The organism is Bacteroides sp. D55t1_190419_B8 (assembly GCF_015558905.1).
GTDB classification, from domain to species: domain Bacteria; phylum Bacteroidota; class Bacteroidia; order Bacteroidales; family Bacteroidaceae; genus Bacteroides; species Bacteroides vicugnae.
Genome location: NZ_JADMOU010000023.1, coordinates 57,672 through 105,172, shown reverse-complemented (window position 1 = coordinate 105,172; position 47,501 = coordinate 57,672). Strand labels below are relative to the sequence as shown.

Annotated in this window: 37 protein-coding genes and 3 tRNA genes (1 of these 40 only partly in view); 11 read left to right on the top strand and 29 right to left on the bottom strand. The window is 38.5% G+C overall.

Translation table 11 applies throughout. From position 1 onward, the window contains the following. The first annotated feature begins 916 nt into the window (after positions 1-916). From I2I13_RS17780 to I2I13_RS17770, 3 genes are all read left to right on the top strand, one after another. Positions 917-1,387 carry a helix-turn-helix domain-containing protein gene (locus tag I2I13_RS17780; RefSeq protein ID WP_074558527.1) on the top strand — a complete coding sequence of 157 codons (471 nt, stop codon included), beginning with the start codon at positions 917-919 and terminating at the stop codon, positions 1,385-1,387. A gap of 76 nt (positions 1,388-1,463) precedes the next feature. Then, positions 1,464-2,240 carry a dihydroorotate dehydrogenase electron transfer subunit gene (locus tag I2I13_RS17775; protein ID WP_004295951.1) on the top strand — a complete coding sequence of 259 codons (777 nt, stop codon included), beginning with the start codon at positions 1,464-1,466 and terminating at the stop codon, positions 2,238-2,240. Next, positions 2,228-3,139, top strand: coding sequence for a dihydroorotate dehydrogenase (locus I2I13_RS17770; protein ID WP_148366677.1), 912 nt, complete (start codon positions 2,228-2,230; stop codon positions 3,137-3,139). The genes I2I13_RS17775 and I2I13_RS17770 overlap by 13 nt, the downstream gene beginning before the upstream one ends. Before the next feature lie 216 nt (positions 3,140-3,355). Here the strand turns inward: I2I13_RS17770 and trmD are convergent, their stop codons facing one another. Further along, positions 3,356-4,033 carry a tRNA (guanosine(37)-N1)-methyltransferase TrmD gene (trmD, locus tag I2I13_RS17765; RefSeq protein ID WP_004295953.1) on the bottom strand — a complete coding sequence of 226 codons (678 nt, stop codon included), beginning with the start codon at positions 4,031-4,033 and terminating at the stop codon, positions 3,356-3,358. Between the two features lie 75 nt (positions 4,034-4,108). On the opposite strand from trmD, the gene ligA reads away from it, so the two are divergent. After that, positions 4,109-6,109 carry an NAD-dependent DNA ligase LigA gene (ligA, locus tag I2I13_RS17760; RefSeq protein WP_148366679.1) on the top strand — a complete coding sequence of 667 codons (2,001 nt, stop codon included), beginning with the start codon at positions 4,109-4,111 and terminating at the stop codon, positions 6,107-6,109. 59 nt (positions 6,110-6,168) lie between these two features. After that, a complete protein-coding gene (gene dapA, locus I2I13_RS17755; protein WP_004303039.1) occupies positions 6,169-7,062 on the top strand; it encodes a 4-hydroxy-tetrahydrodipicolinate synthase in 894 nt (297 codons plus the stop codon). 525 nt (positions 7,063-7,587) lie between these two features. Here the strand turns inward: dapA and I2I13_RS17750 are convergent. The 6 genes from I2I13_RS17750 to I2I13_RS17725 all read right to left on the bottom strand — a co-directional run bounded on the left by I2I13_RS17750 (position 7,588) and on the right by I2I13_RS17725 (position 15,114). Continuing rightward, positions 7,588-7,661: transfer RNA gene (locus I2I13_RS17750), tRNA-Arg, on the bottom strand. Between the two features lie 29 nt (positions 7,662-7,690). Next, positions 7,691-7,764: transfer RNA gene (locus I2I13_RS17745), tRNA-Arg, on the bottom strand. Between the two features lie 20 nt (positions 7,765-7,784). Further along, positions 7,785-7,858 (bottom strand) — tRNA-Arg (locus tag I2I13_RS17740). 79 nt (positions 7,859-7,937) lie between these two features. Further along, positions 7,938-10,235, bottom strand: a complete 2,298-nt coding sequence (locus I2I13_RS17735) for a patatin-like phospholipase family protein (RefSeq protein WP_167511855.1) — start codon at positions 10,233-10,235, stop codon at positions 7,938-7,940. Positions 10,236-10,406: 171 nt separating this feature from the next. After that, positions 10,407-12,452: a molecular chaperone HtpG gene (htpG, locus tag I2I13_RS17730; protein ID WP_004306065.1), complete on the bottom strand. Its 2,046-nt coding sequence runs from the start codon at positions 12,450-12,452 to the stop codon at positions 10,407-10,409. A 133-nt stretch (positions 12,453-12,585) separates the two neighbouring features. Then, positions 12,586-15,114 (bottom strand): ATP-dependent Clp protease ATP-binding subunit, encoded by a 2,529-nt coding sequence (locus I2I13_RS17725; RefSeq protein ID WP_195650134.1) that lies wholly within the window; start codon positions 15,112-15,114, stop codon positions 12,586-12,588. 357 nt (positions 15,115-15,471) lie between these two features. Between I2I13_RS17725 and gyrA the strand changes: the two genes are divergently transcribed. Together gyrA and I2I13_RS17715 are read left to right on the top strand one after the other, a co-directional pair. Continuing rightward, positions 15,472-18,048: a DNA gyrase subunit A gene (gene gyrA / locus I2I13_RS17720; RefSeq protein ID WP_148366682.1), complete on the top strand. Its 2,577-nt coding sequence runs from the start codon at positions 15,472-15,474 to the stop codon at positions 18,046-18,048. A gap of 32 nt (positions 18,049-18,080) precedes the next feature. Then, positions 18,081-19,295 (top strand): M48 family metallopeptidase, encoded by a 1,215-nt coding sequence (locus tag I2I13_RS17715; protein WP_074559631.1) that lies wholly within the window; start codon positions 18,081-18,083, stop codon positions 19,293-19,295. Between the two features lie 207 nt (positions 19,296-19,502). On the opposite strand, the gene I2I13_RS17710 is transcribed toward I2I13_RS17715, so the two are convergent. The 19 genes from I2I13_RS17710 to tsaD form a co-directional block, all read right to left on the bottom strand. Then, entirely contained in the window at positions 19,503-20,660 is a 1,158-nt protein-coding gene (locus I2I13_RS17710; RefSeq protein WP_195650133.1) for a universal stress protein, read from the bottom strand. 77 nt (positions 20,661-20,737) lie between these two features. Continuing rightward, complete coding sequence (locus tag I2I13_RS17705) at positions 20,738-21,028, bottom strand: hypothetical protein (protein WP_004295969.1); 291 nt, start codon at positions 21,026-21,028, stop codon at positions 20,738-20,740. 128 nt (positions 21,029-21,156) lie between these two features. Then, the gene (locus tag I2I13_RS17700; RefSeq protein ID WP_074559635.1) at positions 21,157-21,990 is read right to left on the bottom strand and encodes a tetratricopeptide repeat protein; all 834 of its coding nucleotides are present in this window, start codon (positions 21,988-21,990) and stop codon (positions 21,157-21,159) included. 18 nt (positions 21,991-22,008) lie between these two features. After that, positions 22,009-23,838, bottom strand: coding sequence for a BatD family protein (locus I2I13_RS17695; RefSeq protein WP_195650132.1), 1,830 nt, complete (start codon positions 23,836-23,838; stop codon positions 22,009-22,011). A gap of 31 nt (positions 23,839-23,869) precedes the next feature. Then, entirely contained in the window at positions 23,870-24,592 is a 723-nt protein-coding gene (locus I2I13_RS17690; RefSeq protein ID WP_004295972.1) for a tetratricopeptide repeat protein, read from the bottom strand. A gap of 8 nt (positions 24,593-24,600) precedes the next feature. Next, a complete protein-coding gene (locus I2I13_RS17685) occupies positions 24,601-25,629 on the bottom strand; it encodes a VWA domain-containing protein (RefSeq protein ID WP_195650131.1) in 1,029 nt (342 codons plus the stop codon). 45 nt (positions 25,630-25,674) lie between these two features. Beyond that, on the bottom strand, positions 25,675-26,658 hold the full coding sequence (locus I2I13_RS17680) for a VWA domain-containing protein (RefSeq protein WP_148366691.1): 984 nt from the start codon (positions 26,656-26,658) through the stop codon (positions 25,675-25,677). Between the two features lie 49 nt (positions 26,659-26,707). After that, positions 26,708-27,784 (bottom strand): hypothetical protein, encoded by a 1,077-nt coding sequence (locus I2I13_RS17675; RefSeq protein WP_004325925.1) that lies wholly within the window; start codon positions 27,782-27,784, stop codon positions 26,708-26,710. An 11-nt stretch (positions 27,785-27,795) separates the two neighbouring features. Next, positions 27,796-28,665, bottom strand: a complete 870-nt coding sequence (locus I2I13_RS17670) for a DUF58 domain-containing protein (protein ID WP_148366692.1) — start codon at positions 28,663-28,665, stop codon at positions 27,796-27,798. A gap of 83 nt (positions 28,666-28,748) precedes the next feature. Continuing rightward, positions 28,749-29,744, bottom strand: coding sequence for a MoxR family ATPase (locus tag I2I13_RS17665; protein WP_148366693.1), 996 nt, complete (start codon positions 29,742-29,744; stop codon positions 28,749-28,751). Positions 29,745-29,981: 237 nt separating this feature from the next. Then, on the bottom strand, positions 29,982-31,400 hold the full coding sequence (locus I2I13_RS17660; protein ID WP_195650130.1) for an HU family DNA-binding protein: 1,419 nt from the start codon (positions 31,398-31,400) through the stop codon (positions 29,982-29,984). A 12-nt stretch (positions 31,401-31,412) separates the two neighbouring features. After that, entirely contained in the window at positions 31,413-31,685 is a 273-nt protein-coding gene (locus tag I2I13_RS17655) for an HU family DNA-binding protein (protein WP_004306073.1), read from the bottom strand. After that, a complete protein-coding gene (gene rimO, locus I2I13_RS17650) occupies positions 31,678-32,988 on the bottom strand; it encodes a 30S ribosomal protein S12 methylthiotransferase RimO (RefSeq protein ID WP_148366695.1) in 1,311 nt (436 codons plus the stop codon). The genes I2I13_RS17655 and rimO overlap by 8 nt, the downstream gene beginning before the upstream one ends. Beyond that, positions 32,985-33,944, bottom strand: a complete 960-nt coding sequence (gene ftsY, locus I2I13_RS17645) for a signal recognition particle-docking protein FtsY (RefSeq protein ID WP_148366696.1) — start codon at positions 33,942-33,944, stop codon at positions 32,985-32,987. Before ftsY ends, rimO begins: the two co-directional genes overlap by 4 nt. A gap of 138 nt (positions 33,945-34,082) precedes the next feature. Then, positions 34,083-34,241: a DUF4295 domain-containing protein gene (locus I2I13_RS17640; protein WP_004295982.1), complete on the bottom strand. Its 159-nt coding sequence runs from the start codon at positions 34,239-34,241 to the stop codon at positions 34,083-34,085. Positions 34,242-34,257: 16 nt separating this feature from the next. Beyond that, on the bottom strand, positions 34,258-34,446 hold the full coding sequence (rpmG, locus tag I2I13_RS17635) for a 50S ribosomal protein L33 (protein ID WP_002560155.1): 189 nt from the start codon (positions 34,444-34,446) through the stop codon (positions 34,258-34,260). 21 nt (positions 34,447-34,467) lie between these two features. Further along, the gene (gene rpmB / locus I2I13_RS17630; RefSeq protein ID WP_004295983.1) at positions 34,468-34,728 is read right to left on the bottom strand and encodes a 50S ribosomal protein L28; all 261 of its coding nucleotides are present in this window, start codon (positions 34,726-34,728) and stop codon (positions 34,468-34,470) included. Between the two features lie 123 nt (positions 34,729-34,851). Next, positions 34,852-36,084: a competence/damage-inducible protein A gene (locus I2I13_RS17625; protein ID WP_148366697.1), complete on the bottom strand. Its 1,233-nt coding sequence runs from the start codon at positions 36,082-36,084 to the stop codon at positions 34,852-34,854. Between the two features lie 45 nt (positions 36,085-36,129). Beyond that, positions 36,130-37,149: a tRNA (adenosine(37)-N6)-threonylcarbamoyltransferase complex transferase subunit TsaD gene (tsaD, locus tag I2I13_RS17620; RefSeq protein ID WP_148366698.1), complete on the bottom strand. Its 1,020-nt coding sequence runs from the start codon at positions 37,147-37,149 to the stop codon at positions 36,130-36,132. Between the two features lie 200 nt (positions 37,150-37,349). Here tsaD and I2I13_RS17615 point away from each other — a divergent pair, with 200 nt between their 5' ends. Further along, positions 37,350-41,804 (top strand): translocation/assembly module TamB, encoded by a 4,455-nt coding sequence (locus tag I2I13_RS17615; protein WP_195650129.1) that lies wholly within the window; start codon positions 37,350-37,352, stop codon positions 41,802-41,804. 87 nt (positions 41,805-41,891) lie between these two features. On the opposite strand, the gene I2I13_RS17610 is transcribed toward I2I13_RS17615, so the two are convergent. Together I2I13_RS17610 and I2I13_RS17605 are read right to left on the bottom strand one after the other, a co-directional pair. Beyond that, a complete protein-coding gene (locus I2I13_RS17610; protein WP_195650128.1) occupies positions 41,892-42,749 on the bottom strand; it encodes a PepSY-like domain-containing protein in 858 nt (285 codons plus the stop codon). Between the two features lie 21 nt (positions 42,750-42,770). Further along, positions 42,771-43,208, bottom strand: a complete 438-nt coding sequence (locus I2I13_RS17605) for a PepSY-like domain-containing protein (RefSeq protein ID WP_148366701.1) — start codon at positions 43,206-43,208, stop codon at positions 42,771-42,773. A gap of 317 nt (positions 43,209-43,525) precedes the next feature. Here I2I13_RS17605 and I2I13_RS17600 point away from each other — a divergent pair, with 317 nt between their 5' ends. From I2I13_RS17600 to I2I13_RS17590, 3 genes are read left to right on the top strand one after another with little or no spacing between them, the layout of a single operon-like run. Then, positions 43,526-44,677, top strand: coding sequence for an NEW3 domain-containing protein (locus tag I2I13_RS17600; RefSeq protein ID WP_148366702.1), 1,152 nt, complete (start codon positions 43,526-43,528; stop codon positions 44,675-44,677). Between the two features lie 3 nt (positions 44,678-44,680). Beyond that, positions 44,681-45,424 carry an ABC transporter ATP-binding protein gene (locus I2I13_RS17595; protein WP_195650127.1) on the top strand — a complete coding sequence of 248 codons (744 nt, stop codon included), beginning with the start codon at positions 44,681-44,683 and terminating at the stop codon, positions 45,422-45,424. Next, a complete protein-coding gene (locus tag I2I13_RS17590) occupies positions 45,417-46,373 on the top strand; it encodes an ABC transporter permease (RefSeq protein ID WP_004295992.1) in 957 nt (318 codons plus the stop codon). Before I2I13_RS17595 ends, I2I13_RS17590 begins: the two co-directional genes overlap by 8 nt. Before the next feature lie 130 nt (positions 46,374-46,503). Here the strand turns inward: I2I13_RS17590 and I2I13_RS17585 are convergent, their stop codons facing one another. Continuing rightward, positions 46,504-47,501 carry the 3' portion of a cell wall metabolism sensor histidine kinase WalK gene (locus I2I13_RS17585; protein ID WP_148366704.1) on the bottom strand. It continues 274 nt past the right edge of the window, so the window shows 998 of its 1,272 coding nt (coding positions 275-1,272); its start codon lies beyond the right edge, outside the window — the gene reads right to left on this strand; its stop codon occupies positions 46,504-46,506.

Genomic DNA, 47,501 nt, shown 5'->3' with positions numbered 1-47,501 from the left:
TTTATCAAAAAAGCATTTTGGATTTTAAAGGTATCGTTTTATAGTGAGAATGGAGATTTTTTCTTTTCTCTAAAATCATCCATTAGTGTCATTTTGATAATCCAGGAGTATATTTGATTACTATAAGCCTATTTTTTCTAGTTTAATAGAAAAATAGAATATGAATTATAGTGGTAAGTCTTTGTATTTCATTTATTTATGCTAAAAATGAACCTCCTAGAATTGAAAAAAAATAAATAAGTGGAGATCGGTACGGAAATATTGCAAGGATTTTCTTTTTAGAGAAGATTGTAAAGGATGATTAGAAAAAAATAGCAATATACATTGGTAAAGTATGAGTGGCTCCCTTCCTTTTATTGCTTTTGCAACTATCAATATTTACTTTTGTGTATATATGTAATTACAAATGTGTAATGTATTCATGTAAATATATTACAAACGTAATCAATGGTTAGTGTTTACAATAATATATTTGTGTATTTACAAAAATAATACCTGATATACAAATGTAGTTGTTGAGGCATTAACAAATGCTTTTATATCTATTATATTATTGTAAACCAGCGTTATATAGTTTATTATGTCAATTTGTACTATAAAAGTCTTCTCTATGTGGTATGTATATTTGTGAATACTCCTATTTGAGGTTTATTTGTATTATATATATAGCTGTATATCTGTATTTTGCATTTTATAGTTAAACTGAAACTATATATTTATAATAGCTCGTTTTATTCTATATACAAGCGTAATATTCGATTTGTATAATACTCTATACTTTTGTAATATCAATATTTTTATATTTGTAATTTGCTTTTGTGAATCTAAATATTTACCTTTGTATAATCAATGAGATCGTGCGTATTTTTGTGAAATAGATACATAACACATACAATTGTAATATAAAGAAGGTAGTATGGAAATAAAAGACAGAATCAGAATGATAATGGAAAGAGAAAAAGTTCCTCCTAGAGTTTTTGCTGAAACAATTGGAGTGCAACAATCTACTCTCTCTCATATTTTAAACGATCGGAATAAACCCAGCTTAGAGGTCGTTATGAAGGTTCATCAAAAGTATGACTATGTAAATCTTGAATGGTTGCTTTATGGTAAAGGCGAAATGATGGTGTCTGAAGAAGGAACTTCCTTTTCTTCTTCTAACCACGATTACCTGCCTTCTTTATTCGACGAGAATCCCGTAAATCCGTCCAAAGAGCCGACTCTTCCGGAAAATCGCAAGGAAATGCCGTTAAGAAACGCCGAAAATGCCCCCAAAGAGATTGTAAAACAAGAGATTAGGTATATAGAAAAGCCTGCCAGGAAAATCACGGAAATAAGAATATTTTTCGATGATAACACCTATGAGACGTTTCGACCTGAAAAATGAAGAGTAAAATCGGTGGTTTGGGCAATTTCCTGTATCTTTGCATCCGGAATACGAATTTATACTTTTATATCCATACATGAAGAAATTTATTTTAGATCTGACAGTGACTGAGAATATCAGATTGAATGCAAACTATGTATTGCTAAAATTGACCTCTCAGTCATTACTGCCCGAAATGTTACCTGGGCAGTTTGCCGAACTCCGGGTGGACGGTTCGCCTACTACATTTTTACGGCGTCCCATTTCTATTAACTTTGTAGATAAACAGCGAAATGAGGTATGGTTTCTGATCCAGCTGGTTGGTGATGGAACAAGACGTTTGGCAGAGGTTAATCCCGGTGAAACAATAAATGTAGTGCTTCCGTTGGGAAATGCATATACAATGCCTCTGGAGGCTTCTGATAAGCTCTTATTAGTTGGTGGAGGTGTCGGAACAGCCCCTATGCTTTATTTAGGTGAGCAGTTGGCTAAAAAAGGCCATAAACCTACGTTCCTGTTAGGTGCCCGTAGCGACAAAGATCTGTTGCAGCTGGAAGAGTTTGCCAAATATGGAGAGGTATATACTACTACGGAAGATGGTAGCCATGGAGAAAAAGGATATGTTACCCAACATTCTATATTAAATAAGGTACGATTTGAGCAGATTTACACTTGTGGTCCCAAACCGATGATGGTGGCTGTGGCAAAATATGCCAAAAGTAATCAGATAGAATGTGAAGTATCTTTGGAAAATACAATGGCTTGTGGTATCGGAGCATGCTTATGTTGTGTGGAAAATACGACAGAAGGTCATTTGTGTGTATGTAAAGAAGGTCCTGTTTTTAATATAAATAAACTACTATGGCAGATTTAAGTGTAAACATTGGTGAATTACAAATGAAAAACCCGGTGATGACAGCATCTGGTACATTTGGATATGGTGAAGAGTTCTCCGACTTCATTGATATAGCGCGAATAGGCGGTATTATTGTAAAAGGAACTACTCTTCACAAACGTGAAGGAAACCCTTATCCGCGTATGGCAGAGACTCCTTCTGGGATGTTAAACGCTGTGGGACTGCAAAATAAGGGTGTTGATTACTTTGTGGAGCATATATATCCCCGTATAAAAGACATCCAAACGAATATGATTGTAAACGTTTCGGGATCTGCCATCGAAGATTATGTAAAAACAGCTGAAATCATTAATGAACTTGACAAAATTCCTGCTATAGAACTAAACATCTCTTGCCCTAATGTAAAGCAAGGTGGTATGGCTTTTGGTGTGTCAGCAAAAGGGGCATCAGAAGTAGTAAAAGCAGTGCGTTCAGCTTACAAAAAGACACTTATCGTAAAACTCTCCCCAAACGTTACGGACATCACTGAAATAGCTCGCGCAGCAGAAGAAAGTGGTGCGGATAGCGTGTCATTAATCAATACATTGCTGGGTATGGCGATTGATGCGGAACGTAAACGTCCTATTTTGTCAACTATAACAGGCGGAATGTCGGGAGCAGCCGTAAAACCTATCGCATTACGTATGGTATGGCAAGTTGCCAATGCGGTAAATATTCCTGTCATTGGATTGGGAGGTATTATGGATTGGAAGGATGCTGTTGAATTCATGCTTGCAGGTGCGACAGCCATCCAGATTGGTACGGCAAATTTCATAGATCCTGCTGTTACTATTAAAGTGGAAGATGGTATAAATAATTACCTAGAAAGACACGGATGTAAGTCTGTAAAGGAAATAATTGGTGCGCTTGAGGTATAATTGAAAACATACAATAACCCTTCGCATTAAGTCTGCAAGAAAAATGCTATTTCTCTTTTAAATAGAGAAAGGATAAACAGGCAGGTAATAGCAGATGAAAAAGAAGTTCGTGTTTAGAGGAATTGTCTACGGATAGAATCTTTAGATTGAAGACAAAATAAAAACGACGGTGAGGATTTACGTAATCTTCATCGTCGTTTTTATTTACACTTTATTTTACTCCCCTAATAGGTCGGGACGAAGTTTTCTGGTGCGTTCCAGGGACTGTTGCAGTTCCCATTCTTTGATCTTTGCTTCATGCCCGGATAATAGAATATCGGGAACTTTCCAGCCTTTATAATCAGCAGGTCGTGTATATACAGGTGCTGCCAGCAAATTATCCTGGAAAGAATCGGAAAGTGCGGATTGTTCATCGGAAATGACTCCGGGAATGATACGTACGATAGCATCTGCCATCACTGCTGCCGCCAGTTCTCCTCCTGTTAATACATAATCGCCGATACTGATTTCTTTGGTAATCAGATGTTCGCGAATACGGTAATCAATGCCTTTAAAGTGTCCGCAAAGAATAATGAGATTCTGTGCCAGAGAGAGTGTGTTGGCCATCGGTTGGTTGAATTGTTCTCCGTCAGGGGTCGTGAAGATAACTTCATCGTAGTCACGTTCTGCCTTTAGAGCATTGATGCAGCGTTCGATAGGTTCTATTTTCATCACCATTCCGGCAAATCCTCCAAAAGGATAATCATCGACACGGCGATATTTATCTTCGGTGTAATCACGTAAATTGTGAATGTGTATTTCTGCAAGTCCTTTATCTTGAGCTCGTTTCATGATAGAACAATTGAAGAAACCTTCAATCATTTCGGGTAAAACTGTTATAATATCAATGCGCATAATCTTTTAATTTTTCGCAAAAGTACAAATATTCAAAGATAAACATGTATTTTTGCCTTAAACAATCGAAGAAATATGGATATAAAAGAAAAAATAGAGGAATTGCGTGCCGAACTTCATCGGCATAATTATAATTATTATGTGTTGAATGCTCCTGAAATCTCGGATAAAGAGTTTGACGATAAGATGCGTGAACTTCAGGATCTGGAACAAGCACATCCGGAATATAAAGATGAAAATTCACCCACTATGCGCGTGGGGAGCGACTTGAACAAGAATTTTACGCAAGTGGCCCATAAATATCCTATGCTGTCATTGGCAAATACATATTCGGAAGCGGAAGTGACGGACTTCTACGATCGTGTCCGTAAAGCGCTAAATGAGGATTTCGAGATTTGTTGTGAAATGAAATATGACGGTACTTCTATTTCGTTGACCTATGAAAATGGGAAGTTGGTTCGTGCCGTCACCCGTGGAGATGGAGAAAAAGGCGATGATGTGACGGATAATGTGAAAACAATCCGTTCTATTCCGCTTGTATTACATGGTGATAATTATCCCGCTTCTTTTGAGATACGTGGGGAAATTCTTATGCCATGGGAAGTGTTTGAAGAGTTGAACCGGGAAAAAGAGGCACGTGAAGAACCGCTTTTTGCCAATCCGAGAAATGCGGCGTCCGGTACATTGAAGTTGCAGAACTCTTCTATTGTAGCTTCTCGCAAGCTGGATGCTTATTTATATTATTTATTGGGAGATAATCTGCCTTGTGACGGACATTATGAAAATCTTCAGGAAGCGGCAAAATGGGGCTTTAAAATCTCTGATTTGACGCGTAAGTGCCAGACATTGGAGGAGGTCTTTGAATTTATCAACTATTGGGATGTAGAACGTAAAAATCTACCGGTTGCCACAGACGGGATTGTTTTAAAGGTGAACAGTTTGAGACAACAGAAAAATTTGGGTTTTACGGCTAAGTCTCCCCGATGGGCTATTGCCTATAAATTTCAGGCAGAACGTGCATTGACCCGATTGAATAAGGTGACCTATCAGGTAGGAAGAACCGGGGCAGTCACTCCGGTAGCTAATCTGGACCCTGTACAGCTTTCGGGAACTGTCGTAAAACGTGCATCCTTACATAATGCGGATATCATCGAAGGACTTGATTTGCATATCGGAGACATGGTTTATGTGGAAAAAGGTGGTGAAATTATTCCTAAGATTACGGGGGTAGATAAAGATGCACGTAGTTTTATGCTTGGGGAGAAGGTTCGATTCATCGTCAATTGTCCTGAATGTGGTAGTAAATTAGTCAGGTATGAAGGGGAAGCCGCTCATTATTGCCCTAATGAAACAGCGTGTCCTCCTCAAATCAAAGGCAAAATCGAGCATTTTATTAGTCGAAAGGCTATGAATATTGATGGATTGGGACCGGAAACTGTGGATATGTTCTATCGTTTGGGATTAATTAAAAATACGGCCGACTTATATAAACTCACAGCTGATGATATCAAAGGTTTGGATCGTATGGGAGAAAAATCGGCGGAGAACATTATAACGGGGATTGCACAAAGCAAAACCGTTCCTTTCGAACGTGTTATTTTTGCTTTGGGAATTCGCTTTGTTGGTGAGACTGTGGCCAAAAAGATAGCAAAATCGTTTGAGAATATAGATGATTTGCAACAGGCAGATCTAGAAAAATTGGTAAGTATCGATGAAATCGGAGAAAAAATAGCCCAGAGTATACTTGCATATTTTGCGAATGAGTCTAATCGTGAGTTAGTTAGCAAGCTAAAGGAGGCCGGACTACAGCTTTATCGTACCGAGGAAGATTTAAAAGGATATACGGATAAGTTAGCGGGACAGTCTATCGTTATCAGCGGTGTGTTTGTCCATCATTCACGTGACGAATATAAAGAGCTTATCGAGAAAAATGGAGGGAAAAATGTAGGAAGCATTTCTGCGAAAACAAGTTTTATACTGGCTGGGGACAATATGGGACCTGCAAAGCTTGAAAAAGCAAAAAAACTTGGAATAACCATATTAAGCGAAGACGAATTTCTGAAACTTATATCGTAAGATAAGAAAAATATTCGTACTTTTGCGGCTAAATAAATTAGAGATTATAATTAAAACTCATGATACAGACTAAATTGAAAGGAATGGGGGTAGCACTGATTACTCCTTTCAAAGAGGATGAGAGCGTTGACTATGACGCGTTGATGCGTATGGTGGACTATCTATTACAGAATAATGCGGATTTCTTGTGTGTGCTGGGGACTACAGCTGAAACACCGACTCTGACCGAGGAAGAAAAGAAAACTATAAAAAAGATGGTAATTGACCGCGTTAACGGAAGAATTCCTATTCTGTTGGGTGTAGGTGGTAATAATACTCGTGCTATTGTAGAAACATTGAAAAACGATGATTTCACAGGAGTTGATGCTATATTGTCTGTTGTGCCGTATTATAACAAACCTTCTCAAGAAGGTATTTATCAGCATTATAAAGCGATTGCGGAAGCTACGGAGCTCCCCATCGTATTGTATAATGTTCCGGGACGTACGGGGGTAAATATGACTGCTGAAACTACTTTGCGGATTGCCCGTGATTTTAAGAATGTAGTTGCTATTAAAGAAGCATCCGGCAATATTACGCAAATGGATGATATTATTAAAAATAAACCGGAAAATTTCAATGTAATCTCCGGAGATGATGGTATAACCTTTCCGCTTATTACATTGGGAGCCGTTGGTGTGATTTCAGTAATCGGTAATGCTTTTCCTCGTGAATTTAGCCGTATGACGCGCCTGGCGCTTCAAGGAGACTTTGCCAATGCATTAACCATTCACCATCGATTCACGGAATTATTCAATTTATTGTTTGTTGATGGAAATCCGGCAGGAGTAAAATCAATGTTGAATGCCATGGGTATGATCGAGAATAAACTTCGGTTGCCACTGGTTCCTACTCGTATTACCACATTTGAGGCAATACGCAAGGTTTTGAATGAGTTGAATATTAAATGCTAATGCTTCTTCAGCGAGGAATTCATAATAAACATCTAAGTGTTTAAAATAAATATCCCAATGATTGAATTCAATCATTGGGATATTTATTTTAAATCAGCCTATGATTTATTTTAAAACGGCCGCTGTCTATTGTGAAAGAGGTATATTTCTTATTAATTACGTTTTTTGATACAGGTTTTTCACCTTTCTAAAGCATAGCTTTAGGGAACGGAAAGCTACGCTTTAGCCTATCTAAAGCATAGCTATTTGAGGGCTTGATAAGAATTCTAATAACCATTGACATATTTCATTTCCAAACAAGGTGAAAAGGTTGTGTAAGAGTTGCCCTTCACCCGTAAACGACTTATTTGTAGGGAGCCCGGAAGAAAGGTGAAGGTGAAGAGGGTATTGAAAACAAGGGATATGAGGGGATGTATTGCTTGTTTATAATGGCTGACTTTTGAATCTTTTAGTTTAGTTATAGCTAATTTCTTCGATGAAATGGGGGGAAATAAAAATCCTCCGCATCAAATGCAGAGGATTTCGTGATCGCGACAGGATTCAAACCTGTAACCGGCTGATCCGTAGTCAGCTACTCTATTCAGTTGAGCTACGCGACCTCAAATAATATAACTTGTAAATTTTTCAGTGACCGCGACAGGATTCAAACCTGTAACCGGCTGATCCGTAGTCAGCTACTCTATTCAGTTGAGCTACGCGGCCATTCTGTTAATTCAAAAAAGTGATCGCGACAGGATTCAAACCTGTAACCGGCTGATCCGTAGTCAGCTACTCTATTCAGTTGAGCTACGCGACCGTTATTTTGTTTTAACGGGTGCAAAGATACGGACTTTTCCCGAATTAGCAAGCTTTTCACCGACTTTTTTTGTAGAAAATTATTCTATGAACCGATAATTGAATAGTTGTAAACCTATACTTAGTCCGACATTCCACTCCCTTTTCGGTGAGCTATAATGATTTACATATGCAGAGATATCTCCAAAAGGCAATTGACATACAACAGAAATTTCTCCTAAATATTCAAACTTGGAGAAAGCTTTTCCGTAATATGCTTTATTCAACGAGTTTTTTTCGATTGGATAAATAGGCATAAAACCATAGAATTCTCCCCGGAGATGGAACATCTGGCTTAAACGGTAAATAGGCCGAATGCCGGCTCCGACAAATTGATTGGCACGAAAGGCTTCATTGTAGGTCAATTTGCTATGTAATGTAGGGGAAAACTCTCCGGCTTGCATCATTGTTGCCGTATAGTTCTCGGAGAAGTTTTTGGAGGCATACAGGGCTTTCAAATACCATCCTAAAACCCAATGTTCACTCATATTATGATATTTCTCTTTCATATAAGATAATTGCAGCCAGGAGTGATGATCTTTGTTGTTACTGGTCGTACTTCCTTCGCCCGGATAGAATCGTTCTTTTCCAACGAAAATCTGGGCTACAAGGGCTTCTCTGTATCCACGTGTAGGATATTGTTTGGAATTAAGGGTACTTCCATTAAAACTAATTGATCCACCGAACAAATCATAGCGGCTTTTATCAAATTTGTCATTTCCAAAGTCAATGACACTTTTTTGAAAATATTTATCCTCTATTCTTGCAATTCCTACTCCAAACTCTGCTCGTTTGCTCGAAAGGAAAGGTAATCCAACCTGTAATTTCAAGAAACGTTCGTCTTTTTGGTTAAAGGCTGGTTTGTTATTTCGCGAAAAAAGTTTGTCCTTTTTAAAATAGTCGAAAGTGCTGATCGAACCTATGAGACGGTAAGAGGTAGGAATGGCAGTGGCAAAGTCTATTTTTGCCATAAATTGCACGTTGTTATATACCTTTCCAAGCTGTCCGTCAAGAATAAACTCTTTGGCATAGTAGTTTAAGTCCTGATAACTAAGTCCCAGGTAGATCTGATTCGAATTAGAGGTGGATATGTTACCTCCCAGCCGTACAGCAAAGTTGTTTTCCAGTTTGACTTTTAAATGCAGATCATAGGTGTCATCTTCCGGATTATAAATTGCATGCGGTATGATTTCTGAAATCATTTTATCTGATAGCAATCGAAAATAACCTTGTTTTAAATCTTCATAGGTAAATTCTTTGTTATCTGACTTATGAAATTCTTTCTTTATATATGCTTGTTGTTGTGGATTAGCTCCATCAATGATGATATTTTTAAAACGTAGTTCAGGGAAATTACTACGGTATACCATTCTCCTTAAACGAATATTGTCCAGATTCACACGCCGATGGATACGGCTTTTGATAGAATCCATCATGCTGATGGTTCGATTATATCCTATATCATGTAATTCGTCGATGCGTTGAAAATCCATCAAGTTGACATTGTCATATTTGAACGTCATTAAAATCCCCATAGAGTCCGGAATAGAATAATCGGTTTTCTGCATCACCATATTCTCAATTTGACTCATGAGGTCATTTTCCTTGGGTTTAGTGGGATTGGTGGATACAACGCTTCCTATAATGACATCCGGATGGAAATCATCTCTCATGACGTCCGTGGGAAAGTTATTATAGATACCTCCGTCGTAGGCCAGTACATTGTCTATTTCAATGGGTTTAAACATGAAAGGGAAGCTCATGGAAGCTCTGACGGCATCTCCTAAATCTCCTTCCTTCATGACTAACTGTTTTTTATTGTACACATCGGACGCAATGCAACGGAAAGGAACAAAAAGTTTATCAAAATCTCCCTTACAAGCGGCCGTAGCACGTGCATATAGGTCAACAAATACGAGATTCATTTGAATCGGGTTGACAACACTGGTAGGCAGGAATTGAGGTTTTAAACTCTTCAGTGAATCTTTGAATGAAAAACGAATATTGAAAAATTCGGGAGTGGGAAGATTCTTTTTGAAATGGTATACATATTTCTCTTCCACCTCTCCGGAATACCATCGTTTAAAGTCCTCCGATTTGAGCAGTTCTACCATGTCATCAGGAGAATACCCCATAGCATACAAAGAGCCGATAATAGCTCCCATGGAAGTACCTGCAATGTAGTCAATAGGGATGTTATTTTCTTCCAATGCGCGAATGATACCAATGTGTGTCATTCCTTTGGCGCCACCACCGCTTAATACAAGTCCTACTTTTTGGGCATGGATAGCCGGAATAATCAGCCATAAAGTAATGAACACTAAAAAAATCTTTCTCATAACCCAAATCAAACAATTGAATTTTTTGTCTATTAAGTGTTCAAATATATACAATACTTTTCAATTAATCGATATTTTGCCGATCGTTTTAAATTGAAAAAGAGCATTACAACGTGTATTTAACGTTGAATGCTCTTTCTTGAAGTATGTGTTATGTTTAAAGGGACGATATTAAATCAGCTCAATGCTACGTTTTACGAAGTTATTCAAAGCTTCACCTCTTAACATATTGTTTTGAAGTAAGGCCAGATCGATAAGCTGGCGGATAACTTTGTTATTGCTTGCATAGCCGATAAAGATAGCTTCTTTCTTGCTTTTCAGATCATCCCACTTCTTGTCGAGATCGTTTAATTCATCTTTTTCAGCTGTCGGGATGTCTTCTTCTTTTTTATCCTTCTGTTTGTCTTTCAACTCATTACGTTGTTTGTTGACGTTATCCATTTCGGAGAGTATCGGAGCTACTTCTGCTTGACAGGCATTCTCTTCTTCATTCAATACTTGTTTTATCAACTTGTGGTCTGAATTCAGGATCAGATTGAACATGTCAGGCATTTCGCCGTAGAAGCTCATTCCGGCTTGAATATTCGCCATTTCTTTCATACGACGCATATATTCGCTTTGAGTAATCATGACCGGAGCCGAATTTTCTCCCAACGCCTGCGTCATCACATTGAATTCAACCTTATCCATTTTAGGCAATTGGCTCTTGAAGGCTGTTGTGATTGCATCTTGTTTGTTGGCTTCCAGAGTTTCACCTTTCTTGTCTTCTTTTACAATCAGATTGTCAACAACATCACTGTCTACACGGGTGAAACGGGATTTCTCAAGCTTTTGCTCCAACATACTTACCATAGCTACATCTAACTGGCCATCCATGAGTAAGACATTGTAGCCTTTGTTGGTTGCAGCTTCAATATAGCTGTATTGTTCGTCCTTGTTATTTGCATACAGATAGATTAGATTTCCATCTTTGTCTGTCTGGTTATCTTTAATAAGGGTCTGATATTCCTCGAATGTGTAATGTTTGTCATTTGTATCGGTGAAAAGGGCGAATTTTTGCGCTTTATCATAGAAATCCTCTTGTGTGAGCATTCCGTAATTGATAAATATTTTCAAGTCATTCCACTTTTCTTCAAACTGCTTACGATCATTCTTGAATATAGACTGCAAACGGTCGGAAACTTTCTTGGTGATATAAGTTGAAATCTTCTTCACGTTTGAGTCGCTTTGCAAGTATGAACGGGAAACGTTCAACGGAATATCCGGAGAATCTATTACTCCATGTAACAAAGTCAGGAAGTCCGGCACAATGCCTTCAACAGAGTCTGTTACATATACTTGATTGCAATATAACTGAATCTTGTTCTTATTTAATTCAATATTGCTCTTTACCTTCGGGAAGTAGAGGATACCAGTCAGATGGAATGGATAATCCACATTCAGGTGAATCCAGAAGAGTGGTTCATCAGACATCGGATATAGCTTGCTATAGAATGATTTGTAATCTTCATCCGAAAGTTCGCTAGGCTTGCGTGTCCACAAAGGAGTGGTATCATTGATTATATTATCTTCAGCCGTTTCTACCTGTTTGCCGTCTTTCCATTCTTTCTTTTTTCCAAATGCAATAGGAACAGGAAGGAAGCTGCAATATTTCTTCAGAAGTTCGGAGATACGTGCTTCTTCGAGGAATTCTTTGCAGTCATCATCAATGTATAAGATGATATCTGATCCACGGTCGGCTTTTTCTATTTCTTCAATAGTGAATTCAGGGCTGCCATCACAAGTCCATTTTACGGCTTTTGCATCGTCTCTGTATGATTTAGTGATGATCTCCACTTTCTTTGCAACCATAAAGGCAGAGTAGAAGCCAAGTCCGAAATGTCCGATAATGGCATTTGCGTCGTTCTTATACTTCTCCAGGAAGTCATTAGCTCCGGAGAAAGCTATTTGATTGATGTACTTCTCTATTTCTTCTGCAGTCAAACCGATACCACGATCAGAAATGGTAATAGTATCTTTGCCTAATTCAACGTGAACAGTTAAGTCACCCAGTTCACCTTTGAATTCGCCAATAGAAGCAAGCGTATTCAACTTCTGAGTGGCATCTACCGCATTGGATACTAACTCGCGCAGAAAAATCTCATGGTCACTGTACAAAAACTTTTTAATGATAGGGAAAATGTTTTCTGTTGTAACCCCAATATTACCTTTTTGCATAATACGTATATTTTTTAGTTTATCTATTGATTAATTTTAATTGATGTTTGTCCATATAGAGACAAAAAAAATGCCAGACCCGAAGGTCTGACATTATGGCATATAAAACTATTTTCTTATTCAGGAAATAACTCTATTCCGGAGAAACAACTTTCATCTCCAATTCGCCTTTTTCTTCATTAAGGGTTACTTGAATAGTATCTCCCTCTTTTAAAGACGAGGAAATGATGAGCTCGGATAAACCATCCTCCAGATAGGTTTGAATTGCGCGTTTCAAAGGACGGGCGCCATATTGTACGTCATATCCCTTGCTAGCGATGAATTCTTTCGCCTTATCTTCAATAACAAGCTTGTAACCAATAGATTCTATTCTATTGTACAATCCTTTTAACTCTATATCTATAATCTTTGTTATCGCTTCCATAGAAAGTTGATCAAACGTGATAATCTCATCTACACGATTGATGAATTCAGGCGCGAATGATTTATTTAGAGCTTTTTGTATTACACTTCGCGAGAATTCTTTATCATCCAGGCGACTTTGTGTCGCAAAACCGACACCACGTCCAAATTCTTTCAGCTGGCGGGTTCCGATATTGGAAGTCATGATAATAACGGTATTTTTGAAATCTACCATTCTGCCATAACTGTCAGTCAGACGACCCTCATCCATTACCTGAAGCAGGATATTGAATACATCCGGATGTGCTTTTTCTATTTCATCAAGCAATACAATAGAGTATGGTTTACGGCGCACTTTTTCTGTCAGCTGGCCACCTTCTTCATATCCTACGTATCCCGGAGGTGCTCCAACCAAACGTGAAACAGTGAACTTTTCCATATATTCACTCATATCGATACGAATCAGTGCATCGGCAGAACCGAACATATACTTGGCCAATTCTTTTGCTAAGTGAGTTTTACCAACTCCTGTCGGACCTAAGAACATAAACGTGCCAATGGGCTTATTGGGGTCTTTGAGTCCTACACGGCTTCGCAAAATGGCTTTGACCAACTTTTCTATCGCCGTGTCTTGCGCGATGACTTTAGCTTGCAAATCTTCTTTCATACCTGCTAACTTGATGCCTTCAGCCTGTGCCATTCGTTGTACTGGAATGCCTGACATCATTGAGATAACATTGGCAATTTCTTCTGCATCAACAGTTTGCCTGTTTTCTTTTAGATTGGCTTCCCATTCTTTTTTCATCTCATCCAATTGGATAGAAAGCTCTTTTTCCTTATCGCGGAAGCTAGCTGCAAGTTCAAAATTCTGCGATTTTACAGCTTCATTTTTCTTATTTTTAGCTTCTTCGATCAGTTTTTCCTGTTCTTCTATCTCTTTGGGTACATTGACATTAGTAAGATGTACACGTGAGCCGGCTTCATCTAAAGCATCAATGGCTTTATCAGGGAAATTACGATCTGTGATATAGCGGTCTGTCAGCTTGACACATGCTTCCAATGCTTCATCCGTATAATACACATTGTGATGATCTTCATACTTATCCTTGATATTACGCAAAATCTGCAGAGTTTCGGCAGCAGTAGTCGGTTCTACGATTACTTTCTGGAAACGGCGTTCCAAAGCGCCATCTTTCTCAATATTCTTACGATATTCATCAAGAGTGGTGGCACCGATACATTGTATTTCTCCTCTTGCCAATGCTGGTTTTAACATATTGGCAGCATCCATAGAACCTGCTGCAGAGCCTGCACCAACAATCGTGTGAATTTCATCAATGAATAATATAACATTCGGATTCTTCTGCAATTCATTGAGAATGGAACGGATACGTTCTTCAAATTGTCCACGATACTTTGTTCCCGCTACAACAGCAGTCATGTCAAGAGCAACGACTCGTTTATCAAACAGGATACGTGAAACCTTTTTCTGAATGATTCTCAATGCAAGGCCTTCAACAATCGCTGATTTTCCTACACCGGGTTCACCAATCAGAATCGGGTTATTCTTTTTGCGCCGACTTAAGATCTGCGCTAAACGTTCGATTTCTCTTTCTCTGCCCACGACAGGATCCAACCGCCCTTCTTCTGCCGCTTTTGTCATGTCAGTACCAAAATTGTCAAGTACCGGCGTATCATTAGACGGCTTCTTGGAAGCGGTTTGCGCCTGTTGGCGTTCATCCGAACCACCTCTGCCGGAACGAGGAGAAGACATTTCTTCGTCATCCTCATCGTCTTCCGAAAAGCCCATACCGGAATTGATATCCGGCTGCAATGTAGCTTGCTCCAGTACTTTCACATAGTTTATATCGTTTGCTTCAAGTACGGAAGCCGCCATATTGTTTTTTTCTCTTAAAATAGCCAATAATACATGTTCTGTATCAGCGATGTTACTTTTCATTCCACGAGCTTCTAAAATACACATTTTTAATATTTTTGCCGCATCATTAGATAACGGTACCTCTGCATCAGGCAATAACATATCATCAGCTTCTGCCTTCAGCTGAGCTTCAATCTGTTGCTTTATAGCAGCCAAATTGGTGTTGAGTTTAGACAATATCTCGATAGCTTTTCCTTCACCGTCACGGAGTATTCCCAGAAGCAGGTGTTCGGGACCTATATACCTACTTCTCAACCGATTCGCTTCTTCCTTACTATAGACGATAATGTCGGAAACTCTTTGTGAGAATTGATTATTCATACTTTTTTCCTCTTCTTCTAAGGGTTATTCACTGGCAAATATACGCATTTAATCAAGTTTGTATTGCAATATTTGCTTTATTTCTTATATCTACAAATGGCGTGCCATAAAAACAGTGTATTTGTATTATATATATAAGGTATAACAAATAACAGGCTCTTTTTTGCCGATGTTATTTATCTTTCCATATTATATTTATCGTTTTTATCTTTTTATTTTCGTATTTTAAAGTTTAGTGGGTTATCGTCCCGGTCATGATAAAACTTTCTTTCTAAAAACTTTCGTATATCGGGGAAAAGTAGTACTTTAGCGTGGTTTTTCACAAACCGTAGAATGTATAATTAATAATCATTTTAAATGCTTGAACAAGACAGAATTATAAAGATTAACATCGAGGAGGAAATGAAGTCATCGTACATTGACTACTCCATGTCGGTCATCGTTTCGCGTGCCCTTCCGGATGTTAGAGATGGATTTAAGCCTGTTCACCGTAGAATTTTATACGGAATGATGGAATTAGGCAATACTTCAGACAAACCTTATAAAAAGTCAGCGAGAATCGTGGGTGAGGTACTTGGTAAGTATCATCCTCATGGGGATTCTTCTGTCTATTTTGCAATGGTACGTATGGCGCAGGAATGGGCAATGCGTTATCCTTTGGTAGATGGACAGGGGAACTTTGGTTCTGTGGATGGTGATAGCCCTGCTGCTATGCGTTATACAGAAGCTCGTCTTAATAAGTTGGGTGAAGCAATGATGGATGACCTGTATAAGGAAACCGTTGATTTTGAACCTAACTTTGATAATACACTGGTGGAACCTAAGGTGATGCCGACGCGTATCCCGAACCTTCTGGTGAACGGAGCATCCGGTATTGCTGTTGGTATGGCTACCAATATGCCTCCTCATAATCTTTCGGAAGTGATTGAAGCATGTGATGCATATATTGATAATCCGGAAATTACGGTAGAGGAACTGATGGAATTTGTCAAAGCACCGGATTTCCCTACTGGCGGATATATATATGGTGTGAGTGGGGTACGCGAAGCATATTTGACAGGTCGCGGACGTGTAATTATGCGTGCGAAAGCTGAAATTGAAAGCGGACAAACACATGACAAGATCGTAATAACAGAGATTCCTTATAATGTAAATAAGGCCGAACTGATTAAATATATTGCTGATCTTGTAAATGATAAGAAGATAGAAGGTATCTCAAATGCCAACGATGAGTCTGACCGTGATGGTATGCGTATTGTTATTGACATAAAACGTGATGCAAATGCAAGTGTAGTGTTGAATAAACTCTATAAAATGACAGCTTTGCAGACCTCTTTTGGCGTTAACAATGTGGCTTTGGTTCATGGACGTCCAAAAACGTTGAATCTAAGAGATTTAATTAAATATTTCATTGAGCATAGACACGAAGTTGTTATTCGTCGTACTCAGTTCGATCTTCGTAAGGCGAAAGAGCGTGCGCACATTCTTGAAGGTCTGATCATTGCTTCGGATAATATTGATGAAGTAATTCGTATCATTCGTGCTGCAAAAACTCCGAATGATGCTATAACAGGCTTGATTGAGCGATTTAACCTGACAGAAATTCAGGCTCGCGCAATTGTAGAAATGCGTTTGCGTCAGTTAACTGGTCTGATGCAGGATCAACTTCATGCAGAATACGAAGAAATAATGAAGCAAATAGCTTATTTGGAAAGTATTCTGGCTGATGAGGAAGTATGCCGTCAGGTAATGAAAGAGGAATTGTTAGAAGTTAAAGCGAAATATGGAGATGTACGTCGTTCTGAAATTGTTTATTCTTCAGAGGAATTTAATCCGGAAGACTTCTATGCAGATGATCAGATGATTATTACAATTTCTCATATGGGGTATATTAAACGTACACCATTGACCGAATTCCGTGCACAAAATCGTGGTGGAGTAGGTTCGAAAGGAACGGAAACCCGTGATGAAGACTTTGTTGAGCATATTTATCCTGCTACTATGCACAATACCATGATGTTCTTTACACAAAAGGGTAAGTGTTATTGGTTGAAAGTATATGAAATACCAGAAGGAACGAAGAATTCTAAGGGCCGTGCTATTCAGAACTTGTTGAATATTGATTCAGATGATAATGTAACTGCATACTTGCGTGTGAAGAGTTTAGAGGATTCAGAGTTCATCAATAGTCACTATGTATTATTCTGTACTAAGAAAGGTGTAATAAAGAAGACATTGCTTGAACAGTATTCTCGTCCCCGTCAGAATGGTGTAAATGCTATAACTATCCGTGAAGATGATAGCGTAATTGAAGTTCGTATGACGAATGGAAATAATGAAATCATCATTGCAAACCGCAATGGACGTGCAATTCGTTTCCATGAGGCAGCAGTTCGTGTAATGGGACGTACAGCAACAGGTGTACGTGGTATTACGTTGGATAATGATGGTCAGGATGAAGTAATAGGAATGATTTGTATTAAAGATTTGGAGACAGAATCTGTAATGGTAGTTTCTGAACAAGGATATGGTAAACGTTCTGAAATTGAGGACTATCGTAAAACGAACCGTGGAGGTAAGGGTGTGAAGACTATGAATATTACCGAAAAGACAGGTAAGTTGGTAACAATCAAATCAGTAACCGATGAAAATGACTTGATGATTATCAATAAGTCTGGTATCACTATTCGTTTGAAGGTAGCGGATGTTCGTATAATGGGCCGTGCTACTCAAGGCGTTCGTCTGATAAATCTTGAAAAACGTAACGACCAGATTGGTTCAGTATGTAAGGTTATGACAGAAAGTCTTGAAGATGAAATTCCGGCAGAAGAGGCAGAGGGTACAATCGTGAGTGATCCGAATGCTGATGCTCCTGATATTGATGATGTAGCGGACGTAAATGAAAACGAAAGCAATAACGAAATTGAGGAATAGACATAATATTAATAATTAATCAAACAACAATCATGAAAAGAGTATTATTTTCGATGGTTTTATTGATGGCTGTTAGCTTCTCATTCGCACAAATGAAGAATGTAAAGGAAGCAAAGAGTATGGCTAATGACGTAAAACCTAATTTTAAGCAGGCTGAACAGCTTATTAAGGAAGCTATGAAGAATCCTGAAACGAAGGATCTTGCTGACACATGGGACGTTGCTGGATTTATTCAGAGACGTATCAACGAGGAGCAAATGAAAAATGCTTTTTTGAAAAAGCCGTATGATACATTGAAAGTATACAATAGTATTTTGAAAATGTATGAGTACTATAATAAGTGTGATGAATTAGCGGAAATACCTAATGAAAAGGGAAAAGTTAAAAACAAATATCGGAAGGCTAATGCTTCCAGTATGTTGGCTGAACGTCCAAATTTGATTAATGGTGGTATTCAGTATTTCAATCTGGACAAGAATAAAGAAGCTTTGAAGTTTTTTGCAACCTATGTGGAGTCAGCTTCTTATCCGATGTTAGCTGATAAAGAATTGGCTAAAAATGATACTCTTATTCCGCAAATTGCTTATTACGCAACATTAGCTGCTGATAGAGTGGGTGATAAAGATGCAATTATCAAATATGCCCCTATGGCTTTATCTGATAAAGATGGTGGCAAATTTGCAATGCAGTTGATGGCTGATGCTTACAAGGCTAAAGGGGATACTGCTGCATGGATTAAGTCTTTGGAAGAGGGCATCCTTAAGTTCCCTGGAAATGATTATTTCTTCGCTAATTTGGTTGATTATTATAATAGTTCTAATCAAGCTTCTAAAGCTATGGAGTTTGCTGATAGAATGTTAGCTAATGATCCTAATAACAAGTTGTATTTGTATGTAAAAGCATATCTTTATCATAATATGAAAGAATATGATAATGCAATCGAATACTACAAAAAAGCTATTGCTGCTGATCCGGAATATGCAGAAGCATACTCTAATGTAGGTTTGGTATATTTGATGAAAGCACAGGATTATGCTGATAAAGCAACAACGGACATCAATGATCCTAAGTATGCTGAAGCACAGGCTGTGGTTAAGAAATTCTACGAAGAAGCTAAACCATTCTATGAAAAAGCCAGAGCTTTAAAACCCGATCAACAAGATTTATGGTTGCAAGGTCTTTACAGAGTTTACTATAACTTGAATATGGGACCTGAATTCGAAGAAATCGATAAGATGATGAAGTAAGATCGTTTTCTGAAAAAATATAAGAAGGCTACTAGAAATAGTAGTCTTCTTTTTTATTCATATAATTTAAAGTAGTAATTGAAAAATCTTATATTTGATATGGACTTGAGTGGAACAGATCATTTTCTTTATTTAAATAAAAATAGAAAAAGGAGTAAGGTCATTATATTACTCCTTTTTTATATTAAACATAATATTAATTATTCCCTAATCTTGGACGCTTATTTTTTGCCTGATCTGATCAGCTCTGTTAATAACAAGCAATGGTGTATCTGAATGAAAAACCATTTTTCTGGCAATACTTGGATTAAATAATCGAGCAAATATATTCCTTTTGTAAGAAGTCAAAGTGATTATATCTATATGATTATCTTTGATATACTGATCAAGTCCCTTTAATAAATTATCATTCATCACTACGTCATAATGAATTTCAAGCCCCGGATATTGCTTGTGAAAATATTCTTTTATACCTGCCAGTTTTATTTCATTCCAGGTGTCTTTAGAATCTGTAAGGTGTATCAAAGATACAGAAAAATGGAATGATTTCCAAGTATTAAAGAATGCCTCGAAAGCAATTAGATCTCTTTGATCAAAATTGGTAATAAAGGCAATCCGTTTTGCTTCACTAAACTGTTTGAATGGTGTATTTTCTGGAATAGCCAATACAGTCGTGCGACTTCTGTCAATAACTTCAGCGGTTACACTGCCAATTAAATCAATGTCTTTCTGATTTTTACCTCGGGTACCCATAATGATAACCATAGGACGCTGTTCTTTGGCATATCTTAAGATTTCCTCCTCTGGAATACCTTCACGTAAGATGCAGCTATATTTAACGTTGGGAAATTCGCCTGATGCAACTTTTTCTTTTATCTTCTCTGATAAAGCATTGAGATCAGAATGGACTTTTTGGATAATCGTTTTTACAGATTCTTCATCTCCAATCTGGTAATTGAAAACATCTCCATAAGGCAACGACGAAGCATATATAGGCGTAAAATAGACATGCAACAGGATGACTTCCGCATTTTCTATTTTTGCCAGGTTAAATGCAAATTCACATGCTTTCATCGAATAATTAGAGAAGTCGACAGGAATTAAAATCTTATTTGATTTATCTTTCACTTTGGGCTCCTTCTCTCCCACTATACTTTCAGACAGCCATGTAGAACTTTCTGTTATTTTTAAAGCACGTGGCAAATCGCTTTCTTTAATTCTTAAACGCACTCCCGATGAAACAACCGGTTGTATTTGATTAACGTTATGAATGTAGGTTTCTATACCTTCATTTTCCAAGACATTCTTTAAGATCTGCGCTTTGGTGTATGTCAGAATGGCCAGGGTTACTAATTTGTCTTCCATAAATGTACATTTTATAAGGTGAAAACAAATAAGAAATCCCAATTGTTTGATTCAATTGGGATTCAGTTTGTTATATTTTAAACTTGCACAGATTCGGTAGCCTGTTCTTTTTGCATACTCATATTCAATTCATCTAGGATTTTTAAAGCCCGATCAAGAACGGTCGTGTCATCCAACATTACAAGCCCACCATCTGGACCGGGCTCGAGATGTATTCCGACGCTTTTTCCCTCCTTGAAATTGTGTCCTCCGAAGAAGTTTCGCACTGTATCTACGTGCAAACCAAGTTCGTCTGCTATTCTATGCATGCTACCGCTAGGCAATGAATCTTTAATTTTACGAAGTTCATTAAACGTTATTGTTCTCATGTCTCATAAATTTAATGGTTAATACTATGTGATTTTTTTATCACGCTATAAACTTAAGCAAAAAAAAAGATAAAACAAATTATTTGCTTATCTTTTTTTCTTGAATATATAAAATCTATTAATGACCTTTATATCACCTCGATAGCAGAAGCTGGTACCCACCCGACTTTTCCATCTTCCAGTCGAATTTCTTTCCATTCTTTCATGGAGTTGTCTTTGACACTTACCTTTCTCCCTTCATGGAGAATAAACAAGCTAGTCCCACTTTCGCTTGGAGTACTCCGTACTGTTACACTCGGATTCATTACTATCGCCTCACTTCGATTAACCAAATGTTCTTTTTGTTGCGAAGCAAAAAGATTAGAGCAAATGGTGACAATCAGCAAAATGAGTCCTGATATGAATCCTATTTTCTTTAACATAATCTGTTTGGAGAATATAAAGAAATAGAGAGCGATAATCAATAGAATAAAGGAGACAATCCCCCATGTGGCCCATGCATCTACACTCATACTATTTGTCAGAGACTTGATCCATGATACAAAGAACACTTCAGGAACAGGTTCAACCTTGTCTATTGTTTTTGCACGTGCCACTTCAAGATTAGCACGGATGTCACCATTTCCTGGTTGTAATAGCAGAGCACGCTCATAATTTAAAACAGCTTTCGCTATCTCCCCTATTTTATAATAACTATTTCCCAGATTGTAATAGACATCGGCAGCTTCTCCATTTTTCAGTAATGCTTCATATATCTGAATAGCTGCTGCATAATCTTCTTTTATATATGCGGAATCTCCTTCAGCTTTTGTTGCATCTTCCAGTGTATTACTGGAAAATGTGGTATGCGAAGCGTGGATAGAATCAACTCCATTCGTTTGTCTAGTATCAATGCTTAACGAATCTTGTCCGAAACAAGTAAGCGACATTGATAATAATATAAAAAATAATATCTTTTTCATGACATAATCTCTTCTGGGTTAATGTTTTATTGAATTCTCCATTTTGCTTATTACTTCTATTGAAGAAGAATAAACTTTATCCATAGCTTGATTCTCATCACCTGGAGCAAACCGGGCAAATTCACAATCATTCAATGCGTTCAGGAATTCTTTGATCAGTTCCTCATTTACTCCGTGATTTCTTAGTTTTTCTTCAATATTATCTTTAGATAAACGAGATACCGGAATATTCAGTTTGTCACTTATATATCCCCACAATGCCTTTAATACCTCATCGTAGAAAGCATCTTTTTTATTTTCGGAGAGTAATTTTCCTGCAAGCTTCATTCGCTTCGTTGCCACTTTATTTGCTTTTTTCGTACGCATTTTAGCAACATTTGCATTTTCAGCAGCTTGTTTACGATAAATAATGAAGAAAATAATAAAGGCAAGAGCCGGAATGATATAGAACAACCAATATGTCATTGAACCATAGAAGAAACTTCCTTTAGGTTGGAGAGTAACTTCATTCTGTTTGATATAACGGATGTCTTCACCTAATACTTTCAAGTCCTCTTTATTCGTGAAGTTAGCAATTACTTGATCCGCATTACCTGCACCTTTCTCAACATTTACTACATAATCTTCTGTTTTCAGTGTTTTGTAAGACTTGGAGCGAATATCAAAATAGCTGAAAGATACTCCCGGAATCTTATATGTTCCGGCATGTCTCGGAATTGCCAAATATTCAATAATTTTATTGCCTGTGAGTCCTTCCCGGGTTAATCTGACTTGATTGTCTACTTTGGGATCATATACTTCAAAATCATCCGGGAATTTAATTTCCGGATTAGAAATCAACTTCAGGTTACCTGTACCGGATATTACCAGTTTAATAGTAATAGCATCATTGGTTTTCAGTTCCTTACTGTTGATAGAAGAAGATATATTGAACTCTCCCACTCCACCTGAAAAATCTGCAGGTTTACCCGTAGGAAGCGGATTGACATTTATTGCTATCTTAGGAGTGGAAATATTTTTTTTAATTTCAATGACATTACTTCCTCCATTGAAGAAGGCATCAAAAGGATCATCTGATTGCACAGGTTTTCCGATAGTCATCTGGAACTGTGCCGGATCAATATATAGCTTTCCTGATTGTTGTGGGAAGAGAACAAACTGGCGATAAACCGTTGTATAGTAATTACGTCCCTGATAATGCTCCGGAGTCCATCTTGCATTAGTTGTCATTTCTATTTCTTGAGAATGGAAACCTTTAAAGTCGGGCAATTTCGCATTATTAAGTTGTAAGTTGGATTCTCTGGTGTAAATTTTATAGGTCAGGACAAAAGCCTCCTGTTCATACACATTTGTTTTACTGGCACTTGCCATAATAAAAAGGTCCTGATTAGAGACACTTGTACTAGATGAGGAATGTATAGAACCACTACTACTATTATTTTGCTCGTTATTGCCACCTTGATCTTGTGGCAATACTTTAATCTTTACTGAGTTTGACACCATTTGGTCACCATCGGCAACAATGGAGGCACCGGGTATTGTGTATTCTCCGGCATTATTAGCCATTAATATGTATGTAAATGTAATACTACTAGTAGATGTAACATTACCATTCACTATTTGAGTACTACTTTGTTGTGAACGGCTTGGACCCATCAATACATCAAAACCTTTGATTGATGGTGCCCGAAAATCTTTCACTTTTTGTGTAGTTACAATATACGACAGCCTGAATTGTTCGCCTACTACCACTGCATCAGGAGCAGAAGCAGTAAAAGACACCTTATCAGCAAACGCATGAGTGCTATATGCTATCAATGCCATCAATATAATAATCAGTTTTTTCATTGCTTATGAAATTTATATCATCAACTTTATATTACCAATCTTTTTCCAAGCGACCGCCTTGCATAACTTTTTGTTGTTTCTTCACTTTATCCTGCACATCTTTCTCGTCCTGCATGACAGAATTCAGTAATTGTTCAGCATTCTCCTTCGACATCTGATTGTCTTGTTTCTTTTCAGATTTCGGTGGTTGCTGCTGATCTTTCTTTTCATCTTGTTTCTGATCCTTCTGTTTGTCTTTATTCTGGTCTTGTTTCTGATCTTGCTTTTGCTGATCTTTGTTTTGGTCCTGATTTTGATCTTGATTCTGCTGATTTTGTTGGTCTTTCAGCATTTTCTGTGCGAGAGCCAAATTGTACCGGGTTTCATGATCGGTAGGATTATTACGCAGTGACATTTTATATGCATCTACAGCTTTGGCATAGTCTTTACCAGCCTGGAAAATTACTCCCATATTGTGGTAAATATGGGCGAGTTTCATTTTATCTTTTTCTATTTTGCTGGCCGATACATATTGTTCCATGGCATCCTGAAACTTTTGCTGTTGCGAAAGGGTATTTCCTAGATTATACATGGATACCGTAGACTTGGGATTAGCTTCCAAGGCCTTCCGGTAGTTCACCTCTGCATCAACAAATACGCTATCATTAAACAGACGGTTTCCCTTACGGATATAGTCGCGTTCTGCTTTCTGAGCCGATACACCAGCTGCCGCTAACAGAAATACAGCGAATAGAATATATTTACTTTTTAACATACGTATAACTATTTCTTATTAGAAAACAGGTGAATGTTCTTAAATAAAGGATTTTTGCGATCCAGAATTAAGATTTCTGCCAATAACAATAGTAGAATAACCCATGCAATAGCCTGGAATTGTTCGTTAAACTCCGTATATACTTTCGACTCTACATCAGACTTCGCCATTTTATTTACTTCTTGATTGATGGCCTTTTGGGCTGAATTAGAATTATCTACTCGTACATATATACCTTTTCCTTCTTTTGCAATTTCCTGACACATAGCTTCATTCAAACGGGTAACGATCACATTACCTTCCCGGTCGCGGCGGTAATCATTCGTTCCTTCCACCGGTATTGGAGCGCCATCAGGCATACCTACTCCCAATACACTTACCTGAATACCCTTTTCTGCCGCAGCTTTGGCAGCTTCCACTGCACCACCTTCATGATTTTCACCATCAGTAATGACAATAATGGCGCGACCTACCCCTTCTTGCGGGGTGAAACTACGGGCTGCCAGATTGATTGCTTCCCCAATAGCTGTACCCTGTTTAGAAATCAACGAAGGACTAATGGATTCTAAGAACATCTTAGCGGAAATATAGTCACTTGTAATTGGCAGCTGTGTAAAAGCGTCACCGGCAAATACAATCATACCTACCTTATCATTATCAAGCTCATCTACTAACCTGGATATTAATCTTTTTGCTTTTTCCAAACGGCTAGGCTGTACATCCTGCGCTAACATAGAGTTTGAAATGTCCAAAGCAATAATTACCTCTACTCCCTTACGTTTAACCGTTTCCAGTTTTGAACCGAATTGAGGGCGTGCCAGTAATACGGAGAACAAACCAATAGCAACAAAAATAATCCAGAATTTTACATCCGGACGATATTTGGATACGTCAGGCATTAACTGAGCCAACAAAGTCGGATCTCCGAAACGTCGGATATTCTTTCTCCTCTTGTAATTGGAATACAAGTAGAAAGCTGCTAAAATAGGTAATAGCAGCAATAAATATAAATATGTAGGTTCTCCAAATCGAAACATCTTCTTACTATTTTATGATTGGCAAATAACGATTGACAAACATCCTTATGGAATTTTCTTGAGTACCGAATTACGTAATAGTACTTCCAACAAGACACAGAGGAAAGCTGCTAAAGCAAACCAATGATATTCTTCGTCCCGCTTACTATACTCTTTTACATTCAGTTTAGTCTTTTCCAGTTTATCAATTTCTTCATATACTTCTTTAAGCTTCGAGTTGCTAGTAGCCCGGAAATAGTTACCATCTGTCGTTCCGGCGATCTCTGTCAATGTCTTTTCATCAATTTCTACCGGCATACTTACATATTGCACCGTATTTCCGACTGGATAAGGATAAGGAGCCATTCCATTGGTACCTACTCCGATGGTATATACACGAATACCAAAACTTTTTGCTATTTCTGCCGCTGTCATTGGCGAAATATCTCCCTTATTATTAGTACCATCCGTCAATAGGATAATAACTTTGGATTTTGCTTTGCTATCTTTTAAGCGGGTTACAGCATTTGCAATACCCATACCGACAGCAGTACCGTCAGTGATAAGACCACATTTGATATTATGTATCATATCCAACAATACAGCATGGTCTACAGTCAACGGACATTGGGTAAAAGTTTCTCCTGCAAATAATGTAATACCGATATTATCATTGGGACGTCCATTGATAAACTCTGCAGCTACGTCTTTAGCAGCTTCCAGTCTGTTCGGCTTCAAGTCTTCAGCCAGCATACTGGTAGAAACGTCGATAGCCAGCATAATATCAATTCCTTCTATCTCACTGTTCTGCCACTTATTAGTAGTTTGCGGGCGTGCAAGAACCAAAATAACCAGTACTAAAGCAAGGCAGCGTAATAGAAATGGAACATGCAACAAATAATTCTTATAACTTTTAGGTGTATGTGCATATACCCGGGCATCCGAAATTTGAAGAGTTGCTTCACTTTTCTTTCGCTTCAGGATATACCATACAATATACGGTATAAGCAATAATAGCAAAAACAGATATTCAATATTGGCAAAAACCATTTTATTTATGATTTAACAGTTTACTATTTAGTATTAAGCTATACATCCTTTATACAAAAAGATTGTATAACTGTAGACCTATATATATAAAGGTACCGATCAATGCTGCTGATAACAATGCAATTCCACAAATCAGCATAGCTTTAACACGTAAAGAACGTTTCTCAATAATAGTGATTTCCGTTGGTTGCGGTTTCTGATTTTCCTCTTCCGGTTGTTTGGTCTCATTGATAAAATCAATGGCATTGATCAAATTAGCATCGTTTTCATTCATCTGAGGATTATGCTTCGCGAACTTCACCAAATCAGCAGTCTGGAACAATAGTTTTAGGTCTGATATGGCTTCTTTATCATTCATTTCCAATAACTGATCGATTATTTCAGAAGAAGTCATTTCCAATGCATTAAATCCGAAACGGTCCTTAATATATGTACGAATAGCATCGGTTAGTTCGGTATAGTACTCCTTCGATTGCCCTTTCTGCCATACCTTCTCTGTCTTGATACGTTCTATCTCTTTCATTGCAGCCTGATGTGGCGGCAATTTGGGTTCAACTTTAATTTTACGGATAATCGGCTTATTATCACGTATACGAACAATCAGATAAATCAGTAAACCAAGCAAAGGTAAAGCCAGGAATGAGCAAGCGATCAATCCATACCAGTCTTCCCATGCGAAAGGCGCTTTCATCACAGGTTTTTGTCCGAAGAACTGGTCAGGATGTAAGGTGTCAACCGGCATTGAATATACTTTTAATGCCAAAGCTTTGGAGTTGTACACTTTCCCATCTACGGTAACCGGCATTGGCGGCAGATAATATAGAGCAGAGTCAAAAGAAGTGATAATGTACTCCTGCGTAATCACCATCCGCTGGCGATCGTTCAGGAATTGGGTATCGGGTTTGACTGTTTCTATAATTTCCACACCTCTTACCAACGTATCAGTGTAAGCAGGAAAAATAGCACGCTGTTTGGCATCCATGGCTACTTGCAATTGCACTTTCGCCTGTTCGCCGATCAGTATCTGCAATGAATCAATTTTTGCTTCTACTGTAACAGACTGCGCTACTGCTTTACTGACAAACAATAGACCTAATAATGCTATCAGAATAATATTTCTATTCATCTTTGATTCCATTAATTTCGTTTGGCAAATAAATTCAACAATGCCTTTACGTAATCCTGATCGGTTCTGACGGATACAGCATCTACGTTGCTTTTGGTAAAAGTATCGTTCAGTTCAGTCTGCTTTTGTATCCACCAGTCGCGATGTGCCCGGCGTACAGCTTTGGAAGAGGTGTCAATCCATTGTTCATGCCCAGTTTCTGCATCTTTGATTCGCATCAGTCCTACTGGAGGAAGATCACTAAGTCTCCTGTCGTATACTTGCAATGCTACTACATCATGTTTCCTGTTAGCAATGGTCAGCGCATTCTTAAAGCTTTCCTGGTCAATAAAATCTGATAAGATAAATGCAGTGCAACGTCTTTTCATTACGTTTGTCAAATATTCCAAGGCAAGACGAATATTTGTGCGACGGCTTTCCGGTTGGAAATCAATCAATTCTCGGATAATATATAAGATATGTTTACGTCCTTTCTTGGGAGGAATAAACTTCTCTATCCGGTCTGAAAAGAAAATCACACCTATTTTATCATTATTCTGGATGGCAGAGAAAGCAAGAGTAGCAGCGATTTCCGTCACCATATCTTTCTTTAGCTGCTTGATCGTACCAAATTCCAAACTTCCGGAAACATCAACCATTAACATAACTGTCAGTTCACGTTCTTCTTCAAACACTTTCACATAAGGTTTATTGAAGCGCGCAGTCACATTCCAGTCTATGTCACGTATATCATCACCGAATTGATATTCACGGACTTCCGAAAATGACATACCCCTACCCTTGAAAGCCGAATGATACTGGCCTGCAAAGATATTGTTAGACAATCCTCGTGTCTTTATTTCAATTTGGCGAACTTTTTTTAGTATTTCACTTGTTTCCATTTATACAGTAGTTAATTAGTAGGTAGTTAAGTAGTCATGCATAGATACTTATGACTACTTATTGACTGTATTATAACTACAAATTAGGGCACTTCAACCTTATTCAGAATCTTACTGATAATTTCGTCCGAAGTCATGTTGTTAGCTTCAGCTTCGTAGGTCAATCCGATACGGTGACGAAGAACATCATGTGCTACAGCACGTACATCTTCCGGAATAACGTAGCCGCGACGTTTGATGAATGCATACGTACGAGCAGCTAATGCCAGATTGATAGACGCACGAGGTGAACCTCCGAATCCGATCATATCTTTTAGTTCCTTGAGGTCATATTTATCAGGGAAACGAGTTGCAAATACAATATCTACAATATAACGCTCGATCTTCTCATCCAGATAAACTTGACGAACAACTTTACGTGCTTCAATAATTTCATCCGCTCTTAGAATAGGCTTCACATTAAACTTCTCACCATTGATATTCTGACGAATAATCAATTTTTCTTCTTCCAACTTCGGATAATCAATGACTACTTTCAGCATGAAACGGTCAACCTGTGCTTCAGGAAGCGGATAAGTACCTTCCTGTTCGATAGGATTCTGAGTTGCCAATACAAGGAAAGGTTCCGGTAACATGAATGTTTCTTTACCAATAGTAACCTGACGTTCCTGCATTGCTTCCAGCAAAGCACTTTGTACTTTTGCAGGAGCACGGTTAATTTCATCAGCTAATACAAAGTTTGCGAAAATAGGTCCGCGCTGCACTTTAAAAGATTCATCTTTCTGACTGTAAACCATTGTACCGATAACGTCTGCAGGCAATAAGTCCGGCGTAAACTGGATACGGCTATATTTCGCATCAATCAGAGAAGCGAGTGTCTTAATAGCCAAAGTTTTCGCCAAACCAGGCACACCTTCCAAGAGGACATGGCCATCGGAAAGTAATCCGATAAGCAGTGATTCAACCAAATGTTTCTGACCAACAATGATTTGGTCCATACCTGTCGTAAGATTGGTAACGAAAGCACTTTGTCTTTCAATCCGCTCATTTAGCTCGCGGATATCAATTGATTCAGCCATAAATACTTAATATTTTATTATTTAAATCCCATTAATTTTATGTAAGCCTTGCCTGTGTCATAAGGCTTTTTATTTTGCCCCAAAAGTACGCCATATAATTAACGATTGCAACTAATTTTTATTAAAAAACAATGCGAAATCTTTAGATTAAGGTACTTTCATACGCTTTTGTACATCCATAACACTTCACCCGACCAATACAGGATTTGCATGGTCGGGTGAATGGATTATAACTACTTATTCTTTTGTAAGTTCCGGTATTTCAATAGTTGTGCCATACGGTACATTGTTGGGGTTCTTAATAACCTTCGGATTGTGTTTCACAATGTATGGCCACATTGCCTTTGTACCATAAAAACGCAAGGAAACCCTAGTCAAAGTTTCTCCTTCTTTGATTGTATATTTCGTCTTAGTTCCTGTAATCTTATAAGATGCTGAATCCAGATAGACAGGAGTAGCAGGTTGTTGTGTGACCGTTTGAGGTTCTGCTTTAACAGGAACAGCTTCTTCTTTTTTTGGGGTAACCGGTTGTGTCGTGGTAGCGACTTTGGATACATCAGGCGTTATTGCCTTTGCAGTATCCTTATGTGCAATCGTATCAGAAAGCTGCGCTTCCGGTTGAACGGGTTGGGTGGTTACAGGTGGCATATCCATTGCATTCTTGTCAGATGAAGAAGAAAATAAATCCGGATAATAAATAAAAAGAATGACACCTCCGCATAATAGCAAAACGACTACAATAACAGCTATTAAATAAGGTACAGGAGATTTTTCCTTCACTGGGGCTGTCTTTTTAGAAACCGGTTGGGATACTTGTTCCGGTTGGACCGGTTTTATCATTTCTTTTTCAGCAGGAGACACTATGGGAGTCACAGGTTGCAGATTTGCTTTTAGAAGCTCTTGCTCTATAATCTTTTCGGCAGTGATCTCTTCTTTTTCTTCTTCTATAGATGCTGCTTGCTGCTCATCGATTATCACTTCCTCTTCCGGAACCTCTTCATCTTCCAGCTGTTCTATCTTTTCTTCGATATCAGTCTCTGTAATGGCTTCTTCGGACTCTTTAGGAGACGTCTGTTCTGTCGATTCCTGTGCTATTGCAGATTCCTCAGTAATAGCAGGTTTTTCAATAGACTCTTCCACAGGTGGCTGACTGGCTATTTGCTCTTCCTGAATCGGCTCTTTTTCCGAAAGACCATCATCAGTACCTTCATTTTCTTCTATCACAGTAGTTTTAGAATCACCACCCACCTCATTCAAGACTGCCTGTGCTGATGCTTCCTCTCCTATTTCTTCTTCCTCAGTCTCTTCTATCGGAGTATCTTCCAGAATTGTATTTTCATTCAACACAACAGTCTCAAAGTGTGCAAAAGGTTTATTTATCGTATCCCTTAGATTTGCATCCGGAGAAAATGAGACTTTTGTATGTCCTTTTATCTGGAAACGCTCTCCTGTGTTGACATTGACACTTTCCCGGCTATCTACATCAATAAGTTTGAAAGTTCCCAATCCTTTGATTTTTACAGTCTTTTCGTTTTCCAAGGCTTGCTCTATCAAGAGAAAAAACTCTTTAACAAACGCTTCGGCGTCTTTCTTGGTCATGCTATGTTTGGCTGCCAATAAGTCAGTAAGGTCTTGAATTGTTAGTCTTTCATTCATAACGGGAAATATTTATTTAAACTTATCTTTCAATGTATTGCTAGGTCTATACGATAATACCAATTTAGGTGGAACCAGCATGCGTTGTTTGCTTGCCGGGTTGATTGAGATCCGTTCCGCTTTCTTTTTCACTTCAAAAGAACCGAATCCTTGAATTGCAATCACATTACCTTCTTCCAATTCTTGTGTCATACTGGACAACAAAGAATTCATCAATTCGGAAGTATCTTTGATTGTATATCCCAATCTTTCCGCTAGTTCGGATGTAAATTCCTTATTATTCATAGTCATTTATAATCTTTGCATATAAATCAAAATCGTCCGCATTCACCACTTCTACCTGATAAAACTGTCCGATCTTAAGCTCTCTCTCTGAACGATCAATCAATACTTCCGGATCTACTTCCGGTGAATCAAACTCTGTCCGTCCGATATAATAATCTCCTTCCAGACGATCGATTATAACTTTCATCTGTTTACCGATCTTTTCTGCACTTAACTCTGCCGAAATACCTTGTTGGATATCCATCAATTCATCAAGTCGGGCTTGTTTAACCTCTTGTGGGATAGAATCTTCGTATGTTTCTGCAGCATAAGTCCCTTCTTCTTCGGAATATGCGAAAGCGCCCATCCGATCAAAACGTACTTTACGTACAAATTCTTTGAGATCTTCGAAGTCCTCCTCTGTTTCTCCGGGATGTCCTACCATCAAAGTCGTCCTCAGGTGAATGCCCGGCACTTCTTTACGGAATTGTTCGATCAATTGGTAAGTATCCTCTTTGCTCACTTGTCGGCGCATTAACCTCAACATATTGTCACTGATGTGCTGAAGGGCAATGTCCATGTATTTGCATACATTGTCACGTTCGCGCATAACCCGGAATAAATCTGTTGGAAAATGTGCTGGATAGGCATAATGCAAGCGAATCCATTCCACCCCGGGTATATCAGAAATACGTTCAATCAATTCCGGAAGCATTTGTTTCTTATACCGGTCGATGCCATAATAAGTCAATTCCTGTGCGATCACTTGAAATTCTTTCACGCCTTGCGATACCAAGTATCGTACTTCGTCCAGAATTTCTTCCATTGGTTTGGAAATATGATGTCCTGTAATAATGGGGATAGCACAATAAGAACATTTACGGTCACATCCTTCTGAAATTTTCAGGTAAGCATAATGCTGGGGAGTTGTCAATGTCCGTTCAATATATAATTCATCGTGATAGACCTTTCCCAAGTCCTGTAAAAGCTCCTTCCAATTAAACTTCCCATAAAATTTATCTACCTGTGGTATCTCAACAGCTAGTTCCTTGAGATAGCGTTCGGAAAGACAACCCATCACGAAAAGTTTCTTTAAATCCCCTTCTTCCTTTCTTTCAGCGAACTCCAGAATCATATTTATGGATTCTTCTTTGGCATCACCAATGAACCCGCATGTATTGATTACCGCAATTTCCCCTTGCGGATTTTCAGTGTCATGAGTTACGCTGTATCCGACTTCCTCCAATTGACGCATCAGCTGCTCGGAGTCAACCAGATTTTTAGAACATCCTAAAGTAATAATATCTATCGTCTTTCTTTTCATGCATTTTCTCCAAACAAGGAATCAACGAATTCATTTTTACGGAATACCTGCAGGTCTTCCATGCCTTCGCCTAGTCCGATATACTTAACAGGAATCTTGAATTGATCGGAAATACCAATCACAACACCACCTTTGGCGGTTCCATCAAGCTTAGTGATGGCCATAGCGGTAACTTCCGTCGCCAAAGTAAATTGTTTGGCTTGCTCAAATGCATTTTGTCCGGTGGAACCGTCCAATACCAATAAAACTTCATCCGGTGCATCAGGCACCACCTTTTTCATTACATTCTTAATTTTGGTCAGCTCGTTCATTAAGCCTACCTTATTATGCAGACGACCTGCTGTATCAATAATAACCACGTCTGCGTTATTGGCAACGGCCGAACTAAGAGTGTCATAAGCCACAGATGCGGGATCCGCTCCCATTTTCTGTTTGACTACGGGAACTCCTACCCGTTCTCCCCAAATCATTAGCTGTTCCACAGCTGCAGCGCGGAAAGTGTCGGCGGCTCCCAGATAAACGGATTTACCTGCTTTCTTGAATTGATAAGCTAGTTTGCCAATAGTCGTAGTTTTACCTACCCCATTTACTCCCACAACCATAATGACATAAGGCTTTCTTGCGATGGGTATGTCGAAATCAGCTACATCATCCGAATTATTTTCAGTAAGCAGAGCTGCTATTTCGTCACGTAATATAAGATTCAGTTCCTGAGTATTTACATACTTATCTGCAGCAGCACGTTTTTCGATGCGCTTGATAATATTTAAAGTTGTTTCTACACCGACGTCAGATGTAATCAGCACTTCTTCCAGATTATCTAATACTTCATCGTCTACTTTTGACTTGCCAGCCACAGCACGAGCTATTTTACTGAATACGCTCTCTTTGGTTTTAGATAATCCTTTATCTAAAGTTTCCTTCTTCTCCTTTGAAAAAAAACTAAAAAATCCCATATTTACACTTGTTTGTATAATACATTTGCTACAAAGATATAACAAAGGATTGGAAAAGTAAAAAAAGAAGCAATAAAAAATCCCCTCATTGTTTGCCAATGAGAGGATTTTGCAGTTATAGCGTATATGCTATTTCGATTATTTTTTGAAAAAGTCTTGTACTTTTTCGTTCGGAACCATTTGTTCATCAAAAACGTATGCTCCAGTTTTTGGAGATTTTACCATTTTGATAACCTTGGTATAAGCACGACCTTCTTTAGAACCTTCGTGCAAACTTGCTACTGTTTTCTTTGCCATGGGTTATACGACTTTATTATTTAATTTCCTTGTGTACTGTTACTCTCTTCAGAATCGGGTTGTATTTTTTCAACTCAAGTCTTTCTGTAGTATTCTTTCTGTTCTTAGTTGTGATATAACGAGATGTTCCCGGCATTCCACTGTCTTTGTGTTCTGTACATTCCAGAATCACTTGCACTCTGTTACCTTTTGCTTTCTTTGCCATTGTAAGTTTTCTCCTCTACGTTTAGCCGATTACTTTAATGCTTTTCCAATCACAATAACCTTTAGCCACTGCTTCAGTCAGCGCAGCATCCAGTCCTTTTTTGTTGATAATACGCAACCCGTTAGCACAAATGCTAAGGCTGATCCAACAATCTTGTTCTACATAATAGAACTTTTTGTTAAACAAGTTCAAATCAAAGGTTCTTTTAGTTCTTCTCTTTGAGTGTGAAACATTGTTGCCAATCATGGCTTTCTTTCCGGTAATTTGACAAATCTTCGACATTTCTATCTTATTTTTATAGTTTTATATCTATACTTCTTTCAAACAGGACGCAAAGTAAGCACTTTTATCCGTATAAAACAAGAATTTCCTAAAATAATTCACTTCCAGGCACCTATTTTTCTTTTATTTGAGTAAATCACGGAGCATTAATAGTGCATTATTGCCTGCTCTTTCGATATTCATGCTTCTTCCGCGGTTCGTTTCCTGTTTGTAAGTACAAATTTCGTTTTTATAACCAGCGGCTATCCAAACAGTTCCCACCGGCTTCTCGGGAGTACCACCTCCGGGGCCTGCTATCCCTGAGGTAGCAATGGCGCAATCGGTTTTTAGTGCTTTCATCGCACCTTTTACCATTTCAATCACAGTTTCTTCACTGACAGCCCCATGTTGCTCCAATGTTTCGGAGGAAACGTGTAAAAGTCTCATTTTTACTTCATTGGAATAGGCTACTACACTTCCGTTAAAATATTCAGAACTACCGGCAATGGAAGTCAAACGTGCGGCAATACTGCCTCCGGTACAACTTTCTGCGGTGGAAACGGTCAATTTCTTCTTTTTTAAAAGTTCACCGACTATAACTTCCAAAGGCGTATCTTCTTCACTGAAAATGTCTTCACCAAGTATTTCCTCTAATTTTACTTTTTCACGTTCAAGAAGAACTTTTACTTCCTCCCTGTTTTGTCCGCGTCCTGTCAGTCTAAGACGAATAATACCCAGCTTAGGCAAGTATGCCAATTTGATACATTCCGGCAGAGTGCTCTCCCACGGTTCCAGTTTTTCTGCCAATACGGATTCCGGATAGTTTTGTACGAGAAATGTTTGGTGCATAATCACATCCGTTTGAAACCTCTCGTGCAGCTTAGGCAATACACTTTCTGTCATTACGGCAGTCATCTCTTGCGGAACGCCCGGCATGGAAACAAGTACTTTTCCATCTCTTTCGAACCAGCTGACAGAGGCACTTCCTACAGGATTATTTATCACCGTACAATCTTTCGGAACCATTGCTTGGCTTTTGTTGAGTGCATTCATAGGTATTTTCCCTGCCAGTACCCGTTTTACGTTTTCGAATACTTCTTCGTTGAAAACCAGTTCCGTATGAAAGTATTTACATAAAGTTTGTTTGGTGATATCGTCTTTGGTAGGTCCGAGTCCTCCGGTTACTAAAACAATATTCACCCTTTCCATCGCATTATCAATCGCTTCCATGATTTCCTTTTCCCGGTCACGGATTGAAACAATACGAAGAACCTCAATGCCTATTTTATTTAATTCCTGCCCCATCCAGGCTGAATTAGTGTCGACAACCTGTCCTATCAACAGTTCATCGCCAATGGTTATTATTTCGGCAAACATACTTCTTAGTTTTTATCCTATTATATATAAATAAGGTATACCCAATTATAACGTCACACGAGAATAAGCCGGAAGATCAATAGAACAAAAGTCCTTATCCAGATATTTGAAATATCCGGTAATGGCGATCATGGCTGCATTATCAGTTGTATAACTGAATTTAGGGATAAAAATATTCCAGCCATATTTCTCGGCATGTTCCCGAAAAGCATTACGCAATCCATTATTTGCAGAAACTCCTCCGGCTACAGCTATTTCATTAATCTTATATTCTTTGGAGGCTTTTCGTAATTTATCCATCAGAATATCCACTACAGTAGCCTCCAATGATGCTGCAAGGTCTACTTTGTGATGTTCTATGAAATCGGGATCTTCCTTTAACCAGTCGCGTAATGAATATAAAAAGGAAGTTTTCAATCCGCTGAAACTGTAATCCAGACCAGGAATATGCGGTTTGCTGAATGTAAAAGCTTTCGGATTTCCCTGACGAGCCAGTTTGTCAATGATCGGTCCGCCGGGATAACCAAGTCCCATCACTTTAGAGCATTTATCAATAGCTTCACCTGCGGCATCGTCAATAGTCTGTCCGAGAATCTCCATATCATTATAGGCTTTGACCAGTATGATTTGTGAATTTCCTCCGGATACTAGTAAACAGAGAAATGGGAAAACTGGTTGTCTCTCCTCTTCTCCTTCTGCTTTAATAAAATGAGCTAAGACATGTCCTGTCAGATGATTAACGTCAATCATTGGAATATTTAAAGAACGAGCGAATCCTTTTGCAAAGGAGACCCCAACAAGCAAAGACCCCATCAATCCCGGTCCGCGAGTGAAAGCTACTGCGCTCAACTCTTCTTTGGTGACGCCGGCACGTTTTAATGCTTCATGTACTACCGGTACGATGTTTTGTTGGTGTGCCCGTGAAGCCAACTCGGGTACTACTCCGCCGTATGCTTCATGTACGGCTTGACTTGATACCACATTTGACAGCAAATAACCATCCTTGATTACGGCTGCCGACGTATCGTCACAGGAGGATTCAATTCCTAAAATTATTGCACTCATAAGTATTTAAACTATTAAACGGTGCAAAAGTAATCATAAAACTATGATTCGTAACGAACTATTTTATATTTTTGTTCGCAAAATAAAAGTAATCGCATATCAGAACGCTGAAAAAGACTGTACGCTGGGTAGTAGGTATTGTACTGGGAGTATATATCGGGACTATTGTTTTGCTGAATATACCAAACATTCAGCAAGCAATGAGTGTATTTGTAGCTGAAGAACTTTCCGAAGTTTTAAATACAAAGGTAGTGATTGGTAGAATTAATATCGGTCTATTGAACCGTATTATTATTGATGATGTATTGCTTGACGATCAGAGTGGTCAGGAAATGCTTAAAGTCACACGTTTGTCCGCCAAATTCGATATTATGCCCTTTTTTAAAGGAAAGATATCCATTAGCAGTGTTCAGCTTTTCGGATTTAATATCAATCTCCTGAAAGAGACTCCGGATTCACCTCCTAATTTTAAGTTTGTTTTGGATGCTTTTGCTTCTAAAGATACGGTGAAGAAAGAAAACTCCCTTGATTTACGTATTAATTCCATCCTGATTCGTCGTGGAAGGATGTCTTATCATGTGTTGTCGGAAGAAGCAACACCGGGAAAATTTAATGCTAAGCATATTCAGCTTCAAAATATCATCGCTAATATATCGTTGAAGGCATTAAGTAAGGACTCTTTGAATTTAGGGATCAAGCGATTGAGCCTTGATGAAAAAGCATCCGGCTTCTCTTTGAAGAAAATGAGTTTGAAACTGGTTGCCAATAACAAGCAGACAAACATTGATAATTTTACAATAGAATTGCCCGAAACCTTCCTCAAACTCGATACCATTCATTTGGAGTATGATAGTTTGAAAGCTTTTGACCGTTTTACAGAACAAGTACATTTCTCTTTCCGTACTTTGCCGTCGCAAGTTACTTTAAAAGATATTTCTCCTTTTGTTCCTATCCTTTCGCATTTCAAGGAACCGGTGACATTGGATATGGAGGTGAAGGGGACTGTGGATCAGTTGACTTGTTCGCATCTGGAGATTACAGCCGATGGCCGTCAGTTTCGTCTGCGAGGAGATGTATCGCTTCAGGACTTATCGCGTCCACAAGATGCGTATGTATATGGAACTCTTTCCGAACTTTCGGCCAATGCTCGCGGAGTCGGTTTTTTAGTGCGTAATTTAAGCCATAATTATAATGGAGTTCCTCCTCTTCTCGAACGTTTGGGAAACGTGAGTTTTCAGGGAGAAATTTCGGGATACTTCACAGACTTAGTTACTTATGGGCAATTACAAACGAGTCTTGGAAATGTAAAGACCGACTTGAAATTGAGCTCTGATAAGACAAAAGGATTGTTTGCGTATTCCGGAGCTGTCAAAACAGAGGATTTTCAACTAGGTAAATTATTGGATAATGAGGAGTTGGGAGAAATTACTTTCAATCTGGATGTACATGGCCGGCATATTGCTGACCACTTGCCTGCCGTAGAATTGAAAGGACTGATTGCTTCGATAGATTATAGCAGATATAGATATGAAAATATCACACTGGACGGAGAATACAAACAAGGCGGATTTAATGGAAAGATAGCGTTGGATGATCCTAATGGCTCTATTTATTTGAATGGAGACGTAAATGTTGCATCCAAAGTTCCTACTTTCAATTTTCTTGCAGTAGTCAATAAAGTACGTCCACATGATTTGAATCTTACCACCAAATATCCCGATGCAGAGTTCAGTTTAAAACTGAAAGCCAATTTTACAGGTGGATCAGTGGATGAGATGATTGGAGAAATCAATGTGGATAGCTTGGAATTTACAGCTCCGGATAAAGCATATTTCATGCAGAATTTGAATATCCGGGCAACCAAACAAAATGGAGAAAATCAGCTTAGATTGACTTCTGAATTCCTGAAAGCAAGCATAGAGGGAAAATTCCAATATCACACATTACCTGCCAGTATTCTGAATATTATGCGGAAATATGTGCCGTCTTTGATATTACCTCCCAAGAAGCCGATTGAAACCCATAATAACTTTTTGTTTGATATACATATATATAATACGGACATTTTATCTACGATATTTGATATACCGTTAACGGTGTATACTCATTCTACGTTGAAGGGGTATTTTAATGATGCTTTACAACGCTTGCGTGTAGAGGGATATTTCCCCCGTCTGCAATATAAGAACAACTTTATTGAGTCAGGCATGATTCTGTGCGAGAATCCGGCAGATCATATCCGCGCACGGGTTCGTCTGACTAATTTGAAAAAGAAAGGAGCGGTCAATTTATCTCTGGATGCACAAGCTAAAGATGACGATGTCAGTACGACTTTGGATTGGGGAAATAATGCTGCAGCAACATATAGCGGGAAATTAGCAGCTGTTGCCAAATTTCTACGTACAAGCGGAGAAAAGTCCTTATTGAAAGCGATGGTGGATGTGAAACCTACTGATGTTATTTTAAATGATACTCTTTGGAAGATACATCCTTCGCAGGTGGTAGTCGATTCCGGACGAGTGGATGTGAACAACTTCTACTTTAGTCATCAGGATAGATATGTACGTATTAACGGCCGGCTTTCCGAGAATCCTAAAGATACTGTAAAGGTTGATCTAAAGGATATAAATATGGGATATGTATTTGATATTGCAAGTATATCCGACGATGTTAATTTTGAGGGTGATGCAACAGGAACGGCTTATGCAAGCGGAGTGCTTAAAAAGCCTATCATGAATACTCGTTTATTTATAAAGAATTTCTCACTCAACAACGGTCGTTTGGGTGAACTGGATATATATGGTGAGTGGGATAATGAAAACAGAGGTATCCGTTTGGATGCATCCATTCAGGATATATCCCCTTCTCCATCGCGTGTCACGGGTATTATTTATCCATTAAAACCCGAGAGCGGACTTGATTTAAATATTGAAGCAAATGAATTGAATTTGAAATTCCTCGAACATTATATGAAGTCTATTGCCAATGATATTAAAGGGCGGGGAACAGGAAAAGTACATTTCTATGGAAAATTTAAAGGATTGAACCTGGATGGTGCTGTAATGACAGACGCATCCATGAATTTTGATATTTTAAACACGCATTTTGCAGTAAAAGACACCATTCATCTGGCTCCTACCGGATTGACATTCAATAATATACATATTTCTGATATGGAAGGACATTCGGGAAGAATGAATGGATATTTGCATTTCCAGCATTTTAAGAACCTAAACTATCGTTTTGAGATACAGGCAAATAATATGCTTGTGATGAACACAAAAGAATCGACAGATATGCCTTTTTATGGTACGGTGTATGGTACCGGAAATGTATTGCTCTCTGGAAATGCCATACAGGGGCTCGACGTAAATGTGGCCATGACTACAAATCGAAATACTACCTTTACCTATATTAATGGTAGTGTAGCATCGGCTACTAGCAATCAGTTTATCAAATTTGTAGATAAAACACCTCGTCGTACTATCCAGGATTCTGTTCAAGTAATCTCATATTACGAACAAATACAGCAAAAACGTCAGGAGGAGGAAGAACAGAAAACAGATATCCGTTTGAATATTCTGGTGGATGCAACTCCCGATGCCACCATGCGAATCATCATGGACCCTATTGCCGGAGATTATATCAGCGGAAAAGGTACGGGAAATATCCGGACGGAATTTTATAATAAGGGTGATGTGAAGATGTTCGGTAATTACCGGATCAATCAAGGAGTATATAAATTTAGTTTGCAGGAAGTGATCCGTAAAGACTTTATTATCAAGGATGGAAGTACAATAACATTCAATGGTGCACCTTTGGATGCTAACATGGATATACAAGCTTCATATACAGTGAACTCTGCTTCTTTGAATGATTTGATACCGGATGCTTCGGCTATTATACAACAACCCAATGTGCGTGTAAATTGTATCATGAATCTAAGTGGTATGCTGGTACGGCCGACTATCAAACTGGGTATTGAGCTTCCGAATGAAAGAGATGAAATACAAACATTGGTGCGTAATTATATCAGTACGGAAGAGCAGATGAATATGCAGATTCTTTATTTGTTGGGTATTGGCAAGTTCTATACAGAAGATGCCCGTAATAACAATCAGAATTCGAATGTGATGTCATCGGTGCTCTCATCGACTCTTTCCGGCCAGTTGAATAATGCACTTTCACAGATCTTTGAAACGAATAACTGGAATATCGGTACGAATTTGAGTACGGGTGATAAGGGTTGGACAGATATGGAAGTAGAAGGTATTTTGTCGGGACAATTATTGAATAACCGTTTATTGATAAACGGAAACTTCGGTTATCGGGATAATCCGATGGCTAATACTAACTTTGTAGGAGACTTTGAAGCAGAATGGCTGATTACCCGTTCGGGAGATATCCGTTTGAAGGCTTATAATGAGACAAATGACCGTTATTACACAAAAACAAATTTGACTACACAAGGTGTAGGTATCATGTATAAGAAGGACTTCAATAAATGGAGTGATTTATATTTCTGGAATAAATGGCGGTTACGCAATAAGCGGAAACGGGAAGAAGCTGAAAAGGTGAAACCACAACAAACGGACAGCATCACTGATAAAACTGCTAAATCGGCAGTGAAAAGAAAACGTGCACAGGAACAGTAAAAAACAATAAACGATGACATATCCACCAGGAATAATGTCATCGTTTGTTGTTTGTGAGAATTAGGTTTCAGAATTATACACTTTGACCTATGAAAGGACAGTACCGTTCTCGCCTATGTTTACTACTTTATCTACATTCCCCTTCTCAAGTTCAATTCGATAATATATGCTACCATCTGCTTTTTCAACATACTCCGCTTCGTCAAAACGATATTCTCCATATTGATTATTAAGAGTACTTTTTACCGCTTCAGGCAATTCATTCTGACGTACTTCCCATGAAGTAGAATACCAATTTCCAGTCTGGTTGAACAATACATCTTTTGAGATTCCATTATGAATGATATCTACCTCTGTATATCCGAAATCCCAATCATTTCTATCATCTTCTACGTCTACTTCCAAGATTCTTGCATTCGGATACTTTTCATTGATGAAGTTTTTCATAGCTTCAGTCAATTGTACAGGAAGATGTTCGGTGTTATCATCATCAGTGTCTACAATACTTTTAATCAGAGTTCCATCGGCAGAATAATACAAATCTACCTCCTGATTCTGCTTTTCGACTTCAATCACGAAAACAGTTTCAACGCCTGTCCGTTCCAGTTTGTCTATATCATCCCGTTTCCATGAGGCATATTCGCTGCTCTCAAAAGACGTTTTTACGGCTTGTGGTAATGCATTATAAGGAATGTCCGTTTCTGTCATTTGCCATTTTCCATCCTGGGTGAACCATGCAGATGCTTCATATCCGTCATAGAAATCGGCTACATAATATCCGGACTTAGTTTCCCACTTCACATTTGCAGCATTAGGGAATTTGGATGAGAATGCACTTTGAAGTTCGGCAGGAACAGTTATTGAACCATCGTCATCGTTGTCACAACTTTGCAGACTCCATGTGACGCTTAGTGCCAGTAAAAGTGTATAAATCTTTAGTTTCATCTTTGTTCAATTTAAACAGGTTTAGAAATCAATATCAATCAAATTAAATTTCAGGTCAAACTTCAGTTCCGTACGGTTGGATAGTTTTACTTCATAATCTTTCTTATCTCTCTCAATTTTCAGAATTTTAGCATCAGGGTAATTGGTCGTTACATATTTCTGAATAGCTGCCGGAATAATTGCTGTAGGTACAGAACTATATTTGCAGTTTACTTCTTCCCAGTTACCTTTGTTATCAAACTCCACTTTATCACCATTCGTGAAAATCACTTCATAACTTTTATAGAAGAAATCACTTTCCATTTTGGCTAATGCTATTTTGCTATCGGCAAAATGCTGTTTAATGAACTGCTGTGCCGGTTGTGGCATTTGAGTTACCTGGATTGGTTTGTCGTCATCTGCACGAGCTACTGTTTGCAAAGTGAAAAGACATACTAATAAGAATACTAACTTTTTCATAATCGTTGTTTTTTAAATATTGGTTTTTACTATTATTAATTTTATAATGCAAAGATGAGAGGAGAATCTGAAAAGATTTGGGAATTTTGAGAATTTCCCCCCAAAAAAATCGAAAAAATATAGTGACGCTATCCGATTAATATAGTGTCACTATATATAAAGGATACCGTCACCATCCTATAGGGATAGTGTCACTATAATTTCTTTCTGAAATTAGATTCTTTATGATTCTTTTAAAACTACTAATATACACATCGTTTATTTTTGCACACACAGATTTGACAATATTCATATTAAACAACCATAAGAACTTTTTTATGACTATGAGAACAAATTATTTTTTATTATTAGCTATTCTATTGGGGATGCTCCCTATGAGTTACACGCACGCCAATGATTCAATACCTAAGAGCGTGATTCTGTACACACCTTACACAAAAATCTCCGTATCTCCCGGAGCGTCAATTGACTACAGTATTGATCTTATCAACAACACAGACCAGTTGACGAATGCGAATCTTTCTGTCAGCGGATTGTCCGCCAGTTGGAAACACGAAATGAAATCCGGTGGCTGGAGCCTTAGCCAACTATCAGTACTTCCCAAAGAGAAAAAGACTTTCAATTTAAAAGTCGAAGTCCCATTAAAGGTGAATAAAGGTAATTATCACTTTGTGGTATATGCCGGAAACGCCAAACTTCCGTTGGATGTGGTGGTTGCTCAAAAAGGAACATACCAGACTGAATTTACTACCGACCAACCCAACATGCAGGGAAATTCCAAATCAACCTTCACTTTCAGCGCCACTTTAAAGAATCAGACTGCCGACCAGCAGCTATATGCTTTGATGGCTAATGCACCCAGAGGTTGGAATGTAGTTTTTAAACCTAACTATAAGCAAGCCACTTCTGCACAAGTGGAAGCCAACAGCACTCAAAATGTAAGTATAGATATTACTCCTCCTGCCAATGTAGAAGCCGGCAGTTACAAAATTCCGGTACGTGCCGCTACAGGTACCACTTCTGCCGAATTGGAACTGGAAGTGGTTGTTACCGGCTCTTATCAAATGGAACTGACTACTCCCCGTGGGCTATTGAGTACAGATGTCACAGCAGGTGATATAAAGAAAATAGAACTGGAAGTCAGAAACACAGGCTCTTCATTACTGAAAGATATTCAGCTATCTGCCAATAAACCTGCTGACTGGGAAGTAACTTTCGAACCTTCAAAAATCGATGCACTAAAAGCCGGAGAGACATCAACGGTTATGGCTACTTTGAAAGCTTCTAAAAAAGCATTGCCAGGCGACTATGTGACTACCATCATGGCAAAAACTCCTGAAGTAAATGCCGATGCGCAGTTCAGAGTTGCAGTAAAAACTCCGATGATATGGGGATGGGTAGGCGTTCTTATCATTATTGCCACCATCGGCGTGGTTTACTACCTGTTCCGTAAATATGGAAGGAGGTAAATTATGGGCGAACAAGTGATCGTACTTACCGATTTGACCAAACAATACGGTAATTTCACTGCTGTAGATCATATTCGCCTGAATATCCGGAAAGGAGAAATCTTCGGATTGCTGGGACCGAATGGTGCTGGAAAATCAACTACTATCTTAATGATGTTGGGATTGACAGAGCCTACTTCGGGAACAGTTGAAATTTGTGGAATCAATTCTACTACACACCCCATTGAAGTAAAAAGGAAAATTGGGTATTTGCCAGAAGATGTAGGATTCTATGATGATATGACTGGACCGGAGAATTTGATCTATACAGCGCGATTAAATGGTATTGCTGATAAAGAGGCAAAAACTAAGGCTATGGAACTGATGAAGCGGGTAGGCCTTGAAGATCAGTTAGCCAAAAAGACCGGGAAATATTCTCGTGGTATGAGACAGCGGTTGGGATTGGCTGATGTACTTATTAAAAATCCGGAGATTATAATTCTCGATGAGCCGACTTCAGGGATTGACCCTGCAGGTGTTCAGGAATTTATCGAACTGATTCGCTGGTTGAGTAAAGAAGAAGGACTGACTGTGCTTTTCTCTTCCCATCATCTGGATCAGGTACAGAAAGTGTGCGACCGGGTAGGTTTGTTCAGTAATGGCCAATTACTTGCTTTGATCGATATGGCAGAATTGAAAGATAAGAAGCAGGAATTATCTGATATTTATAACCATTATTTTGAGGAAGGAGGAGAAAGGCATGAATAAAGTCAATCATCCTTTTTGGGTTATCGTCAACAAGGAAATTTCCGATCATGTCAAAAGTTGGCGTTTTATTATATTAATAGGTATTATAGCACTTACCTGTATGGGGTCGCTATATACGGCACTCACCAATATTAGTGAAGCCATCAAACCTAATGATCCGGACGGTTCGTTTCTTTTCTTGAAGTTGTTTACGGTTTCAGATGGGACTCTCCCCTCTTTTGTGCTGTTTATTAACTTCTTAGGGCCTCTATTGGGAATCGCTTTGGGATTTGATGCAGTCAATTCCGAACAAAATAAAGGAACATTGAGCCGTATGCTGTCCCAGCCTATTCATCGTGATTGCATTATCAATGCGAAGTTTGTGGCTGCTCTGATTGTGATAGGTATCATGTTGTTTGTATTGGGCTTTCTGGTGATGGGATGTGGACTGATTGCTATTGGCATTCCTCCCACGGCAGAAGAGTTTTGGAGAATTGTTTTCTTCATCATTACCAGTATCTTTTATGTAGCATTCTGGTTGAATCTGGCTATTCTGTTTTCACTCCGTTTCCGTCAGGCAGCGACTTCTGCATTAGCATCTGTGGCTGTTTGGTTGTTTTTTAGCGTATTCTATACCATGATTGTTAATTTGGTGGCTAAAGGGTTGAGTCCGTCACAGATGGCATCACCTTATCAGATTATCAGTTATCAGAAGTTTATTCTAGGGTTGATGCGTTTGGCGCCAAGTGAACTGTTTAATGAAGCTACCACCACATTACTGATGCCTTCTGTCAGAAGTTTGGGACCATTGACTATGGAACAGGTACAGGGAGCTATCCCTAGTCCGCTCCCATTGGGACAAAGTCTTTTAGTTGTATGGCCGCAGCTGACCGGATTGATTGCGGCAACGGTTATTTGCTTCGCTATTTCTTATATCATGTTTATGAGGAGAGAAATACGCTCCAGATAACTAACTCATCATAAAAAGACAAAGGACACGGAGAAACAGGTGAATGGATATACCTGACAAATTGGTTTATGATAACCGACAGGTCGTTCACTTTAAATCCGTGTCCTTTGTGTTTTCCGGGTGAATCTTATCATTGGGAAATCTCGAAGCAATGTTCATTCTGCTCGAAGTAATAATTTATATTCAGATGTTGCAAACGACAGATGGAATCGGCTATAGCTAATCCCAGCCCTGTAGATCCTTCCTTTTTGCTACCCTGATAGAAACGTTCGAAGATATGTTCCTTGTCCAGCGGATGCTCCACCCCCGAATTTCGGAAAGTAATACCGTTCTTAGTAACGGTGATTCGGATATGTCCCCCGTCAATATTATGTACAAATGCATTTTTCAGGAGGTTAGTGAGTAAAGCAACAGCCAGAGATTCGTTCATTGTCACCTTGAAAACACCTTGTTCATCTATCGTGACTTCTATGTTGCGATAATCATAAACTTCTTCGTAATCTTGCAGATATTGTTTGAGAAGTACATTGAATTCCAATTCTTTGGTATCGGTAAACTGGCCATTATCAATTTTGGAAAGCAATAATAGAGACTTGTTTAATTTAGTGATGTATTCTAAAGTCTGATGCGTTTTCATCAGTTCTTCCAGTTGTTTTTCTGATAGCGAATCATCTTCCATCAACATTTCCAATCGGTTACGGCAAATAGCAAGTGGAGTTTGTATCTCGTGTGAAGCATTTCCGATAAACTGTTTTTGTTGTTCGAACATTTGCTCCGTACGTTCTACATAACGGATGGCAGCCTCATTTAATTTCCGGAATTCCGTGATTTGAGTATTGTTACTCAAGGGTTTATTCCTTTTCCCTGTTTGATAACCGTCCAGCCAGTGCAGAAGTACATAGAGCGGTCGCATATTCCGGTAAAATACCCATACGGAAATAATAATAATGCAGAATAATAAAGCTACATATAGAAATATTATCCACACCTGGATAGCATCTCTCAAATCATCTTTTTCAATACTGGGGGTCGATACTGTCAGTTCGTGGTATCGTCCTTCATCGTCTTTAAAGATAGTAGTAAGAATACGTGCCGGCTCGGTTTCTCCTTTCTCTTCAATATATACCA

Coding starts and splice junctions, on each gene's coding strand:
- I2I13_RS17690 (WP_004295972.1), bottom strand. CDS start 24,592: ATGTTAAAAAGTAAATATATTCTATTCGCTGTATTTCTGTTAGCGGCA.
- I2I13_RS17625 (WP_148366697.1), bottom strand. CDS start 36,084: ATGTTTGCCGAAATAATAACCATTGGCGATGAACTGTTGATAGGACAG.
- I2I13_RS17655 (WP_004306073.1), bottom strand. CDS start 31,685: ATGAATAATAAGGAATTTACATCCGAACTAGCGGAAAGATTGGGATAT.
- I2I13_RS17735 (WP_167511855.1), bottom strand. CDS start 10,235: ATGAGAAAGATTTTTTTAGTGTTCATTACTTTATGGCTGATTATTCCG.
- I2I13_RS17770 (WP_148366677.1), top strand. CDS start 2,228: ATGGCAGATTTAAGTGTAAACATTGGTGAATTACAAATGAAAAACCCG.
- rpmB (WP_004295983.1), bottom strand. CDS start 34,728: ATGTCGAAGATTTGTCAAATTACCGGAAAGAAAGCCATGATTGGCAAC.
- I2I13_RS17775 (WP_004295951.1), top strand. CDS start 1,464: ATGAAGAAATTTATTTTAGATCTGACAGTGACTGAGAATATCAGATTG.
- I2I13_RS17780 (WP_074558527.1), top strand. CDS start 917: ATGGAAATAAAAGACAGAATCAGAATGATAATGGAAAGAGAAAAAGTT.
- I2I13_RS17610 (WP_195650128.1), bottom strand. CDS start 42,749: ATGAAACTAAAGATTTATACACTTTTACTGGCACTAAGCGTCACATGG.
- I2I13_RS17590 (WP_004295992.1), top strand. CDS start 45,417: ATGAATAAAGTCAATCATCCTTTTTGGGTTATCGTCAACAAGGAAATT.
- I2I13_RS17600 (WP_148366702.1), top strand. CDS start 43,526: ATGACTATGAGAACAAATTATTTTTTATTATTAGCTATTCTATTGGGG.
- I2I13_RS17665 (WP_148366693.1), bottom strand. CDS start 29,744: ATGGCTGAATCAATTGATATCCGCGAGCTAAATGAGCGGATTGAAAGA.
- rpmG (WP_002560155.1), bottom strand. CDS start 34,446: ATGGCAAAGAAAGCAAAAGGTAACAGAGTGCAAGTGATTCTGGAATGT.
- tsaD (WP_148366698.1), bottom strand. CDS start 37,149: ATGAGTGCAATAATTTTAGGAATTGAATCCTCCTGTGACGATACGTCG.
- dapA (WP_004303039.1), top strand. CDS start 6,169: ATGATACAGACTAAATTGAAAGGAATGGGGGTAGCACTGATTACTCCT.
- gyrA (WP_148366682.1), top strand. CDS start 15,472: ATGCTTGAACAAGACAGAATTATAAAGATTAACATCGAGGAGGAAATG.
- I2I13_RS17640 (WP_004295982.1), bottom strand. CDS start 34,241: ATGGCAAAGAAAACAGTAGCAAGTTTGCACGAAGGTTCTAAAGAAGGT.
- I2I13_RS17675 (WP_004325925.1), bottom strand. CDS start 27,784: ATGAATAGAAATATTATTCTGATAGCATTATTAGGTCTATTGTTTGTC.
- trmD (WP_004295953.1), bottom strand. CDS start 4,033: ATGCGCATTGATATTATAACAGTTTTACCCGAAATGATTGAAGGTTTC.
- I2I13_RS17700 (WP_074559635.1), bottom strand. CDS start 21,990: ATGAAAAAGATATTATTTTTTATATTATTATCAATGTCGCTTACTTGT.
- I2I13_RS17670 (WP_148366692.1), bottom strand. CDS start 28,665: ATGGAAACAAGTGAAATACTAAAAAAAGTTCGCCAAATTGAAATAAAG.
- rimO (WP_148366695.1), bottom strand. CDS start 32,988: ATGAAAAGAAAGACGATAGATATTATTACTTTAGGATGTTCTAAAAAT.
- I2I13_RS17685 (WP_195650131.1), bottom strand. CDS start 25,629: ATGTTTCGATTTGGAGAACCTACATATTTATATTTATTGCTGCTATTA.
- I2I13_RS17605 (WP_148366701.1), bottom strand. CDS start 43,208: ATGAAAAAGTTAGTATTCTTATTAGTATGTCTTTTCACTTTGCAAACA.
- ftsY (WP_148366696.1), bottom strand. CDS start 33,944: ATGGGATTTTTTAGTTTTTTTTCAAAGGAGAAGAAGGAAACTTTAGAT.
- I2I13_RS17680 (WP_148366691.1), bottom strand. CDS start 26,658: ATGGTTTTTGCCAATATTGAATATCTGTTTTTGCTATTATTGCTTATA.
- I2I13_RS17725 (WP_195650134.1), bottom strand. CDS start 15,114: ATGAATAATCAATTCTCACAAAGAGTTTCCGACATTATCGTCTATAGT.
- I2I13_RS17615 (WP_195650129.1), top strand. CDS start 37,350: ATGAGTGTATTTGTAGCTGAAGAACTTTCCGAAGTTTTAAATACAAAG.
- I2I13_RS17695 (WP_195650132.1), bottom strand. CDS start 23,838: ATGAAAAAACTGATTATTATATTGATGGCATTGATAGCATATAGCACT.
- I2I13_RS17660 (WP_195650130.1), bottom strand. CDS start 31,400: ATGAATGAAAGACTAACAATTCAAGACCTTACTGACTTATTGGCAGCC.
- I2I13_RS17710 (WP_195650133.1), bottom strand. CDS start 20,660: ATGGAAGACAAATTAGTAACCCTGGCCATTCTGACATACACCAAAGCG.
- I2I13_RS17595 (WP_195650127.1), top strand. CDS start 44,681: ATGGGCGAACAAGTGATCGTACTTACCGATTTGACCAAACAATACGGT.
- htpG (WP_004306065.1), bottom strand. CDS start 12,452: ATGCAAAAAGGTAATATTGGGGTTACAACAGAAAACATTTTCCCTATC.
- ligA (WP_148366679.1), top strand. CDS start 4,109: ATGGATATAAAAGAAAAAATAGAGGAATTGCGTGCCGAACTTCATCGG.
- I2I13_RS17705 (WP_004295969.1), bottom strand. CDS start 21,028: ATGAGAACAATAACGTTTAATGAACTTCGTAAAATTAAAGATTCATTG.
- I2I13_RS17715 (WP_074559631.1), top strand. CDS start 18,081: ATGAAAAGAGTATTATTTTCGATGGTTTTATTGATGGCTGTTAGCTTC.